Raw genomic sequence first — 57,671 nt, 5'->3', positions numbered from 1 at the left:
CCGCAACTTCCTCTTCTCCTCCTCGGCCGCCGTGTACGGCATGCCGGACGTCGACCTCGTCACCGAGGAGACGCCCTGCCTGCCGATGAGCCCGTACGGCGAGACGAAGCTGGCCGGCGAGTGGATCGTCCGTGCCGCCGGCAAGGCCCACGGCATCTCCACGGCCTGCCTGCGCTACTTCAACGTGGCGGGCGCCGCGACCCCCGAGCTGGCCGACACCGGTGTCTTCAACCTGGTCCCGATGGTCTTCGAGCGGCTCGACGCCGGTGAGGCCCCGCGGATCTTCGGCGACGACTACGCCACCCCGGACGGCACCTGCGTCCGCGACTACATCCATGTCGAGGACCTCGCCGACGCCCACCTCGTCGCCGCGCGCAAGCTCGCCGAGTGGGCCGCCGCCGGTGAGCCGCGCGACCTGACGGTCAACATCGGCCGCGGTGAGGGCGTCTCCGTGACCGAGATGATCGACCTGATCAACGAGGTCACCGGGCATGCCGTCGCCCCGGTCGTCACCCCGCGCCGTGCGGGCGACCCGGCCCGGGTCGTCGCCTCCGCCGACCGGATCGCCGCCGAGCTGGGCTGGAAGGCCCGCCACGACGTCCGCGACATGATCGAGTCGGCCTGGGCGGGCTGGGTCGCCCGCCGCTCCGCGTCGGCCTGACGCCACGTACGCCATGTACGCACGAGCCTGACCTCGCGCAGGTACGAAGAAGGGAGGCCCGCCGGTCACACCGGCGGGCCTCCCTTCGTCATGTTCAGCGGTCGAGCAGCGTGAAGAGGTTCTCCCAGCGCGCCACGATCTCGTCCGTCGAGTAGCGCTGGATGTCGACGCGGGCCTGGTCGCCCATCCGGTCGCGCAGCTCCTGGTCGGAGATCAGCTCGTCGAGCCTGCGCGCGAACTCACCGGTGTTGCCGGGGGGCACGATGAGGCCGTTCTCCCCGTCGGTGATGATCTCGCGGACGCCCGGGGCGACATCGAAGGCGACGCAGGGCACGGCCGTGGCCATGGCCTCCATGAGGGCGAGGGGGAAGCCCTCGCCCCGGGAGGACAGCGCGAACAGCGAACTGTCCTTCAGCGCGCCGGGGACGTCACTGGTCCGTCCCATCCACTCGACCTGCGAGGTCAGCCCGAGCCGCTCGCTCTGCGCCTTCAGCGCCGCCTCCTCCTCGCCGGAGCCGTAGAGGCGCAGGGTCCAGTCGGGGTGCTTCGGCGCGACCTCGGACCAGGCGTCGAGGAGCAGGTCGACACCCTTCTCCTCGTGCAGCCGGCCGATGGAGACGACGACCTTGGCCGTCCGCGGGGAGGGCTCCTCGGGGAAGAACGGCAGCGGGTTCGGCATGGCCCCGACGTGGTCGAAGCGCTGCCGGATCCACAGGTCGGCGTCCTCCCGGGTCAGCGCGAGCATCCGGTCGACGTCCGCGTAGAACTTCTTGACCCGCTGGAAGCGGGAGGAGTTCTTGCAGGTGAGGAAGGACTCGTGGCTCATGCCGACCACGCGGTGCCCGGCCGTGTCCGCGAGCGCGACCCACTCCATGGCCCAGACCTGCGTCACGATGACGACGGCACCCGGGCGCGCGGCGCGGAAGATCGCGGTGAGCTTGGCCGCCTCGCGGCGCATGCCGGCCTCGCGCGCGGACCTACGGCGGCGCTCGACGAGGTCGAGCTTGCCCTTGAGACCCCGGGCCGACTTGAGGGACGGCGGGTGGACGTCGTACAGCGTCGTCGTCCGGTAGGGCAGGTCGTCGCCGAGGTCGGCGCGGCGGCCCTCCGGAGCGGGGACGACACCGACGACGTGGACGGCGTGGCCGCGCTCGCTGAAGAGCCGAGCCATCTGGTGCGACCAGCTGGTGATGCCGCCGAGTTCGTCGACACTGTTGGAGATCAGGATGATGTCCCTGGTCTTCGTGTCGTCGCTCTGCGGGGCGGTCGTCGTCGTACTCATCATCTCGGTCATCAACGGCTCCACCCGGAGAAGAACTTCTCGACGATCGACCGCGCGGCGTTGCCCTGGTCGAACTCGCCGAACTCGGCCACGAAGCGCTTGCGGGCGTCGCAGAACTCACGCCCCTGGGCGTCGAGTTCGCGCACCGCGGCGTGCAGCTCGTCCTCGGTCCTGAAGACCGGTCCCGGCGCGTGCTCCAGCAGGTCGAAGTACGTTCCCCGGTCCTCGTGGACGTAGGTCTCGTAGTCGTACGTGAAGAACAGCATCGGCCGGTCGAGCAGCGCGTAGTCGAACATCACGGAGGAGTAGTCCGTGATCAGCGCGTCGGCGAGCTCCATCAGCGGCATCACGTCGTGCTCGTGCGAGACGTCGATGATCTTGCCCTCGACGTTCGGCGGCAGCACCACGTGGTTGAAGTAGTGCGCGCGCACCAGCAGGACGTAGCGGTCGCCGAACTCCTCGGCGAAGCGGTCCACGTCGAACGGGAGCTGGAACTGGCTGGCCTTGCCCGAGGTGCGGAAGGTCGGCGCGTACAGCAGCACCTTCTTGTCCGCGGGGATGCCGAGCTTCTCCGCGAGCGGTCCGCGCTCGCGGCGGCCCGCCTCCTCCTCGCGCTGCCGGGCCTGCACCAGCACGTCGTTGCGCGGGTAGCCCGAGCGCATCAGCGTGCGGTCCTGCAGCCGGAAGGCCTTGGCCAGCGTCCGCACGTCGTGCTCCGAACGCACCAGGAAGTGGTCGAAGCGGTCGAGGTGCTTCTGCTGCGTCTCCTGCTGCTGCCGGGTCTGCGCCTTGAGCTTGGGCTGGTCGAAGCCCATCTTCTTGAGCGCGGAGCCGTGCCAGGTCTGGATGTACGTCGTCTCGGGACGCTTGGCGAGCCGCAGCGGGTAGCTCTGGTTGTCCACCCAGAACTCGGCGCGGGCCAGAGCCTTGAGGTACGGCAGCGACCAGCGGCGCACCAGCTGGACGCCCTTGGGGAAGTCCTTCGGGCTGCCGGTGTAGGACCAGATCGCCTCGAAGTCCAGGCCCTGGCGGACCATCTCCTCGTAGATCGCGCGCGGGCTGTCGCTGTACTGCTTGCCCAGCTGGCTCTCGAAGACGACGGTGCGCTTCTTCACGGGCAGCCGGCTGTAGACCTCGTGGTACAGGCGCAGCTTGGTCTCACCGGAGGTGAGGGTGGTGCGCAGCGCCTTGGCGCGCCGGAAGCCGGACTTCGCGATCTGGCCGGGCCTGCCGTGCAGGCTGCGCTGGACGAAGTCCTCGATCCGGTCGCTGTCGCCCTTGGAGGAGACGAGCCGGAAGGCGAGGTGGCCCTTGGCGGTGGGGTGGGGCTCTATGCGGTCGCCCACCAGCCGGGTCAGTCGCGGCTTGACGGGGAGCGTGCCGCCGCCGAGGTCGTTCTGCTCGACGGTGAGACGGCTCTGGGTGCGGACGCCGTTCACCTGGAGGATGACGCGGACGTCCCACACGGAGTCGATGATGCCGAGGGGCCGCAGCTTGGAGCTGATGTCGGCCCGCGTCTCCCAGTGGAGCGTGTCGCCGTCGTGGCGGAGCTCGGTGACGGGGAAGAGGAAGGTCTGCAGGCTGCGCCGGCGGGCCCGGAACTCCACCTCGGCCTTGAGGGTGTCCCCGGGCTTGACGATCCCCAGCGGGTTGGTGATCCGGCCGCCGAGCCTGGCGGTGCCGCCGGTCTCCTCGTACGTGGTGAGTTCGTTGCGCAGGAACAGCTTGTTGATCGGCTTCTGGTGGTAGCCGAGGTCGGTGACGTCGAGGACCTCGCGGCCGAACTCGTCGTCGAGGTGTTCGGCGCACCAGTAGACGCGGCCGTCGCGCTCGGTGAGCGGCGCGGAGAGCTTGTCCCGGTGGATCAGCGTGTCCACGGCGGGCAGCAGGTTGTCCCAGTCGCCCTTCTCGAGCAGGTACGCGCAGATCGCCTGGATCTTGGCGCACTTGCTGTACGCCTCGCGGTCGAGACCCTGGAGGTACGGCCGGGAGAGCTCCTCGAACTCGCGGCGGTAGGCCTCGTCGCGGAACGGAAGGTCACGCAGATGGAGGACGAGGTCGTGCTTGAGGAACTTGACGTCCTTGGCAGCCCGCATCTCGGCCTGGCCGTGGCGGTCGAGGAGCGCGTCGATACGACGGTGGATCTCCAGCCGGTGCTGGTAGTTCACCATTTCGTGCCGGCTGTTGGTGACCGACTTGACGGCGGCCTTCTCGTAGACGTGCCAGAAGTAGACCTGGTTGGGGATCAGGGTGATCTTCTTCGCCGCCATGTAGGCGTCGGCGATGAACATCAGGTCCTCGTAGAACATCCCCTTGGGGAAGCGGAGCTCGTTGTCGACGAGGAAGTCGCGCCGGTAGCACTTGTTGGTCGACAGGGTGTCCCAGACGAACAGGTCGGGGAGCTCGGTGACCGAGTCCAGGGTGCGCGTGGTCGCGTAGAGCCACGGGTACCACTCGTTGCGCTTCTCCTGGACGGTGTCCTTGGTGAGCCGGACGCACAGGCCGGAGACCATGTCGGCGCCGGTCTCCTCGGCGGCCGACACCATGTTGCGGCAGGCGTTGACCTCGAGTACGTCGTCGCTGTCGAGGAACATGACGTAGCGGCCCCGCGCGTGGCCGATGCCGACGTTCCGGGGCTCGCCGCCCGCGCCGCTGTTCTCGGGCAGCTGGTAGGCCCGGACCTGGCCGGGGTGTGCGGCTGCCAGTTCCTGGGCGACCTCGAAGGTGCGGTCCTTGCTGCAGTCGTCGACGATCACGACTTCGACGCTCTGCAATGTCTGGTCCAACACCGATCGCACGGCCGTCGGGAGACGCTCTGCGTCGTTGTAGGCGATGACGATCACGGAGACGTCAGGCACTGGCACCTCGATCCATTTGTCTTTCGCAGGCTGCCTCAACGGTACCTCGCGTTCACTTTCCGGCTCTCCGACCGGTTCGGGAGGCGTCCGAGCCCCGAGGGGGCCGCGCCGGGGCGGCTGGGGCACCCCTCGATCGGATTCGTCGATTTTAGGGGGCAACCCTTTCGGCCCCGTACCTGTCTAGAAGGTGTCCGCACATGGGAGCCGTAGCCTCTTTGTGCGCAAATACACGTGGGAAAGTGACGGACGGGGAAGAATGCTGCTCAACTTGGATATCCAGGGCAATGGGGGACGCCCAGGTACTCGAGACCAAGGGCAGGCCCCCGTGCTCGACCCGTCAGCCGAGACAGATGCTCACCAAGGGGTGGGAGGTTCCACTCCACTTGTGAAGAAAGCCGGACCGGTACCACGGAACCGGCGAAGAGCGGGGCTGATCGCCCCCTGGGCCGCGGCCTTCATGTCCATGACCGCCTACTGCGTGGCCATGGCCGTCCAGGGCACCTATCCCTTCGGGGGCCGCTCGCGCGCGGTCAACGACCTCGGCAACCAGTTCGTGCCGTTCCACGCCCAGCTGCGGGACCTGATGCACGGCGAGACCACCGGTGACCTGGTGTTCAACTGGTCGAGCGGCTACGGCGTGCCGTTCTTCGCCGACTTCGTCACGTACCTCATGAACCCGTTCTCGTGGCTGGTCGGGGTCTTCCCCCGGGACGCCGTCGAGTTCCCTGTGTTCCTGGTCACCCTTCTCAGCGCGGGGCTCGCGGCGGGGCTGATGACCGTCTTCCTCGGCCGGCTCCACGACGGGAGCCCCTGGCTCCGCGCCCTGCTCTCCGTCGGCTTCGCCCTCAGCGCCTGGATGGTCTCGGACGGCTTCTCCGACCCCATGTGGATGTGGGGCATGGTCGCGATCCCGCTTCTCGGCATCGCCTACGACTGGTGTCTGCACCGTCGGCGCTGGGTCCTCGGCACCCTCTTCGTCACCGTCGGCTGGGCGGGCAACTTCTACACCGCCGCCATGGCCACCATCGGCATGGGCCTGGTGCTGCTCGTCCGGGTGCTCCTCGACGAGCGCCCGGCCGGCGAGCGCCTGCGGGTCCTGGGACGCGTCCTCTCCATGACCGTCACCGGCGTGCTGCTCGCCGCGCCGGTCCTGACCGTCGGCCTCAAGGCGAGCAAGCTGTCCCAGCCCGCTCCCGAGGCCGTCTACTACGGGGCACCCGACCTCGTCGACTACCTGGCGCACCTGATCCCCGGCGGGCTCGTCGGCCGCGTGCCGCACATCTCCGTCGGGATGCTCAGCCTGCTCCTGATCGCCACCTACCCGTTCATGCGGCGGGTAGCGCTGAAGGAGCGGGCCGCCTGGCTCGGCCTGGTCGTGCTGATCGCCGCCTCCCTGGTCTGGGAGCCCACGATCCTGCTCTGGCACGGCTTCGCCCTGCCCAACGGCAGCCCGTACCGCGCCTCGATCGCCCTCACGGCCGTCCTCGTCTGCGTCGCCTGGCTGGCGCTCGCCCGCCGGCCCCGCCCCGCCGAGCTGCTCGGCGGCGGCGCCCTGGTCCTCGCCCTCGTCCTCGGCGTGAGCACCACCGCGTACATGTCGCGAGGGCCCTGGATCCTCGCCGCCGGCGGTCTGGTCTTCCTCGCCCTGCTGCTCGCCCTGCACCGCTACCGGAACGACCGCCGGGTCCGCCGCGGGCTCACGGTCGGTCTGGCCGGCGCCGTCCTGCTCTCCGCCTCGTACACGGTCCTGTCCACCACCCAGATCCGTGACGCGATGGACTGGTGGGCGCCCAAGCGCACCTACGACGACCAGTCGCGCGCCGCGTACGACCAGCTCAAGGCGGCCGACGCCTGGCCGGCGAGCCGTACCGACCCGGGCCCGCACGCCTTCGCCGCCAACGACCCGATGCTCCTCGCCGGGCAGGGCGGCCGCTACTACAGCAGCTATCTGCCGGCCGTCACCGCCCAGTCCCTGCACGGGCTCGGCGGTGGCTGGTTCATGCAGGGCCGCGGCACGGTCAGCTTCAACGACCCGGTCAGCCGCGCGATCATGGGCATCAGCAGCTACCTGGAGGACGACCTCGGCCCCGACGGCTTCGTCCAGCGCACCGCCTCCGCACCGCCGGTCGTCACCCTGCGGCCGTCCGACACGCGCCTCGACGGGACGGCGGGGCGCGACGCCACCGTCTTCGCCCGCCAGGAGCGGGTCCTGGGCGCCCGGGTCTACGAGGTGCCGAAGCTCGTCCGCTCCGAGCCCGCGCCGCCCGGCTCCGGCAAGCCCGGCCACGGCTGGGGCGTGCCGTCCGTGCAGCGCGGCGGCCCCACGACCTTCACCACCGTGTGCACCCCCGGCACCGAGGCCTACTGGAACGCGCCCTGGCTGTCCGGCCAGGTCACCGCGCTCGGCCGGACCGTCGAGGCGGTCGGCAAGTACCCGATGACCGCGAACTCGCTGGCCCTGCTCGGTACCGTCCCCGCCGACGGCCGGATCACCGTCACCGTCAGCCCGAAACGGGGGACGGTGCTCAACGGGACCCCCGTCGGCTGCCTCGACCGGGCCGCGCTCGACCGGACCGTGCGGCAGCTCCGCGCCACCGGACCGGACCGCGTCGAAGCCTCCGGGCACGGCATCCGCGCCACCTTCGCGCCCGCCACCCAGCGCGTCGCTGTCCTCTCCGTGCCCGCCGCTCCCGGCTGGCGCTGCTCGGTCGACGGCGGCCCGGAGCGCGCGCCGCGCAAGCTCGGCGGCCTGATGGCCGTACCCCTCGCGGACGGCGCCTCGCAGCTGTCCTGCTCGTACCACACCCCCGGGCTGAAGCTCGGCCTGGCGGCGAGCGGCATGGCCGCCGCGGTCCTGCTCGCGGTCGCCGCCCTTCCTCTGTTCCGCACCCGTATCCGCCCGCGTCTCGCTCGCTCTTCGTCCAGGAGAAACCGCTCATGATCAAGTTGTCCGTCGTTGTGCCCTGCTACAACGAGGAAGCGGTCATCGACCGGTTCGACGCCCGCATCCGCGAGGTGCTGGGCGCGCTGCCCATCGAGTACGAGCTCTGCTACGTCGACGACGGCAGCAAGGACGGAACCTTCCTGCGGCTGCGCGCCATCGCCGACGAGCACGAGAAGCAGACCCGCTACGTCTCCTTCAGCCGCAACTTCGGCAAGGAGGCCGCGATGCTGGCCGGCCTGCGCGAGGCCTCCGGCGACGCCGTCGTGATCATGGACGCCGACCTCCAGCACCCGCCGGAGCTCATCGAGCGCATGCTCGAACTGTTCGAGCGGGGCCACGGGCAGGTCATCGCCCGGCGCACCCGCGAGGGCGACAAGAAGCTCCGCTCCGCCCTGAGCAGGCTGTACTACCGCGGCGTGAACAAGTGGGTCGACGTCGAGCTGACCGACGGCGTCGGCGACTTCCGGCTGCTGTCCCGTGCCGCCGTCGACGCGCTGATCTCGCTGCCCGAGTACAACCGCTTCTCCAAGGGACTCTTCTCCTGGATCGGCTTCGACACCGTCACCTTCGACTACCAGAACGCCGCGCGGGAGGCGGGCGAGACCAAGTGGAAGTTCAGCTCGCTGCTCAACTACGGCATGGACGGGCTGATCTCCTTCAACAACCGGCCGCTGCGCCTCGCGATCTGGCTCGGGCTCACGCTCAGCGGCCTGGCCGGGCTGTACGCGATCTGGATCGCGGTCGCCGCGATCACCCAGGGCGTCAGCGCCCCCGGTTACGTCACCCTCGTCGCGATCATCGTGGGCCTCGGCGGCGTCCAGATGATGATGCTGGGTCTGATCGGCGAGTACATCGGGCGCATCTACTATGAGACGAAGCGCCGGCCGCACTTCCTCGTCAAGGAGACGGACCGCTCCAGGACACGCCACCCGTTCGCGGGCGGCGCCTACGCAGCCGGCCGTATGGACGGCCGCGCACGCGTCGTCGCCACCGATCGGGAGATGTAATGCGCGGTCAGCTGGGCCAGATCGTCCGCTTCGGTCTTGTCGGCGGAATCAACACGGGCACGTTCTACGGGTGCTATCTCCTGCTGCACCCGTGGATGCCGTACTTCGCCGCCTACTCCATCGCGTTCGTGCTCAGCATGATCGGCTCGTTCTTCCTCAACACGTACTTCACCTACCGGACCAGGCCCACCTGGAAGAAGTTCGCGCTCTTCCCGCTCACCAACGTCACCAACTACCTGGTGCAGAGCGTCGGTCTGTACGCGCTGGTGACCTGGGCCGGTATGGACGACCGGATCGCGCCGCTGGTCGCGGCCGTCGTCGCCATTCCGTTCACGTACCTGCTGTCGAAGAAGATCCTCGTGCCGGGCGGCAAGCAGCCGAGCCCGGCGGGACCCGTCGGGCCGACCGGCCCGGCGGGCGGGGCCGACGTCGAGTCGGACCCGGTCGCCAGCCGCTGACGGCTCTCCGTTCCGGCGGCGGCCACCCGCGTCCAGCGGGCGAAACGGGCGGGCGCGGGCCGTCCCCGCTCGCGTAGATTGCGGCCTGACATCCGAGTGGGACGGACGCCGGTGACGGCGGTACAGGTAGCGGCGGTACAGGTGACAGTGGCAAGGCAGTTCGTGACGGAAGCCCGCAGGATCGTCGTCAAGGTCGGCTCGTCCTCGCTCACCACCGCCTCCGGTGGGCTCGACGCCGACCGGGTCGACGCCCTCGTCGACGTCCTCGCCAAGGTCCGCAGCGGTGGCGAGAAGGAGATCGTGCTGGTCTCCTCCGGCGCCATCGCCGCCGGACTCGCCCCGCTCGGCCTCACCCGCAGGCCCAAGGACCTCGCCCGGCAGCAGGCCGCCGCCAGCGTCGGCCAGGGCCTCCTCGTCGCCCGCTACACCGCCTCCTTCGCCCGCTACGGCGTACGCGTCGGCCAGGTCCTCCTCACCACCGACGACACCAGCCGCCGCGCCCACTACCGCAACGCCTACCGCACCCTCGACCAGCTCCTCGCCATGGGTGCCCTCCCGGTCGTCAACGAGAACGACACCGTCGCCACGGACGAGATCCGCTTCGGCGACAACGACCGGCTCGCCGCCCTCGTCGCCCATCTCGTCCGCGCCGACCTGCTGGTGCTGCTCTCCGACGTCGACGGGCTCTACGACGGAGACCCGGCGAAGCCCGGCACCTCGCGGATCGCCGAGGTCGCGGGCCCCGAGGACATCGCCCATGTCGAGATCGGCTCCGCGGGCAAGGCCGGGGTCGGCACCGGCGGCATGGTCACCAAGGTCGAGGCCGCTCGGATCGCCGCGGCCGCCGGTATCCCCGTGGTCCTCACCTCCGCCGTCCGCGCGGCCGACGCCCTGGCGGGCCGCGACACCGGCACGTACTTCCACCGCACCGGCCGCCGCTCCGCCGACCGGCTCCTCTGGCTCGCCCACGCCTCCACCCCGCAGGGCAGCCTCACCCTGGACGAGGGCGCGGTACGGGCCGTGGTCGAGGGCAAGAAGTCGCTCCTGGCCGCCGGGATCGCCGCCGTCGAGGGCGAGTTCGTCGCGGGCGACCCGGTCGAACTGCGCGACACCGACGGCCGGTCCGTCGCCCGTGGGCTCGTCAACTTCGACGCCAAGGAGATCCCGCGGATGCTCGGCCGCTCCACGCCCGAGCTGGCCCGCGAGCTCGGCCCCGAGTACGAGCGGGAGGTCGTCCACCGCGACGACCTGGTGGTCGTGCGCGCCTGATCCGTCCCTTTGCGGGGGACGTGTGGAGGCGTGGGGAGGCGTGTGGAGAAAACGGCTGAAAGACCGGCCATCCGGTAGGGACCTTTACCAAAACCGCCCCACGTGCCGCCTCGGACTGGTCAACTTTGTCTCGGGGACAAGACAGGGCGGGGTACAGCACCACACGCATCAACAGGAGGCCGCCGGTGAGACGAGCGCGCCCAGGGGCACCGCCCCGCGGGACAGCCGAACGCGCCCTGACCAGTGTCGAGGCCGGAGCCGACTTCGACGAGGGACAGAGCGGCGAGGGACAGGGCACCCAGACCGACCGGGCACGCGGTGAGGAGCGGCCGGTGGTCGCCTCGAAGCTCTGGCACATCACCCTCAGCGTCTCGGGCGCCGAGGCCCCGCTGAAGGAGGTCAGGCGCGGCCTCGAGCAGCTGGCCCACGACCATCCCTTCCTGCTGACCAGCCGCTACGCCAATGATCACGCGGAGATCCGCTACTGGGAAGAGGCCCGTGACCTGCACGATGCCGCGGCGGTCGCGCTCCGGCTGTGGGGCGAGCACCGGCAGAGCGCGAAGCTGCCGCCGTGGGAGATCGTCGGCCTCGAGGTCATCGACCGCGAGACCTACCACCTGCGCATCGCCGAGGGCTACGGCCCACCGCCGGCCGCCCCGGTGGGGGTCCACCCGTACTGACGAGCACCTTGGGGCGCTCTCGGGCGCCTGGGGCCGCCGGGAGCGTCGGGCGCGGGTCCGGGGCGTCGGGCGGGCGCCGGGATGTCGGGCGCGGGTCCGGGGGGTCGGGCGGGCGCCGGGATGTCGGGCGGGCGTCCGGGGCGTCCAGGGGGCGTCTCGGAGTACGGGATGCGGACGGCATTCGTGAGGGATGTCCGCAGTGGTGCCAGTACCCTGCGGGCATGACCTCGCTCACGCCCCTCGACAACCTGTCCCCGGTCGCCCGGGCCGCCTACCGCGCCCGCGCCGCCGCCGCCGAAATCGCGCCACTTCCGCGCGCGGCCAAGGACGACGCCCTGCTGGCGATCGCGGACGCCCTCGAGGTCCGTACCGCCGAGATCGTCGAGGCCAACGCCGAGGACATCGCCCGCGCCCGCGAGGCCGGGACCAGCGAGACCGTCATCGACCGGCTCACCCTCACCCCCGAGCGCGTCCGCGCCATCGCCGCCGACGTCCGCGACGTGGCCGCTCTGCCGGACCCCGTGGGCGAGGTCGTGCGCGGTTCGACGCTCCCCAACGGGATCGACCTCCGCCAGGTCCGCGTTCCCCTCGGCGTCGTCGGCATCATCTACGAGGCCCGGCCGAACGTGACCGTCGACGCGGCCGCCCTCTGCCTCAAGTCCGGCAACGCCGTCCTGCTGCGCGGCTCGTCCTCCGCGTACTCCTCGAACACCGCCCTGGTGAAGGTCCTGCGCGACGCCGTCGGGGGCGCCGGCCTGCCCGCCGACGCCGTCCAGCTCGTCCCCGGCGAGTCCCGCGACTCGGTACGGGAGCTGATGCGCGCCCGCGGCCTGGTCGACGTCCTCATCCCGCGCGGCGGCGCCTCCCTGATCCGGACGGTCGTCGAGGACTCCACCGTCCCCGTCATCGAGACCGGCACCGGAAACTGCCATGTCTACGTGGACGCCCAGGCCGACCTCGACATGGCCGTCGACATCCTGATCAACTCCAAGGCCCAGCGGCCCAGCGTCTGCAACTCGGCCGAGACCCTCCTTGTCCACCAGGACATCGCGCAGGCCTTCCTGCCGCGCGCCCTGGCGGCCCTGGCCGACGCGGGCGTCACCGTCCACGCCGACGAGCGGGTCCTGGCCCACGCCGAGGGCTCCAAGGCCACCGTCGTCCCGGCGACCCCCGAGGACTGGGAGACCGAGTACCTCTCCTACGACATCGCCGCCGCCGTCGTCGACTCCCTCGACAAGGCCGTCGAGCACATCCGGCTCTGGTCCTCCGGCCACACCGAGGCCATCGTCACCACCTCGCAGGCCGCCGCCCGCCGCTTCACCCAGCTGGTCGACTCCACGACGGTCGCCGTCAACGCGTCCACCCGGTTCACCGACGGAGGCCAGTTCGGCTTCGGCGCCGAGATCGGCATCTCGACCCAGAAACTGCACGCCCGTGGGCCCATGGGCCTGCCCGAGCTGACCTCGACGAAGTACATCGTCACCGGCGACGGCCACACCCGCTGACCCCTCGGTTTCCCCCGTTCGGCCCCGCTCCCGCGGGGCCGCGCGGGACCGGACGGGAAGGGATGTCTCGCACTCTCCCTGCCCAAAACCACCTCTCAGGTCTACTCTGACAAACGTGCCGGACGACGTGGGGGGCAGGCCGTTCCAGGACGGCAGGGACCCTGAGAACTCGGACGACCGCGGGGGCGCGAAGGACGACTTCGCCACCGTGGTGTTCGACGAGGACTTCGTACGGGCCGCCGAGGTCCACGAGCCGACCGCCGTGGAACGCCTCCTGGCGGCCGCCCAGGCGCGCGCCGAGGCCGAGGCCGCCCGCGCCAGAGCGGGCGCGCGGCCCGGCGAGGACGGCTACGACCCCTCGGACCCCTTCGGCGGCCCCTACGGCGACGCGTACGACCCGGACGACCCCGACGGTGACGGCGGCCCCTACGGTCCGCACGGCGGCGCCCTGCGCCCCTACCGGGGCAGCGCCCGCTGGCACCGGCCCGTCGCCTGGGTGCTCGCCCTGTTGATGGGCGTCGGCATGGTCGCCCTCGCCTTCACCGCCGTCTACCGGGGCGCCTCCGCCAACCGCCAGGACCAGGTCCCGGCCCCCGCCACCACCGGCATCGACAAGCCACGTGAGAACCCCCCGGCCGTCACCGCGCCCTCGGCCTCCGCCGAGTACTCCGCGCCCCCGGTACCCGCCGTTCCGCGTACTCCCTGAGCACAGGCGGACACCCGGCCGGACCATTCGTGCCGCACGTCCGAAATCTTCGGAACTTGTCGTGTACCTGGGCGTTTACCGGAGCCGCGTCCGACCTACTCTGAAGGTATGGCAGGGCGTGGCGACCCGCCTGAGGGGCCGGTTCCCGACCCCGGCGGTGGTGAGGACGAGTACCGATCCGTCGTCTTCGACGAGTCGTTCGTCAAAGCTGCCCGGCTCCAGGAGTTCTCGGCGGCGGAGCGTATGGGCGAGCACTCCCAGGCCGTACGCTCCCGCCCCTCCTGGGAGCCCAGAAGCGGCTCCCGCACGGCGATCATGCTGGTGCTCCTGGTCCTCCTCGCCTTCGGTACGGCCATCTACCTCGGCGTCCGCAACCCGTACCAGCCGCCCGTCGACCAGCGCGCCGAACCGCTGCGGACCACCGTCGTCCCGCTCGCCCCGCAGGGGCCGGTCCCGGGCGGGCAGCCGGCCCAGCTCTTCGCCAACAGCCCCGCCGCCGAGTACCGCACGGGCGCCGCCGGCATCAACTTCCCGGTCACCGGTCGCACGACCCACTTCTCGGAGGGCCAGGTGGTGACGGCCCTGTCCATCGCCAAGGACTATCTCGTGGCCTCCTCCCTGGAGCCCGACGTGCTGGCGGGGGTGACGGTCCGCCCTGCCCGCCTGCTGCTCGACCCCGACCAGCTCGCGCAGTTCGACCAGAGCGTCGAGTCCTCGACCGACGACGGCCGGCACGCGGAGGCCGGCTGGCTGGTGCGGTTCGACCCGGCGGAGGTCGCCCTCGCCGACCCGTCCGTCCGCGTCCAGGGCACCCTCCGCTTCGCGGAGACGGCCGCCGACATGCTGGAGGTCACGGCGGACCACACCTTCACCTACGCGCTGCGCCCGGTGACCGCCGGCGCCGGTCCGGTGGCCGCGGCCTCCCTCTTCACCGTCCACCGCGCGGTCCACTTCCGCTTCGACCGCGAGGACCTGCGGATGCACCGCGCCGAGCTGCTGGCCAGCACCGTCCAGGCGGGTCCGCAGGCCTGCGGACCCGACGCCGGCGGAGCCCTCCACCCGCTGCTCGCGGGTGAACGCGCCTCCGACGCGGGCGGCCCGGCCGTCACCGACCCGTACGCCACGGGCCGGCCCGCCGTCTCCGCGCTCTGCGGGACCCTCGCCCCGGGCGCTCAGCCCTCGCTCTGAGGCTCAGCCCTCGCTCGGAGCGCCGCCGCCTCTGCCGCTCTCGCCGCCCGCGTCGCCCTTCTCGCCGCCGGCCGTCCCACCGTCGCCGCGCGCCGCCGTGCCGCCGCCGAACCTGCTGCGCAGCTTCCCGCCCAGGTCGCCCGCCAGGTCGCCCGCGCCGCCCGCGATGTCGCCGACCAGCTTCATCAGCGGGTCCTTGCTGGTGCGCACCGATTCGGCGTAGTGCCCGGCGGATTCCCGGAAGGAGTCGGTCACCGAGGTGTCCTTGTCCTCCTCGCGCCGCGGGTAGTGACCGTCCATGATCCGCTGGTAGTCCCGGGTCTCGGACCACTTCTTCAGCTCGGCCGCCCGCACGGTCGTGAAGGGGTGCGTGCGCGGGAGCACGTTGAGGATCTTCAGGACGGAGTCGCGCAGGTCGCCGCCCTTCTCGTACTCGTCGGCCTGGGCGAGGAACGCGTCCACGTTCATCTCGTGCAGATGGTTGCCACCGGCGATCTTCATCAGACCGCGCATCGACGCCTGCAGATCCTGGCCGACCAGCAGACCCGCCCGGTCCGCCGACAGCTCGGACTTGCGGAACCACTCCCGCAGCGCGGTCACGATCGCCATGATCGCCACGTTGCCGAGCGGGATCCAGGCGACCTTGACCGCCAGGCTGGTGAGGAACAGCAGGATCGTGCGGTACACGGAGTGACCGGAGAGGGCGTGGCCCACCTCGTGGCCGACGACCGCGCGCATCTCCTCCTCGTCGAGCAGCTCCACGAGGCCGGTGGTGACCACGATGATCGGCTCGTCCAGGCCGATACACATCGCGTTCGGCTTCGGGTCCTGCGTGACGTACATCGGCGGGACCTTCTCCAGGTCCAGGATGTAACAGGCGTCCCTCAGCATGTCGTTGAGGTGGGAGAACTGGGCCTCGCTCACCCGCACGGAGTCGGAGAGGAAGAGCAGTCGCAGGCTCCGCTCGGGCAGCAGCCCGCTCAGCGCCTTGAAGACCGTGTCGAAGCCGGTGAGCTTGCGCAGCGCCACGAGCGCCGAGCGGTCCGCCGGGTGCTCGTAGGCGCGTGAGGAGATACCGGGGAAGCGCCTGCGCTGCCTGCTCGGCACGCTCTCCCGGCCGTTGTCGGACTTCTCGGTCATTGGATGCCCCCTGTTCGTACGAGACCTTGCTCGTCCCCCTGACGCGTCCCAGCCTAGGTGCTGGGGTCCCGGAGCGCCCGAGCCTGTGGATAACTCCGGCACGGGGGCGACGGCGGGGTACGACAGCCCGGTCAACGACTGAGTCGGCGTGAGCGTGCCCGGACGGCCCGCATACGATGTGCGCGAAGTCTCCGCTCCCGTCCCCGATCGATAGGTCCTGCCGAAGATGAGCCTCCACAGCACCGCCGCGAACCTGGTCATGCTCGCCGAGGGCGCCGAGCACGGTGGCAACCACGACAGCCTCAACCCCTACCTCACCGGTTTCGGCGCCCTGGGCGCGCTGCTCCTGCTGCTGTGGATCACCACCCGCTTCAACCGCGACCGCTGAGCCGGAGACCGGACCGAAGGCGCCCGCTGCCGTGCCAGTAGGCTCTGCACGCATGGGAGAGCAGGAAGTGCCTACTGGCGGCCACGGCAAGCGCCGACTCGGCGTGATGGGCGGAACGTTCGACCCGATCCACCACGGACACCTGGTGGCCGCCAGTGAGGTGGCCGCCCTGTTCCACCTCGACGAGGTGGTGTTCGTGCCGACCGGGCAGCCGTGGCAGAAGAGCCACAAGGCGGTGTCGCCGGCCGAGGACCGCTATCTGATGACGGTCATCGCGACGGCGTCCAACCCGCAGTTCTCGGTCAGCCGGATCGAGATCGACCGGGGCGGGCCCACGTACACCATCGACACCCTGCGGGACCTGCGCTCCCTCAACAGCGACGCGGACCTCTTCTTCATCACGGGTGCCGACGCGCTGTCGCAGATCCTCACGTGGCGCGACGCGGAGGAGCTGTTCTCGCTCGCCCACTTCATCGGCGTCACCCGGCCGGGCCACGACCTCACGGACGACGGCCTGCCCAAGGGGGGCGTCTCGCTCGTCGAGGTTCCCGCACTCGCCATCTCCTCCACCGACTGCCGGGCGAGGGTCGCCAAGGGCGATCCGGTCTGGTATTTGGTGCCGGACGGTGTGGTTCGCTACATCGACAAGCGCCAGTTGTACCGCGGCGAGTGAGCCTCGGAGAGGGGCACCGGTGAACGACCAGAACCCGTACGACCCGTACTACCCGCAGCCGCAGATCATCGGCTACGACGAGTACGGGCAACCGGTGTACCAGCAGGTGCCGGCGCAGGCGCAGCAGCCGTACGACCCGTACGCCCAGCAGCAGTATGTCCAGCACCAGGGACAGCAGGCGCAGCAGCAGGGCTACGGCTACGACGCCTACGGGCAGCCCGTCCAGCCGCAGCAACCCCAGCAGCAGCCGTACGACCCGTACGGTCAGCAGCAGCCGCAGCAGGGCTACGGCCACTCCTCGTACGACACCGGCCGTCAGTGGGCCGTCCAGGCCGACACGGCCCCCGCCCCCGCCTCCCCGCAGGCTCCCGCGCCCGCCGCCCCGGTGGCCGCGCCGCCCGGCGTGCCAGGTCAGCGCCCCGCTCCGGACAGCGGTGGCGACCGCGACTACCGCACCGAGCAGTTCTCGTTCATCGAGGAGCCCGACGAGGACTCCGAAGACGTCATCGACTGGCTCAAGTTCACCGAGAGCCGCTCCGAGCGGCGCGAGGAGGCCAGGCGGCGCGGCCGCAACAAGGTCGTCGCCCTGATCGTGGTCCTGGCCCTCGCCGCCGTCGGCGGGGTCGGCTACCTCTGGTCCGCGGGCAAGCTCCCCGGCATGTCCGGCGAGGAGCAGAAGCAGAACACCGCGACCGGGCCGCAGAAGCGCGACACGATCGTCGTGCATCTGCACGACATCAAGAGCGGCAACACCTCCACCGCCCTCCTCGTCGACAACACCACGACCCAGCAGGGCACCACCGTCCTGCTCCCCAACAGCCTGTCCGTGTCCAACTCCGAGGGCACCGCGACCACGCTCGCCAAGTCCGTCGAGGACGACGGCTCCAGCGGCACACGGGAGGCGGTCGGCAACCTCCTCGGAACGAAGATCACCGGCACCTGGCGCCTGGACTCCCCGTTCCTGGAGAACCTGGTCGAGCTGGTCAGCAACATCGACCTCACCACCGACGTCACCGTGCCCAGTGACAAGAAGGGCGAGGACCCGCTCGTCACCAAGGGCGAGAACCAGACGCTGAACGGCCGCGCCGCCGTCGCCTACGCGACCTACCGCGCGCCCGGCGAGGCCGAGGCCAAGCAGCTCCAGCGCTTCGGCCAGGTCCTCTACGGCGTGCTGCGGAAGATGTCCGACGACCCCAAGGCCAACGCGGACACCATCGCGACGCTGGTCATGATCCTCGACCCGTCCCTGCCGGAGAAGGACCTCGGCGCCTCGCTCGCTGGTCTCGCCAAGCACGCCAAGGGCGGCGACTACAAGACGGCCGTCCTCCCGGTGGAGCAGGACGGCTCTCTCACCGAGGCCGCGGCCGACAGTGTGGTCAAGGACATCCTCGGCGGCAAGGTCAGTGCCCCCGAGCAGGGCGCGGCGGTCCGGGTCTCGGTCAAGGACGCCACCGGCAAGGACGCCACCGAGGCCGCCAGGGTCGTCCTGGTCAACGGAGGCTTCGCCTTCGTGGGCGGCGCGGACGCGGAAACCGAGGAGGCGTCCCAGGTCCTGTACGGCGACGACGCCCAGAAGGCGACCGCCGGCGAGGTCGCCAAGACGCTCGGGCTCCCGGACAGCGCGGTGAAGAAGGGCAAGCCCGCCGGAAACGCCGATGTCACGGTGGTTCTGGGCCAGGACTACAAGATCCCCGGGAGCAAGAAGTGACCCGTTCGTAATCGTTTGCGGTGCGGTCGGCGGTACGTGAGACCCTTGATGTGTCTCTGACCGCCGACGAAAGCCTGCTTGTGACCGCCACGGATCGCTCCATCGAGCTCGTCAACGCCGCCGCCCAGGCGGCGGCCGACCGGCTCGCGCACGACATCATCGCGTACGACGTCAGCGATGTGCTGTCGATCACCGACGCCTTCCTGCTCGCCTCCGCGCCCAACGACCGCCAGGTCAAGTCGATCGTCGACGAGATCGAGGAGCGGCTCAACAAGGACCTCGGCGCCAAGCCGGTCCGCCGCGAGGGCGACCGCGACGCCCGCTGGATCCTCCTGGACTATGTGGACATCGTCGTCCACGTCCAGCACAGCGAGGAGCGGGTCTTCTACGCCCTGGAGCGGCTCTGGAAGGACTGCCCCGAGCTGCCCCTCCCCGAGGACGCCCTGAAGACCCGCGGCAAGGCCGCCGAGCACGCCGCGCTGACCGGCGTCGGCGAGGAGACGGACGGTGAGCTGAGCTGAGCACCACCAAGGGCGGCAGCGGCCGCCGCATCGTCCTGTGGCGGCACGGTCAGACCTCGTGGAACCTGGAGCGCCGATTCCAGGGCTCCACGGACATCGAGCTGACCGAGACCGGCCTCGCCCAGGCGCGCCGGGCCGCCCGGCTGCTCGCCTCGCTGAAGCCGGACGCGATCATCGCCTCCGACCTCAAGCGGGCCGCGGCCACCGCGGCCGAGCTGTCCGCGATCACCGGCCACCTCGTCACGCACGACTCCGCCCTGCGCGAGACGTACGCGGGGGAGTGGCAGGGGCTGACCCACGACGAGATCGTGGCGCGCTACGGCGAGCAGTACGCCGCCTGGAAGCGCGGCGAGCCCGTGCGCAGGGGCGGCGGCGAGCTGGAGACCGAGGTCGCCGACCGCGCCGCCCCGCTCGTGCTCGAGTACACCGAGAAGCTGCCCGAGGACGGCACCCTCGTCGTCGTGAGCCACGGCGGCACCATCCGCACCACCATCGGCCGGCTCCTCGGCCTGGAGGCGCGGCACTGGGAGAGCCTCGGTGGGCTCTCCAACTGCTGCTGGTCCGTCCTCGGCGAGGGCGCCCGGGGCTGGCGGCTCCTGGAGCACAACGCCGGAACGCTGCCCGAACCGGTGCTCGGCGACGACGACTGAGCGGTCCTCCGACCCGGATTTCACTTTCCGGCAGGTCACAGGCTAAAGTTCTTCTTGTTCGCAGCGCGGAGCGCGAAGAACACGAGGGGCTATAGCTCAGTTGGTAGAGCGCCTGCATGGCATGCAGGAGGTCAGGAGTTCAATTCTCCTTAGCTCCACAGTCACCGAATCCCGTCCCCGCCAGGGGGCGGGATTCGTCGTTTCCCGTCCCTCGCCGCTCATGTCCAGGTGTCCACCCCCTCGGCGCGGAGCGTCTCGATCGCCTGTCTGCTCTCCTCGTCGTTGGGGGTGTAGGCGACGATGCGGCACTCCGGCATCCCGTTGATCGAGAGCGACACCGAGGTCATCCGCAGCTCTCCCACGGCGTCGTGACGGAAGGTCTTGACCTGGCTGCCGGGCGGGACCACGTCGCCGCTCCGCCACAGCCGGGCGAACTCCGGGCTCGCCGCCGTGAGCCTGCGGACGAACCCCTCCCAGGCGGGTTCACCGACATGCCGGCCGTACGCGCCGCGCATCTGGGCCACCATCAGCGGAAGCTCGCGCCCCCTGTCGACGAGCGGACAGCGGTGGTCCTCGATCGTGAAGAGCGTCCACAGGACGTTGCGTACGTCGGCGGGGGTGGTCCCCGGCGCGGCGAACAGCAGTCGGTACGTCGAGTTGGTCGCGAGCACGTCGTACCGGCTGTTGTAGACGACGGCGGGATGCGGGACCAGGGCGTCCAGGATGCCCTGGATCTCCGGGCTGACCACGTCCACGTCCTCGGTGGCGTGGTCCGGCGCGAACGGCACCTCCGCCAGGTGGTACAGATGCTCGCGCTCGGGCCGGTCGAGCCGGAGGACGCGGGCCACCGCGTCGAGCACCTGGGCGGAGGCGTTGATCGGACGGCCCTGTTCCAGCCAGGTGTACCAGGTGACGCCGACGCCGGAGAGCTGGGCGACCTCCTCACGGCGCAGCCCTGGCGTGCGGCGGCGCAGGCCCGGTGGCATCCCCACGTCCTCCGGAGTCACCCGGGCCCGGCGGCCGCGCAGGAACGCGGCCAGTTCGTGTCTGCGGCGCGGCTGTGCCGGTGCTGCCAAGATCGTCACACCCCCCATGGTCGAGTCCGCGTGCCGCCGTTGCCAGGTGGTGTCAGTACCAGCATCGGCGGGCTCTCGTTACCCGTATCGGTCCCTCGTCACGCTGGCTGCCATGACGACGACTCCCACACGTCCCGTACTCAGTAAAGACGGTGGCACCGACAATCGGCGGGCGCTGCTGCTCGCGGTGGTGCTCGCCGCGCAGTTCATGGCGCTGCTCGACGTCTTCATCGTCAATGTCGCCGCCCCCACGATCCGTACCGAAATGGGCGCCTCCGGGGCGGGACTTCAGCTCGTCGTCGCCGGATACACCATCGCCTACGCGGTCCTGCTGGTCACCGGCGCGCGGCTCGGTGACCGCTTCGGCCACCGCCGGGCGTACCTCGGCGGGCTCGCGGTCTTCACCGCCGCCTCGCTCGCCTGCGGACTGGCCGCCGACACGGGCCAGTTGATCGCGTTCCGGATCGTCCAGGGCGCCGGGGCGGCCCTGACGATCCCGCAGGTGCTCAGCCTCATCCAGCGCACGTTCACGGGCGAGGACCGGGTCCGTGCCCTCGGGGCGTACTCGGCCGTGCTCGCCACCGGCGCCGCCGCGGGCCAGGTCGTCGGCGGTGTCCTCGTCAGCGCGGATCTCCTGGGCAGCGGATGGCGGCCGGTGTTCCTCGTCAACGTGCCGATCGGCGTGGCCCTGCTGGCGCTCGGCGCACGCGTCCTGCCGCGCGACGCGCCCACCGGACCCGAACGCTCCCGCCCCCTCGACCTGCCGGGCCTCGTCCTCCTCGCGGCGGCCGTCTCGCTCCTGACCGTCCCGCTGGTCCTCGGACAGGAGCAGGACTGGCCACTGTGGGCCTGGCTCTCGCTCGCGGCCGCCGCGGCCCTGGCCGTGGTCTTCGGCGCGTACGAGTCGCGGCTCGCCCGCCGGGGCGGCGCGCCGCTCATCGCCCCGCGCGTCCTGCGGATCCCCGGCATCGGAAAGGCCGCGTTCCGGATCGCTGTGGCGATGGCCGTCAACGCGGGCTTCCTGTTCACCCTGACCCTGCACCTGCAAGGAGGGCTCGGGTACAGCGCCCTGCGCGCGGGTCTCACCTTCGCGCCGGCCGCCGTCGTCTTCGGTGTGATCGGCTTCACCTGGCGGCGCTGGCCCGCCCGCGCGCAGCGCGTGCTCGTCCCCGCCGGGTTCCTCACCGCCGCGGCCGCCGCCCTGGCCATGGGTGCCCTCCTGCGGGGCGGCGGCACCGGCGGCTGGGCCCTCTACCCGGCCTTCGTCGCCATGGGAGGCGGGCTCGCGCTCGCCTTCAGCCCCGCCCTGACCGGCGCGCTCGCGGCGGTCAGGCCCGAGGACGCCGCCGACGCCGGCGGCCTGCTCGCCACCGTCACCCAGCTCGGGCAGCTGATCGGTGTGGCGGCCTTCGGTACGGTCTTCCTGGGGCGGCTGCACGCGCCAGGGGCGTATGACTCCGCGGAGGCGCTGTGGGCGTGCGCCCTCGCCCTGGCGGCCGCGTCGATCTTGGGCGCCTCGACCGCCCTCGTACGACGAGCCCGCTGACCCCCTTGCGGGGCCATGGCAGAATCGGACGGCCGGAGGGGAACGAGGGGTCCGGGCGGAGGGAGTGCGCGTTGGCCGTGAGCGGTGCCGAGGATGCCGAGGCCCATGCCGTCACCGAGCCCGTCGAGTCCGCGGAACGCTCCGAGGCTCTGCTCGACTGCCCCTCGTGCGGTTCCGCCCAGGTGGCCCAAATGCTCGGTGACAACGGCGGAGTGTCCTATGTGTGCACGTCCTGCGGCCACAGCTGGAGCTGAGTGATGGGTGCACACAGGCGGAAATGCGACTGGTGCGGCAGTGGTACGCCCATCGTCCGGGACATGGACCCGGTGAATGTCGACTACCAGTACTGGTGCGAGGAGTGCGCGCGGGCGCTGATCATAAAAGGCGACCCCATCGAGACCTACCGTGAGCTCGAAGGGGAGCCGATCTACGGCCGGCTCCTCGACGAACACTGCACCCTCAAGCGGTTCTACTCCTTCGCCACGGCCTGATCCCCGTCCGTGGCCCGGCGCGTGAGCGCGTACCCCACGAACAGCGCCGTCGCGGTCAGCGGATAGACCCCGGAGAGCAGCATCTGACCGGCGTTCTGGTCGAGTTCGGGGCGGCCCGGGTCGTGCGGCACCCACCAGAGCGCGAACGAGGCGAAGACCAGCGGCACCGCCCAGACCGTCCAGGCCGGCCGTATCCGCTCACGGCGGTCCACCAGCAGCACCAGCAGCGGCACGCACCACACCCAGTGGTGGGACCACGAGATCGGGCTGATCATGAGCGCCGTGACCGCGCAGACGATCACGGCCAGGGCCTTGTCCCCGCGCAGCGCGGCCCGGACCGCCAGCACCATCGCCGCGCCTCCGAGGGCGGCCGCGACGACGGCCCACAGCAGGCCGGGATCGTCGGTGTGCATCAGCCGGGCCAGCACTCCGCGCAGCGACTGGTTGGCGGTCTCCTCTGCGAAGCCGACCCGGCCGGTCTCGAAGAGCGTGTGGGTCCAGAAGCGCCTGGAGTCGTAGGGCAGGGCCAGCGCGCTCGCGAGGGTCGCCCCGAGGAACACCGCCGTCGCCGTCGCGGCCATCCGAAGCCAGGCGTTCCACCGCCGCTCGCGGCGCCACTGGAGCAGCCCGGCCGCGAGCACGAGGACGACGAAGAGCCCCGGTGTGAGCTTCACCGCAGTCGCCAGGCCGATGCCCACGCCCGCCCAGCGGCTGCCCTCCCGGCGTGTGAAGTCCCACAGCACGGCCACCGCGATGAGCAGGTTGATCTGCCCGTACCGCAGCGTCGTCCACACCGGCTCGCACCAGACGACGACCGCCGCCACCAGGAGCGCGGCGCGCCAGAGCCGCTCGCCGGAGAGGGACGGCCGCACGAGCCGCAGCGAGAGCTGGACCAGCGCCAGCACGAGCAGCAGGTTCCCGGCCGTGGCCAGCGTCCGCATCAGCGGGACGTCGACGAACGTCAGCGGGACGAACAACAACCCCGCGAAGGGCGGGTACGTCATGGCGAGGTTCGCCGAGGTCGCGCGCATCGCGTAGAGGTCGCCGCCGGCCCGGACCGTCTCTCCCTCGGCCCGGTAGACCATCACGTCGAGCATGTTCACGTGGGCCAGCCGCTGCGCCACCCAGAAGGCGGCGAACGACAGGAGACAGACCGCCACAGCGGTGGCCAGGGGCCACTGACGGGCGCGGGTTCGGGAGATCACGGACGCGGTCACAGAGGGCGACCCTACCCGCCGGGTTCGAACGCCCAGGGAAACGATTTGGTGATCCCCCGGGAGGCCGGTTAATGTTCTGTCTGTCGCCGCGGGGGAAACCCGGAACGGGGCGGACAGCAAGGGGCTATAGCTCAGTTGGTAGAGCGCCTGCATGGCATGCAGGAGGTCAGGAGTTCAATTCTCCTTAGCTCCACAAGAAGGAAGGAAGCGGACCATCCGAATCGGATGGTCCGCTTCTTCGTGTGCGGTCGGCCCCGTCGCCGGGGCCGACCGGGGTCAACCCCTGCCGCTGCCCAGCGCCTTGGGTCCGCCGCCGGGCGGCAGCGCCGGCCGCTCGGAGGACGTCGCCTCGACCCGCAGTGCCAGCGCGGGACAGCGGCGTACGGCCCGCTGGGCCCGGCCGCGCAGATGCGTGGGCACGGAGGCGTCGGCGAGCGCCGGATAGCCGTCGGGGCCCAGCCGGATCAGCTCCGGCACGATGTCCGCGCACAGCCCGTGCCCCTGGCAGAGCGTCCAGTCCACGGCCAGCTTCTCGCCGCTCGGAATGGACTCCTCCGAGTCCTGGTGACCGGGCCCGGGCAGCGGCAGCACGCCCAGGGTCGGGCGGTCGCAGCCGCCGCCGAGCACATGCGCGGCCAGATCGTCCGTGAACGCCGACACCGTCGACGCGAGGAACCGGGCCGAACCGTCCGGGTGCTTGCACGCGCCCCTGCCCTTGACCGCCTGGGTGACCGCACGCAGCGCCTCCAGCGCGGCGGGGCCGCCCCCGTTCAGGACGTCGGACAGACCGCCGGCCGCAGCCGGGAGCCCGAGGCGGCACGGCCCGCACTGACCGGCCGTCTCCGCCGCCAGCCAGTTCGCCACCCGCAGCGACTCCCCGATCGGGCAGGTCTCGGGCCCGATCGGCAGGATCGCCCCGGCCCCCAGCGCGCCGCCGACGGCGGCCAGTGACGCCCGGGAGACGACCGCGTCGTCGACCGCGACCGAGTCGATCCAGCTGCCGTGATAGCCGCCCGTGAGGACGCCCTGCGGCAGCGGCGGAGCCCCCGCCAGCTGGAGCACGTACCGCAGCGGGACCCCGGTGGGCACCTCGACGACCATGGGGCGCGCGACCGCGCCGGACAGCGTCAGCATGACCGTGCCTGGTTCCGCGTCCAGACCGGTGTGGCGGTAGCGGCGCGGTCCGATCCGGGCCGCGACGGCCAGCTGGGCGAAGGTCTCGGCGTTCGACAGCAGCGTCGGCGCGCCGCCCACCCCCGACTCGGCCGCTCGCTCCCGGCGGCCGGGCGGCAGCGCGGGCCCGCCGCCCGCCGCGCGGATCACCGCGGAGGCCTCCCCGGAGACCATCCGCTCGGGAGTACGGACGACACGCGCGCGTAGACCCTGCCCGCGCCGGTCGGACAGGCCGCGCTCGGCGAGCGCGGCCCGGACGGATATCTCCGTGGAGTTACGGGTGACGGCCACGATCAGCGTCCGGGCGCCGAGGGCCTCCGCGGCAAGGAGCGCGCCGTCCAGGATCAGGTGCGGTGCGCGGTTGAGCAGAACCGTGTCCTTGCGGCAGGCGGGCTCGCCCTCGCTGCCGTTGACCACGACCACCGGTCGCACCCCGCGGCGGATCGCCGCCTGACCGACCGCCCTGAGCTTGCGGCCGAAGGGAAAACCGGCGCCACCGCGCCCGTGCAGTGACATCTCGTCCGCGAGCCGGGCCAGCTGCTCGCCGCCCATGGGGTCGAGCGGCCCGTGCACCTTCAGGTGCATGTCGAGACCGAGCCGTTCGACCAGGTCGAACCCCTGGGTGAGCTGGGGCAGGCCGACCACCCGTACCTCGGGGACGTCGGGGAGCGGTGCGTTCACGGGCGGTCTCCAGAGGGAGCGGTCCAGGGCTCACCGGCCGGCGGCGGGGTGGCGTAGGGCGGGGCCGGGGGCGGCGCCGCGTACGTCGGCATCGGAGCCGGGGCCGCGTAGGTCGGCATCGGGGGCGAGGGAGCGGGCCAGAAGCCGGGGCGGCGCGGCGGGTCGGGGACGACGGGTATCTCCTCGGTCAGGGGCACGCGCTCGGCGAGCGGGGCGGGTCCGCCGGGATCGGCGGCGGATCCGCCGGGATCGGCCGAGGCGGCGTACGGGACGGGCTCGGAGCGGTACGGGGTGCGCTCCGAGGCGGTGTACGGGACGGGCTCCGGCGGGAACGGGACGGGCTCAGGGGTGTACGGGGCGGGTTCGGGGCGGGTGTCGCCGATGGCGCGGGACACCGCGCGATAGGCGGCCGAGAATCCGGTGGGGACGCCGGGAGCGGGTCGGTCGAGCCACTCGGCGGACAGCGTGGCGGGTTCGTCGGGGACGGGCGCGGCGGACGGGCCTGTCGGGTTCTCGGTGTTCTTGGGGTCCGCGGTGTTCTCCGCGCTCTCGGCCGCGGGGTCCGGCTCGGGACGCCGGGTGCGGCCGGTGCGCCCGATGCGGACGGTGCGGCCTGTGCGGCCCTCCAGGGACGCCAGGAGGCCGGCGAACCGGTCCGCGAGCGCGCGCTGCGCGGGGGCGGGCAGCAGCCGGAGCGAGACGGCCGCGGCGACCGATGTCAGCGCCAGGCAGTACATGACCAGGACCCACGTGGCGGCGGGCCGGCCCGCGTACAGACCGTGGACCAGGGCGAAGCACCAGGCCGGGTACGCCAGCATGTGCAGCGGGCGCCAGCGGGCGGCGAACCGGCTCCGGCCCGCCAGGGTGCTGCGCAGGGCCCCGGTCGCGGCCGTGACGACCATGAGGAGCCCGGCGAGCGAGCCGAAGCCGATGAGCGCCGAGCTCCCGGTGACACCGAGGCCGAAGGGGAGCAGCGCGCCCAGCGGCTCGACCCGGCCGAGGGCGACCTTCACGGTCCCGTGCAGCAGCAGGAAGCCGAGCGCGGCGACCGCGGTGGCGCGGTGGATCCCCTGGGCGAGCAGCCGGTGCCGGGTGGAGAGCAGCAGCCGGTCGGTCGCGATCAGCCCCCACGCGACGGACGCCGTGAGGGACACCAGCGACAGCACACCGCTGGTGAAGTCGAGGGCGGCCCGGAATCCGTCACTGCCGCCGAGGACGAGCAGCGGAATGGTCACCAGCCCCGCGACCGAAATCCCGCCTTGAACCGGCCGACTCAGACCGGTTCGCGGAACAGGGGACGAGCGGATCTTGCGATGAGGGTTCATGGGTGCGACTCCGAATGGTGCGGATAAGCGGTCCCGTTGCGGCATGCTAAGTCGCTCCATACCGAGCGGTAGGTGGTTTGCTCGTTTACACCGCACAGGGCCGAGAACTGACTCTGGGGTTGCCCCGGATAGGGGCGATACGCGGAGTAACCCGGGCGCCTCGGGCGGCCTCGGCCGTGGGTGACCGCCGGGCGGAACGTCGGTGCGGCCCGTGCGGGCCCTGCGGTACCCTGACGCCATGCGTGCCGTACGCCTTCTGCTTAGCGAGCCGCGCTGATCAGTCCCGACGGATGAAAGATCCGGTCGGAATCGGCGCGGCGTCCCCTCCTGTGCGAGGGGATTTTTCATTTCGTGGCAGTGCAGTTCGCGGGCAGTGGGCAGAGACGATCGATGGAGCTTCAAGGATCATGAGCGAGATGAATTCGGCTGCCGAGACGGCGGCCCCGCATCGTTATACGGCGGCCATGGCCGCCGACATCGAGGCACGCTGGCAGGACTTCTGGGACGCCGAGGGCACCTACGAGGCGCCGAACCCGACGGGTGACCTGGCGGGCGACGCCGCCGTCGCGGCCCGCCCGAAGAAGTTCATCATGGACATGTTCCCGTACCCCTCGGGCGCGGGCCTGCACGTCGGTCACCCGCTGGGCTACATCGCCACCGACGTCTTCGCCCGTCACCAGCGCATGACCGGCCACAACGTGCTGCACACCCTGGGCTTCGACGCCTTCGGCCTGCCGGCCGAGCAGTACGCCGTGCAGACGGGCACGCACCCGCGCGTGTCCACCGAGGCCAACATGGAGAACATGAAGGTCCAGCTGCGCCGGCTGGGCCTGGGCCACGACAAGCGCCGGTCGTTCGCGACGATCGACCCGGAGTACTACAAGTGGACCCAGTGGATCTTCCTGCAGATCTTCAACTCCTGGTACGACGACGAGGCCAAGAAGGCCCGCCCGATCGCCGAGCTGGTCGAGCAGTTCGAGAACGGCACCCGTGACGTCCCCGGCTCCACGCGCGCGTGGAGCGAGCTGAACGCGTCCGAGCGGGCCGACGTCCTGGGCGAGTACCGCCTGGCCTACGCCTCCGACGCGCCGGTCAACTGGTGCCCCGGGCTGGGCACCGTCCTGGCCAACGAGGAGGTCACCGCCGACGGCCGCTCCGAGCGCGGCAACTTCCCCGTCTTCAAGGCCAGGCTGCGCCAGTGGAACATGCGCATCACCGCCTACGCGGACCGCCTGCTGGACGACCTGGACGCGCTGGACTGGCCCGAGGCCATCAAGCTGCAGCAGCGCAACTGGATCGGCCGCTCCGAGGGAGCCCGCGTCGACTTCCAGGTCGGCGAGGCCGGTGCCATCACCGTCTTCACCACCCGTCAGGACACCCTGTTCGGCGCCACCTACATGGTCCTGGCCCCCGAGCACGACCTGGTCGAGAAGATCGTCCCGGACGCGTGGCCGGCCGGCACGCACGACGTGTGGACGGGCGGGCACGCCACTCCGGCCGCCGCCGTCGCCGCCTACCGCAAGCAGGCCGCCACCAAGTCCGACGTCGAGCGGCAGGCCGAGGCGAAGGACAAGACCGGCGTCTTCACCGGCGCGTACGCGACCAACCCGGTCAGCGGCGAGCAGGTCCCGGTCTTCATCGCCGACTACGTCCTGATGGGCTACGGCACCGGCGCGATCATGGCCGTCCCCGCCCACGACACCCGCGACTTCGCCTTCGCCCGCGCCTTCGAGCTGCCGATGCGCTGCGTCGTGGAGCCGAGCGACGACCGCGGCACCGACCCGGCCGCCTGGGACGACGCCTTCGCCTCCTACGAGGCGAAGCTGGTCAACTCCGCCAACGACGAGATCTCCCTGGACGGCCTGGGCGTCGTCGAGGCCAAGGCGAAGATCACCGCCTGGCTGGCCGACCGCGGCATCGGCGAGGGCACCGTCAACTTCCGCCTGCGCGACTGGCTGTTCAGCCGCCAGCGCTACTGGGGCGAGCCCTTCCCGATCGTCTACGACGAGGACGGCGTCGCGCACCCGCTGCCCGAGTCGATGCTGCCGCTGGAGCTGCCCGAGGTCGACGACTACTCGCCGCGCACCTTCGACCCGGACGACGCCGACACCCAGCCCGAGACGCCGCTGTCCCGCAACGAGGACTGGGTCAACGTCACCCTGGACCTGGGCGACGGGCCGAAGAAGTACCGCCGCGAGACCAACACCATGCCCAACTGGGCCGGTTCCTGCTGGTACGAGCTGCGCTACCTGGACCCGCGCAACTCCGAGCAGCTGGTCGACCCGGCGATCGAGCAGTACTGGATGGGCCCCCGTGAGGGCATGCCCACCGGCGGTGTCGACCTGTACGTCGGCGGTGCCGAGCACGCCGTGCTGCACCTGCTGTACGCGCGGTTCTGGTCCAAGGTGCTGTTCGACCTGGGCCACGTCTCCTCGGCCGAGCCGTTCCACAAGCTGTACAACCAGGGCATGATCCAGGCCTTCGTCTACCGGGACGCGCGCGGCATCGCCGTGCCGGCGGCCGAGGTCGAGGAGCGCGACGGCGGCTACTGGTACCAGGGCGAGAAGGTCAGCCGCGTCCTGGGCAAGATGGGCAAGTCCCTGAAGAACGCCGTCACGCCCGACGAGATCTGCGCCGAGTTCGGCGCCGACACCCTGCGCCTGTACGAGATGGCGATGGGCCCGCTGGACGTCTCCCGCCCCTGGGACACGCGCGCGGTGGTCGGCCAGTACCGGCTGCTGCAGCGGCTGTGGCGCAATGTCGTCGACGAGTCCACCGGTGAGGCGACCGTCGTCGACACCGAGCCGGACGAGGACACGCTGCGCGCCCTGCACAAGGCGATCGACGGCGTCTCGCAGGACATGGCGGCCATGCGCTTCAACACCGCCATCGCCAAGGTCACCGAGCTGAACAACCACCTGACCAAGGTCGGCGGCCCGGTCTCCCGTTCGGTCGCCGAGCGGCTGGTGCTGCTGGTCGCCCCGCTGGCCCCGCACATCGCCGAGGAGCTGTGGCGCAAGCTGGGCCACACCGCCTCGGTCGTCCACCAGGACTTCCCGATCGCCGACCCGGCGTACGTCGTCGACGAGACCGTGACCTGCGTCGTGCAGATCAAGGGCAAGGTCAAGGCCCGCCTGGAGGTCTCCCCGTCGATCACGGACGCCGAGCTGGAGGCGCTGGCCCTGGGCGACGCGCACGTGGTCGCGGCGCTGGGCGGCGCGCAGATCCGCAAGGTCATCGTGCGGGCGCCGAAGCTGGTCAACATCGTCGCCTAGCCGTCGCCCGGCTTACGGCTCCGACGCATGGGGGGTTTCCCCTACGGGCAGGTTGGGGGTTCCATTGGAACCTCTGGCCTGCCCGTTCCGTTTACCGTGGAAGAACGACAGCCGAGGAAATTCGACCCACGCCGGAGGGGCGGACATGGATGCCGCGATTGTGATCATGGCGCTGCTCTTCATCGCCTTCGTGGCGCTGGGGGTGTACGCGACCGTGAAGGTGGTCAAGGCCGCCAAGCGCGGCGTCGACCGCACGATCCACCAGGCCCGGCGCACCGTCGAGGACACCACGCTGCGCGCCAAGAGCTACGGCCAGGGCGGGGTCGGGGGTGAGCTGGCCCAGCTGCGGCTCTCCCTGCGGACCTCGATGCGGGCGACACAGGACGCGCTGCAGGCGGGCGTGGCCGAGGACGCCTCGCTGCGGGAGTCCCTCGGCCTCTTCGAGCGGCTCAGCGCCCATGGGCGCGAGCTGGACGAGGACCTCAAGCGACTGGAGCGCGAGCCGGACAAGGCGCGGGTCGCCGGACAGCTCAAGGACCTGCGGGAGCGCACCGAGCGGATCACGCACTCGGCCGACTCGCTGCGCTGGGCCGCCAGGGACCGGGCACGGAGGTTCGCGGAGGACGACCTGGGCTCCCTGAGCGCCCAGATCGACCTGGAGGCGGGCGCGCTGCGCCACTGGTCGGGGGCGACCGCCCAGGACCCCGCCTCGGGCGACTTCTCCTGGCCCGCCGCCGGCGCCCCCGCGGCGGACGCCGAGCAGGGGCAGACCTGGCCCGCCGAGGCGGACGCGCGCGCCGACGCGGGCCGTGACGCGCCGACCGGGCCCGGCGCGGACGGGGAGACCCCGGACCGGCAGACGCCGCAGGCGATCACGGCGCGCGACCCGCGCGCGGCCACCTACCCGTGGGAGAAGTCCGCGCGGCCCGAAACCACGACCTGACGTCGTGGAACGCGGGGGCGGACTGCCGTCCGGCCGCGCCTGCGGGTAACCTCCCGCTCATGTCCCGGCATGTCGCGATCGTCACCGATTCCACGGCCTACCTTCCACCCCAGACGATGGAGCGGCACGGCATCACCGCTGTCCCGCTCACCGTCGTCATCGGCGACGAGGCGCTCGAGGAGGGGACCGAGGCCTCGGCTCGTCTGCTGACCCAGGCGCTCCACAAGCGCCGCCCGGTGACCACCTCGCGGCCCGGGCCCGAGGTCTTCGCGGCGACGTACCGCGCGGCGGCCGAGGCCGGCGCCACGGGCATCGTCTCGCTGCATCTGTCCGGAGAGCTGTCCGGTACGTACGACGCCGCCGTGGTGGCGGCCAAGGACGCCCCCGTACCGGTCCGGGTGGTCGACACCCGCATGATGGGGATGGCGCTCGGCTTCTGCGCCCTGGCGGCGGCGGAGGTCGTGGACGCCGGCGGCTCGATCGACGAGGCCGTCGCGGCCGCCGAGAAGCGGGCCGCGGGGACCTCCGCCTTCTTCTACGTCGACACCCTCGAATACCTCCGCAGGGGTGGGCGGATCGGCGCCGCGCAGGCGCTCCTCGGATCGGCGCTCGCCGTCAAGCCGCTGCTCCAGCTCGACGGAGGCCGGATCGAGCTGCGCGAGAAGGTGCGGACGGCGTCGAAGGCCATCGCCCGCCTCGAGGAGATCGCGGTGGAACGGGCAGGCTCAGGACCGGTCGATGTCGCCGTGCACCACCTCTCCGCTCCCGACCGGGCCGCCGTGCTCGCCGACCGGCTCCGCGAACGGATGCCGGGACTTGAGGAGTTGCAGGTCAGCGAGGTGGGCGCAGTGATCGGGGCGCACACGGGCCCCGGACTCCTCGCGGTTGTCGTGTCGCCGCGCTGAGGCGTCCATCCCTCGTGTGAGTGACGGGTTTTTCCACAACTGGGCCTCTGTCCACGGAAATCGAGGGGTCTCAGCGGATTCGGACGGATGTGCCTACCGTCCTCTCCATGGCTCTTCGCACACATCTCGCAACCCGTCCCTCCGTACGCAACTCCACACGCTCCACCGCTCGTCGGACGACCGGGGGCGCGTCCAGCGGTCCCGGTCGCCCTCCCGGATCGGACACGCGCACCCGGGTCCGTGGGCGCGGCTCGCCTCCCGCACGGGCACGGGGCAGGCACGCGGTCGCGGCGAACGGCGCGGCCGTACGGCGGCGGGGCGAGGCGCTCTTCTCCGCCGGCCCGCCCGCTGCCGTGCGCACGGCAGCGACCCCTCGGCGAGCGGCGGAATGGGGAGCGGCGGAGGTGGTCGAGCCCACCGGCCCCCAGGAGGAGCGGGCGGCTCCAGGGCGGTGGGGGCGGCTGCGGTCGGCGGTCGGCGATCGCCTGCCGGTGTGGGTGCAGACCCGGTGCGGCCTCGAACCCCGGACCCTGGCCGCGCTCGCCGTGATCCTTGTCGTGGCCGCCGGATTCGCGGGGCGTCACTTCTGGACCGGCAGGCCCGAGGCGGTCAGGGCGCCGGAGATCGTGCAGGCGGCGCCTCCGCCGCGGACCGGGCCGGCCCACGGCGATCCGGTGATCCCGACCCGTGGGGCGCCGGTGCCCGAGGCGTCACCGCCCGGTGTGGTCGTCGACGTGAGCGGCAAGGTACGGCGGCCCGGGGTGCTGACGCTGCCGGCCGGTTCGCGGGTCGCCGACGCGCTGCGGGCGGCCGGAGGGGCCCGGCCGGGAACGGACCTGACCGGACTCAATCGCGCCCGCGTCCTGTCGGACGGCGAACAGGTCGCGGTCGGGGTGACGCCGCCGGTCGTGATCGGCGGCGCGCCGGGAACGGGCGGGGGAGGAGGCGCGGGAGCGGCGGCCGGTACGCGGGCCGCACCGCTGAGCCTGAACACGGCGACGGTGGAGCAGCTCGACACCCTGCCCGGGGTGGGGCCGGTACTGGCCCAGCACATCGTCGACCACCGCGCGGAACACGGCGGATTCCGGTCGGTGGCCGAGCTGCGCGAGGTCAACGGCATCGGAGAGCGCAGGTTCGCGGACCTCGCGCCGCTGGTGCGGCCATGAACGCGCGCCGGGTGGCGGAGGACGAGTCCGTCCCCACGTCGTGGCGCGGACGGCCGGCCGAGGAGGGGCCCGCCGATCTCCGGCTCGTTCCGCCCGCGTTGGCGGCCTGGGGAGCGGCCGGGCTCGCGGTCGGCGTGGCCGGATGGTGGGTATGTGCGGGGGTGCTCGTCTGCTTGGCGGGGGCGGCGGCCCTGATGGTTTCGGTTCGCGTCCGGTCGCCGCGGGGTGGGCGAGGTCCCGGCCGTCGGGAGCGGTCCGGGTGGTGGCTGCGGGGGACCGCGGGGGCGGCGGTGCTGCTCTGCGCGGCCTCGGGTGCCGCGGCGGGCGGGCTGCACGCCGCGGACCTGCGGCGGGGGCCCGTGCCCCGGCTCGCCGACGAGTACGCCCGGGTGGGAGCGGAGGTCACGGTCATCTCCGATCCGCGGCTCACCCGGCCCCGGATCCGGGGCGACCGGACGGCCCCGGTGTCCGTGGTCCTCGACGGTCAAGCCACTCTCGTCGAGGCGGCGGGCGGGGCCGCGCACCGGACCAGGACTCCGGTCCTGGTGATCGTCCCGGCCGGGGAGGCCCAGCGGGAGTGGCTGCGGCTGCTGCCGTCGACCAGGCTGAGGCTCTCCGCACGGCTCGCGCCTCCGATACGACCGGGGGACAGGTTCGCTGCGGTGCTGCGCGTCGAAGGAGCCGGACCACCCCGGATCACCGGGCCGCCGAGCAGCGCCCAGCGCACGGCCGGGGAGCTGAGGGCAGGACTGCGCCGAGCGACCGAGGACCTCGACGGTGACGCGCGAGCGCTGCTGCCCGGGCTCGTCGTCGGTGACACCTCGCGGATCGACCAGGAACTCAGCGACGCCTTCGAAGCCACGGACCTCACGCATCTGCTGGCAGTGTCCGGCTCCAACCTGACGGTCGTCCTGCTCCTGCTGATCGGGCGGCCGGGAGCGGCGATGCGGGTGGAACGGGGCGGGCTCGCGCCCCGGCTGGGGCTTCCCTTGCGGGCCACAGCCCTCATCGGCGGAGGCCTGACGCTCGCCTTCGTGGTCGTGTGCAGACCGGATCCGAGCGTGCTGCGGGCGGCGGCCTGCGGCTCGGTCGCGCTGCTCGCCATCGCCACGGGTCGGCGCAGGTCGCTGATTCCCGCGCTGGCCGGTGCCGTACTGCTGCTGGTGCTCTACGACCCGTGGCTGGCGCGGAGTTACGGCTTCCTGCTCTCGGTCCTGGCGACCGGGGCGCTGCTCACGATCGCGCCGCGCTGGAGCGATGCGCTGCGGCGGCGCGGGGTGCCGGGCAGGCTCGCCGAGGCGCTGGCGGCGGCCCTTGCCGCCCAGGCCTTGTGCGCGCCCGTGGTGGCGGTGTTCGCTGCGCGGGTGAGCCTGGTCGCGATTCCCAGCAACCTGCTCGCCGAGGTGGCCGTGGCCCCGGCGACGGTGCTCGGGTTCGCCGCGCTCGCGCTGGCCCCGGTCTCGCTCCCCGCGGCGGAGCTGGTGGCGGGGGTCGCCGCCTGGCCCGCCGGGTGGATCGCCGGGGTGGCCAGGGCGGGTGCCGCGCTGCCCGGGGCGGAGGCCGGCTGGCCCGGCGGCTGGTGGGGCGGGCTGCTTCTCGCCGGGCTCTTCGGCCTGGTGGTGCTCGGGGCGTGGAGGCTGCCGTACCGGCGGAGGGTGGCGGTGGGCTGCGTCGTCCTGCTGCTCCTCGCGGTGGTGCGCCCTCCGCCGTTGACCCGGCTGGTCAGCGGCTGGCCGCCAGAGGGCTGGACGTTCGCGATGTGCCAGGTGGGGCAGGGCGACGCGACCGTTCTCGCGGCGGGAGGGGACGCGGCCGTCGTCGTGGACGCGGGGCCCGACCCGGACCTGGTGGACCGCTGCCTGCACGATCTCGGGGTCCGGCGGATCCCGCTGCTCGTCCTGACGCACTTCCACGCGGACCATGTCGCCGGGCTGCCGGGAGTCCTGCGGGGCAGGTCGGTCGGGGCGATCCAGACGACGGGCCTCGAGGAGCCCCCGGCGCAGGCGGCGGCCGTGCGGCGGGCGGCCGGGGCGGCGGGGGTGCCCGTCGTCCGCGCGTGGCCGGGGGAGCGGAGACGGCTGGGTCCGCTGGAGTGGCAGGTGTTGTGGCCGGCGGGGATGCCGGGAGCTGCCACGCCGGAGGAGTCCGGTCCGAACGACGCGAGTGTCACGCTGCTCGCCCGGACCCGGGAGGGGCTCAGTCTGCTGCTCCTGGGAGACCTCGAACCCCCGGCCCAGCAAGGGCTGTTGCGGGCACACCCCGCGCTCGGCCCGGTGGACGTGCTCAAGGTGGCCCATCATGGTTCCGCCTACCAGGACCCCGGGCTGATACGGGCGGTCCGGCCGCGGCTCGCGCTGGTGTCGGCCGGGCGGGACAACCCGTACGGCCATCCCGCGCCGGTGACGGTCGAGGCGCTGCGGGCCGGGGGAGCGGAGGTGCTGCGGACGGACCGGGACGGCGCCATCGCGGTGACGGGGGCGGGGCCTGGCCTGATGGCCGTACCGAGTTCATAGGGCCGTGCGGGTCCTCAGGCGCGCCACACGCCGTCGCGCATCAGCAGACGGCCCGCGAGTTCGTGCTCCTCGTGCCAGGCCCTGACCGTTTCGGGGGTGACGCGGAAGTAGAGCCAGTCGGTCGAGCCACGCGGATCCCAGGACAGCTTGGCCGCGAAGGCGTCCGCCGAGGCCGTCGGCAGGTCGGCGCCCTCGACCGGCTCGGCCGTGCCTTCGATCAGGACGACGTCCCGGGTGTGGCCGAGGCTGAGCCGGACCGCGCCTTTGGGCGTGAGGTTGCGGGCCGTGGGGTTGTTCCGCTTCGTGCAGAAGAGAAGGCTCCCCGAGTCCCAGAGGAACCACAGCGGCACCAGGCACGGCCGGCCATCGGTGGAGGCGGTCGCGACCCAGATGTCCTCCTCCTTCGCGAGCCGGTCGAGGACGTCCCGCTTGCGCTGGGCGCGGGGGCGCGGGCTGGGGCCGGGCGGTTCATGATCGGTCATGACCGGCACGGTAGCCGGGGCGGTGCGGGTGCCGCCTCGGCCGTCGGACCTCGGGCAACGGGCCTAGGTCCAGAGACTCATGGGCACGCGGAGGGACGGAGCGGCAGACTCGGTTTCATGACCACTCACACCCGGCAGACTCCGGACGTCCCCGTCGAGTCCTCCGTCGAGGCGTACCTGCGGCGCATCGGCGCCGAGCGACCGGACCGCCCCGACGCGACCGCCCTGCGCGACCTGCATCTGCGGCACTTGAAGGCGGTTCCCTTCGAGAATCTCTCGATCCACCTCGGCGAGGACATCGTCCTGGAGGAGAAGGCGCTGCTGGACAAGGTCGTCGGGGCGAGGAGGGGCGGCTTCTGCTACGAGATCAACGGCACCTTCGCCGCGCTCCTGCGGGCACTCGGCTTCGGCGTCACGCTCCTGCAGGCACGCGTCTTCGGCGAGGGCGGCAGGCTGGGGATTCCGTACGACCACATGGCGATGGTGGTGGAGACAGGGAGGGGGGCGGAGCCTGAGGGGCGGTGGCTCGCTGATGTCGGGTTCGGTGAGCACAGCCACTTCCCGCTGGCGCTGGACGAGCGGGGCGACCAGGCCGACCCCGCCGGCACGTTCCGCGTCGTCGAGACCGAGGAGGGCGACCTGGACCTGCTGCGGAACGGAAAGCCGCAGTACCGGCTGGAGACACGGCCGCGCGTGCTCGCCGACTTCACGGCGGGTGCCTGGTACCACCGCACCTCCCCGGACTCCCACTTCACGCGTTCCCTCGTCTGCACCCGGCTCACCGACGAGGGCCGGGTCACTCTCAGCGGCCACAAGCTCGTCACGCACGTGCACGGCGAGCGGAGCGAGCGGATGCTCGAAGGCGAGGAGGAGGTGAGGGGCGCGTACCGGGAGCTGTTCGGCATCGAACTCGCCGAGCTGCCGACCGTCTCGCGCGCGTAGGGCGCGCACGCGGCGCTGCCTACAGCCGTGCCGGCCGTGCCTACGGGGCTTCCAGCCAGCCCTCGTACTCGGCCGCCAGCTCGTCCAGGGCCGACGAGTCGAGCCGCCCGTCCGGGTCCTCCACGACGACCAGCCACTGCGCGTCCTCGGCGTCGTCCTCGCCTGCCAGCGCGTCCCGGACCAGCTGGGGCTCCTCGGCGACGCCGAAGCGGGCGGGCAGTTCCTCGGCGACCTCCTCGGCGGCGTCGCGGTCGGGCAGCACCAGTACGTGTCGTTCACTCACCCCGTCATTCTCGGGCATGGGGACGGATGCCGGGGATGGGTGTCAGTGGCGCGTGGGATGCTGGTCGGGATGGCCACCAGGAAGAATTCGAACGACGACCTTCTCGCCCCCGTCACGCTCGCCGTGGGCCAGGAGGACCTGCTCCTCGACCGCGCGGTCCAGGAGGTCGTGGCGGCCGCCCGGGCCGCCGACGCCGACACGGACGTACGGGACCTCACCTCCGACCAGCTCCAGCCGGGGACGCTCGCGGAGCTGACGAGCCCGTCGCTCTTCGCCGAGCGCAAGGTGCTGGTCGTGCGGAACGCGCAGGACCTGTCCGCGGACACGATCAAGGACATCAAGGCGTATCTCGACGCGCCGATCGAGGACATCACGCTCGTGCTGCTCCACGCCGGCGGCGCCAAGGGGAAGGGCCTCCTGGACGCGGCGCGGAAGGCGGGCGCGCGGGAGGTGGCCTGCCCGAAGACGACGAAGCCGGCGGAGCGGCTGACGTTCGTACGGCAGGAGTTCCGGGCGCTGGGGCGGTCGGCGACGCCGGAGGCGTGCCAGGCGCTGGTGGACGCGATCGGCAGCGATCTGCGGGAGCTGGCGTCGGCGGTGTCGCAGCTGACGGCCGACGTGGAGGGGACGATCGACGAGGCGGTCGTCGGGCGGTACTACACGGGGCGGGCGGAGGCGTCGTCGTTCAACGTGGCCGACCGTGCGGTGGAGGGGCGGGCGGCGGAGGCGCTCGAGGCGCTGCGCTGGTCGCTCTCGACCGGCGTCCCGCCCGTTCTGATCACCAGCGCGCTCGCGCAGGGGGTCCGGGCGATCGGCAAACTGTCGTCGGCGCGGGGCGGGCGGCCGGCGGATCTCGCGCGGGAGCTGGGGATGCCGCCGTGGAAGATCGACCGCGTGCGGCAGCAGATGCGGGGCTGGACGCCGGACGGTGTGTCGCTCGCGCTGCGCGCGGTGGCGGAGGCGGACGCGGGCGTGAAGGGCGGGGGGGACGACCCGGAGTACGCGCTGGAGAAGGCGGTCGTGGCGGTGGCTCGGGCGGCGAGGATGAGGCGCTAGGGCGCGGTGCGGGTGCGGGTGCGGGTGCGGGTGCGGGTCCGTTCCGTTCGGGCGATTCCCCCACCCCACCCCTTCCCGAAACCCTTCCGGGGGCTGGTGGGGGCTGAACTATCAGGGGCTGCGCCCCCAGACCCCTGCCGGACGCGGGCGGCTTTGCCCCGCGGTGGGGCGGGGCCCGCGTGGTCCAGGCTTGGCCCGAGTCCTTGCCGGGCGTGGGTGGCTTCGCGTGCGCCGTGGTGTGTGGTCCGGGCTTGGCCCGAGTCCTTGCCGGGCGTGGGTGGCTTCGCGTGCGCCGTGGTGTGTGGTCCGGGCTTGGCCCGAGCCCTTGATGGTGTTGGGTACGGCGAAGGCCCCGGGCTCCTGGGGAAGGAGGCTCGGGGCCTTCGGCGTGTGCTGGTGGGCTCGTGCACGCGTGGCGAACGCGTGTCGCGCGCGAGTCCGGGGTGCCGGTTGGGAGCGGGGTAGAGGGCCCGCTGGGTCCCGTCCGGCGTTACATCAGAGGGGCTCAGCCCTGCAGAGCGGCAACCTTGGTGGCCAGCGCCGACTTCTTGTTGGCGGCGGCGTTCTTGTGGATGACACCCTTCGAGACAGCCTTGTCGAGCGCGCGGGAGGCGGCGCGAGAAGCCACGACGGCCTTCTCGACGTCACCCGCGGCGACGGCCTCGCGGGCCTTGCGGATCGCGGTCTTGAGCGAGGACTTGACGGCCTTGTTGCGCAGGCGCGCCTTCTCGTTCGTCTTGTTCCGCTTGATCTGGGACTTGATGTTCGCCACGAAAAGAGCCTTTTCAGGTTCGGTGTTGTTTCTGAGGTGTGTACACATCGCTGAGAGGGCGCACGTGACACAGCTGTCCACGTTATCAGGGCATATAAGCTCCGCCCAAACCGAGCGGCGGCTCCCACTCGTGGGACGATGGAGCCTACGTATCCAACCGACCATCGCCCCGAGACGAGACCTTGCGTGCCCGCGACTCCTACCAACGTGCCTGAGCCGAGCCGTACCGACCCTGCGTTGATCCGCAATTTCTGCATCATCGCGCACATCGACCACGGCAAGTCCACACTCGCCGACCGGATGCTCCAGCTGACCGGTGTGGTCGACCAGCGGCAGATGCGCGCCCAGTATCTCGACCGGATGGACATCGAGCGCGAGCGCGGCATCACGATCAAGTCCCAGGCGGTCCGTCTTCCCTGGGCGCCCACCGAGGGCGAGGGTCAGGGCAAGACCCACATCCTCAACATGATCGACACCCCCGGGCACGTCGACTTCACCTATGAGGTCTCGCGGTCCCTGGCGGCCTGTGAGGGCACGGTCCTGCTCGTCGACGCGGCCCAGGGCATCGAGGCGCAGACGCTCGCGAACCTCTACCTCGCGATGGAGAACGACCTCACCATCGTTCCCGTACTGAACAAGATCGACCTGCCCGCCGCGCAGCCGGAGAAGTTCTCCGAGGAGCTCGCCAACCTCATCGGCTGCGACCCCGAGGACGTGCTCAAGGTCTCCGCCAAGACCGGTCTCGGCGTCGAGGCGCTGCTCGACCGCGTCGTCGCGACCGTGCCGGCCCCCGTCGGTGTCGCCGACGCGCCCGCCCGCGCGATGATCTTCGACTCGGTCTACGACTCCTACCGGGGCGTCGTGACGTACGTCCGTGTCGTCGACGGGCAGCTCAACAAGCGTGAGCGCATCAAGATGATGTCGACCGGTGCCAGCCACGAGCTCCTCGAGATCGGCGTCTCGTCCCCGGAGATGACCCCGGCCGACGGCCTCGGCGTCGGCGAGGTCGGCTACCTGATCACCGGTGTGAAGGACGTCCGGCAGTCCAAGGTCGGCGACACGATCACCAGCCTGAACAAGGGCGCGACCGAAGCCCTCGGCGGGTACAAGGACCCCAAGCCGATGGTCTTCTCCGGTCTGTACCCGCTCGACGGCTCGGACTACCCCGAGCTGCGCGACGCGCTCGACAAGCTGCTGCTCAACGATGCCGCGCTGGTCTACGAGCCGGAGACCTCCGCCGCGCTCGGCTTCGGCTTCCGCGTCGGCTTCCTCGGCCTGCTGCACCTGGACGTGATCCGGGAGCGTCTGGAGCGCGAGTTCGGTCTCGACCTCATCGCCACCGCGCCGAACGTCGTGTACCGCGTGGTGATGGAGGACGGCAGCGAGCACACCGTCACCAACCCGAGCGAGTTCCCCGAAGGCAAGATCAACGATGTCTTCGAGCCCGTCGTGCGGGCCACGATCCTCGCCCCGAGCGAGTTCATCGGCGCGATCATGGAGCTGTGCCAGACCCGGCGCGGCACCCTCCTCGGCATGGACTACCTCTCCGAGGACCGGGTGGAGATCCGCTACACCCTCCCCCTCGCCGAGATCGTCTTCGACTTCTTCGACCAGCTGAAGTCCAAGACGCGCGGTTACGCCTCCCTCGACTACGAGCCCACCGGCGAGCAGGCCTCCAGCCTGGTCAAGGTCGACATCCTGCTGCACGGCGACAAGGTCGACGCCTTCTCGGCGATCACCCACAAGGACGCCGCGTACGCGTACGGTGTGCGGCTCGTCGCCAAGCTGCGCGAGCTCATCCCGCGGCAGGCCTTCGAGGTGCCGATCCAGGCCGCCATCGGCTCCCGGGTCATCGCCCGCGAGACCATCCGCGCCATCCGCAAGGACGTCCTCGCCAAGTGCTACGGCGGTGACATCTCCCGTAAGCGGAAGCTGCTGGAGAAGCAGAAGGAAGGCAAGAAGCGGATGAAGATGGTCGGCTCCGTGGAGGTCCCGCAGGAGGCCTTCATCGCCGTTCTGTCGAGCGACGAGTCCGGCGGCAAGGCGAAGAAGTAAGTAGGACCGGCCGACGGACCATCCGTCCCCCGCATCCGACCGGATGCGTCGAACGGGTCCCCGCACCGGCAGTGCGGGGGCCCGTTCGTCTTTGGTTCTGTTATCAACCGGGTATGAAGAGGCGGCCCGCAGCCTCTTACGCGCCGGACCCCGGCGCCTTACTCTGATCGCGGCTCGAAGGTTACTCGCGAGTTAGTACGCATGGAACGCACCGCCAGAACGCACCGCCGCCGCCCGGAGGACGTCGTGAGCGACACACAGACCCAGATCGAGAACCGGCCGCCCTCGGTGGCGAACCTTTTCCTTGAGCGCGTGGCGCGGACTCCCGACGCGGAGGCCTACCGCTACCCCGTCCCGGCGGCCGACGGCCAGGGCCCGGACGACTGGAAGTCGCTCAGCTGGGGACAGGCAGCCGAGCGGGTCTTCGCGATCGCCGCGGGTCTGATGGACCTGGGCGTCCAGCCGGAGGAGCGGATCGCCCTCTCCTCCTCGACCCGGGTCGAGTGGATCCTCTCCGACCTCGGCGTGATGTGCGCGGGCGCCGCCGTCACCACCGTCTACCCGCAGACCAACGCGGAGGAGTCGGCGTTCATCCTCGCCGACTCGGACTCCAAGGTGCTGATCGCGGAGGACGCGGCCCAGCTGGCCAAGGCCCGCGAGACCCGCGCCGACCTGCCCGGCCTCCACCATGTCGTCGTCATCGACGCCACGGGTGTCGAGAGCGACGACTGGGTCCTCTCCCTCGCCGAGCTGGAGGCCCGCGGCAAGGCGTACCTGGAGAAGCACGCCGACGCCATCAAGGAGCGCGTCTCGGCCATCACCTCCACGCAGCTCGCCACCCTCATCTACACCTCCGGCACCACCGGCCGGCCCAAGGGCGTCCGCCTCCCGCACGACAACTGGTCGTACATGGCGAAGGCCATCGCCGCGACCGGCCTGGTCACCCAGGACGACGTCCAGTACCTCTGGCTGCCGCTCGCGCACGTCTTCGGCAAGGTGCTCACCTCCGGCCAGATCGAGGTCGGCCACGTCACCGCCGTCGACGGCCGGATCGACAAGATCATCGTGAACCTGCCGGTGGTCCAGCCGACGTACATGGCCGCCGTGCCCCGGATCTTCGAGAAGGTCTACAACGGCGTCGCCGCCAAGGCGCGCGCGGGCGGCCCGGCCAAGTACAAGATCTTCCAGTGGGCGGCCGGGGTGGCCCGCGAGTACGCCAAGGTCACCCAGGACAACTTCCGCCGCACCGGCACCGCCTCCGCGCCCTTCGGTCTGGAGGCCAAGCACAAGATCGCCGACGCGCTGGTCTACAAGAAGCTCCGCGAGGCCTTCGGCGGCCGGCTGCGCGCCGCCGTCTCCGGCTCGGTCGCGCTGGCGCCCGAGATCGGCTACTTCTTCTCCGGCGCTGGCATCCACATCCTGGAGGGCTACGGCCTGACGGAGTCCAGCGCCGCCTCCTTCGTCAACCCGGGCGAGGCGTACCGCACCGGCACCGTCGGCAAGCCGCTGCCCGGCACCGAGGTCCGGATCGCCGACGACGGCGAGATCCTGCTGCGCAGCCCCGGCATCATGGAGGGCTACCACGGCCTGCCCGAGAAGACGGCCGAGGTCCTGGAGGCGGACGGCTGGTTCCACACGGGCGACATCGGCGAGCTGTCCGCCGACGGCTACCTGCGGATCACCGACCGCAAGAAGGACCTGTTCAAGACCTCGGGCGGCAAGTACATCGCACCGACCGAGATCGAGGGCCGGTTCAAGGCGGTCTGCCCGTTCGTCTCCAACATCGTCGTCCTGGGCGCCGACCGGAACTACTGCTCCGCGCTCATCGCCCTCGACGAGCCCGCCATCCTCGGCTGGGCCGCCGAGCACGACCTCGCGGGCAAGTCGTACGCCGAGGTAGTCGCCGCCCCGCAGACCCAGGAAATGGTCCAGGGGTACGTCGACCGGCTCAACGGGGACCTGCAGCGGTGGCAGACGATCAAGAAGTTCCGGCTGCTGCCGCGCGACCTGGACGTCGAGCACGGTGAGCTGACGCCGTCGCTGAAGATGAAGCGGCCGGTGGTCGAGCGGACGTACAAGGACCTCATCGAGGAGATGTACGCGGGGGCGCGGGAGGCGTAGCCCCTCCCTGTCTCCGGTCGGCGGCCCTGTCTCCGGTCGGTGGCGACGCCTCGACGGCGAAACCTTGACGGTTATCCGTCAAGGTTTGTCCACAGGTCAGGCGGGTCACCTCGGGCGGTACGGGACAATGGGCTCATGCCTTCCGTACTTCCCGATGGTGAGCCCATGCCCGAGGACGGGGCGCTGCCCGCGCACGCCCTGGAAGGGGCCGGGGAGCGGCCGCTCGGGTTCTATCTGCACGTGCCGTACTGCGCCACGCGGTGCGGCTACTGCGACTTCAACACGTACACCGCGAGCGAGCTGCGCGGTGCCGGCGGCGTGCTCGCCTCCCGGGACAACTACGCGGGGCAGGTCGTCGAGGAGATACGCCTCGCCCGCAAGGTGCTCGGCGACGACCCGCGCCCGGTGCGGACGGTCTTCGTCGGCGGCGGTACGCCGACGCTGCTCGCCGCCGGTGATCTCGTACGGATGCTGGGTGCGATCCGGGACGAGTTCGGGCTCGCGGACGACGCCGAGGTGACGACGGAGGCGAACCCGGAGTCGGTGGACCAGGCGTATCTCGAGGAGCTGCGGGCCGGGGGCTTCAACCGGGTGTCCTTCGGGATGCAGAGCGCCCGGCAGCACGTCCTGAAGGTCCTCGACCGCACGCACACCCCGGGCCGGCCCGAGGCGTGCGTCGCCGAGGCGCGGGCGGCGGGCTTCGACCATGTGAACCTGGACCTGATCTACGGGACGCCGGGGGAGTCCGACGACGACTGGCGGGCGTCCCTCGAGGCGGCGATCGGGGCCGGCCCCGACCATGTCAGCGCCTACGCGCTGATCGTCGAGGAGGGGACGCAGCTGGCCCGGCGGATCCGCCGCGGCGAGGTGCCGATGACGGACGACGACGTGCACGCGGACCGGTATCTGATCGCCGACTCCGTCTTCGCCGAGGCCGGCTTCGACTGGTACGAGGTGTCGAACTGGGCCACCTCCGACGCCGGGCGGTGCCTGCACAATGAGCTGTACTGGCGCGGCGCCGACTGGTGGGGAGCCGGTCCGGGGGCGCACTCGCACATGGGCGGCGTGCGGTGGTGGAACGTGAAGCATCCGGGGGCGTACGCGCAGGCGCTGTCCGCCGGCAGGTCGCCGGGTGCCGGGCGTGAGGTCCTCTCGGCCGAGGACCGGCGCGTCGAGCGGGTGCTTCTGGAGCTGCGGCTCCGGGAGGGGTGCCCGCTGGACCTTCTGCGCCCGGACGGGCTCGCCGCGTCCCGCAAGGCCCTTGCGGACGGCCTCCTCGACGAGGAGTCGTACGGCGAGGGGCGCGCGGTCCTGACCCTCCGGGGACGGCTGCTGGCGGACGCGGTGGTCAGGGACCTGGTGGACTAGGGCGTGGCGCCCTTGGACCAGGACGTGGCGCCCTTGGACTGAGGCGGGGCGCCCTCGGGCCAGGGCGTGGCGCCCCGATCCGGCCTGATCGGCCGGACCGGCCCCGCTACGGCGCCGTGACGAAGTCGATCAGTTCCTCCACCCTGCCCAGCAGGGACGGCTCCAGGTCCTTGTAGCTGTGGACCCTCGACAGGATGTGCTGCCAGGCCGCGCCCGTGTTCGGCGGCCAGCCCAGGGCCTCGCAGACGCCCGTCTTCCAGTCCTGGCCGCGCGGGACCGTCGGCCAGGCGGGGATGGAGAGCGAGGCCGGCTTCACGGCCTCCCAGACGTCGATGTACGGGTGCCCGACGACCAGGACGTCCGGCGACGAGATCTGCGCCGCGATGCGGGACTCCTTCGAACCGGGGACCAGGTGGTCGACGAGGATGCCCAGGCGCGCGTCCGCCGCCGGGGCGAAGTCGGCCACGATCGCCGGGAGGTCGTCGATGCCCTCCAGGTACTCCACCACCACGCCCTCGATACGGAGGTCGTCGCCCCAGACCCGCTCGACCAGCTCGGCGTCGTGCCGGCCCTCCACGTAGATCCGGCCCGCCCGCGCCACCCGCGCCCGCGCGCCCGGGACCGCGATCGAGCCGGAGGCCGTGCGTGTCGGCCGTGCCTGGCCGGACGCCGGGCGCACCAGCGTCACCGGCCTGCCCTCCAGGAGGAAGCCCCTCGGCTCCATCGGGAACACCCGGTGCTTGCCGAAGCGGTCCTCCAGGGTCACCGTGCCCGCCTCGCAGCGGATCACCGCCCCGCAGAAGCCCGTCGAGACCTCCTCCACCACGAGGTCCACCTCCGCCGGCACCTCCGGCACCGGGGCGGATCGCTTCCACGGGGGCGTCAGGTCGGGGTCGTAGCTGCGCATTCGCGTGACGTTATGCGACGGCGAAGCGCCGTGCCAGTTCCTCGCGTTGGCGTCGCACGAACGCGGCGTCCACCACCGCCCCGTGGCCCGGTACGTACACCGCGTCCGCGCCGCCCAGGGCCAGCAGCCGGTCCAGGGCGTCCGGCCAGCGGGACGGGATCGCGTCCGGGCCCGCCTGCGGCTCCCCCGACTCCTCCACCAGGTCCCCGCAGAAGACGACCTCCCGCGCACCGGGGACGAAGAGCGCCAGGTCGTGCGCCGTGTGGCCCGGGCCCACGTTCGCGAGCAGCACCTGCCGGCCGCCCAGGTCCAGCGTCCACTCGCCTGAGACCACGTGCTGCGGCGCCACCAGCACGTCCACCGCCTCCGCCGCCGCGAACGAATCCACCCCGTGCCGTACCGCGTCCGCCATCAGCTCGCTCGCCTCCCGGCGCAGCAGCGCGTCCACGCCGACCGCGCCGAACACCTCCGCCCCCGCGAAGGCCGCCGTGCCCAGTACATGATCGAAGTGGGGGTGGCTCAGTGCGATGTGTGTCACTCTTCGGCCGCCGGTCAGCGACTCCACCTGGGCCCGCAGCGCCGTTCCCTCGCGGAGGGTCGAGCCCGTGTCGTACAGCAATACCGCGTGTTCCCCCACCACCAGGCCCACCGTGGCGTCCCAGCCGGGCAGTCTGCGCCGCCCCACGCCGTCCGCGAGCCGCTCCCAGCCGAAGTCTTCCCAAGCGACATCCATACCGCGACGCTATCCGCAAGGACGCGGCCTCCGACGCAACCTCCGACGCGGCCTCCTTGCCAGGAGCGATGCCCGCCGCCGTACACTGGCCGGGGGATTCCTGGCACTCGGACAGGGCGAGTGCCAAATGCGGAGCAACCGATACGACCGAACGACAGCTGGAGGTGGGCGCGATGCTCAGCGAACGCAGACTCGAGGTGCTGCGCGCCATCGTCCAGGACTATGTCGGGACGGAGGAGCCGGTCGGCTCCAAGGCGCTCACGGAGCGCCACAAGCTCGGCGTCTCGCCCGCCACCGTGCGCAACGACATGGCGGTCCTGGAGGACGAGGGCTACATCGCCCAGCCCCACACCAGCGCCGGACGCATCCCGACCGACAAGGGCTACCGCCTCTTCGTCGACCGGCTCGCCGGCGTCAAGCCGCTGTCGACGCCCGAGCGGCGCGCGATCCACAACTTCCTCGACGGAGCCGTCGACCTCGACGACGTCGTCGGGCGCACGGTCCGGCTGCTCGCGCAGCTGACCCGTCAGGTCGCCGTCGTGCAGTACCCGTCGCTGACCCGTTCGACGGTCCGGCACGTGGAGCTGCTCTCGCTGGCGCCCGCCCGGCTGATGCTCGTGCTCATCACGGACACCGGCCGCGTCGAGCAGCGCGTCATCGACTGCCCCGCGCCGTTCGGCGAGACCTCGCTCGCCGATCTGCGGGCGCGGCTGAACAGCCGGGTCGTCGGCCGCCGTTTCGCGGACGTGCCGCAGCTGGTGCAGGATCTCCCGGAGTCCTTCGAGGAGATGGAGGACCGCGGGACGGTCTCGACCGTGCTCGCGACCCTGCTCGAAACCCTGGTGGAGGAGCACGAGGAGCGGCTGATGATCGGCGGTACCGCCAATCTCACCCGCTTCGGCCATGACTTCCCCCTCACGATCCGGCCTGTGCTCGAAGCGCTGGAGGAGCAGGTCGTGCTCCTCAAGCTGCTCGGCGAGGCCAAGGACTCGGGCATGACCGTACGGATCGGGCACGAGAACGCCCATGAGGGCCTCACCTCCACGTCCGTCGTCGCGGTCGGCTACGGTTCGGGCGACGAGGCAGTCGCCAAACTCGGCGTGGTCGGACCGACCCGCATGGACTACCCCGGAACGATGGGAGCGGTACGCGCAGTGGCACGTTACGTCGGACAGATCCTGGCGGAGTCGTAAGTGGCCACGGACTACTACGCCGTACTCGGCGTACGCCGCGACGCGTCCCAGGACGAGATCAAGAAGGCATTCCGGCGGCTCGCCCGCGAGCTGCACCCGGATGTGAATCCCGATCCGAAGACGCAGGAGCGGTTCAAGGAGATCAACGCCGCGTACGAGGTGTTGTCGGACCCGCAGAAGAAGCAGGTCTACGACCTCGGCGGCGACCCGCTGTCCGCGTCCGGTGGCGCCGGTGGCGCCGGCGGCTTCGGCCAGGGCGGCTTCGGGAACTTCTCGGACATCATGGACGCGTTCTTCGGTACGGCGTCGCAGCGCGGACCGCGCTCGCGCACCCGGCGCGGCCAGGACGCGATGATCCGTCTGGAGATCGACCTCAACGAGGCCGCCTTCGGCACGACGAAGGACATCCAGGTCGACACGGCCGTCGTCTGTACGACGTGTTCGGGCGAGGGCGCCGCGCCCGGCACCTCCGCGCAGACCTGTGACATGTGCCGCGGCCGCGGTGAGGTCTCGCAGGTCACCCGGTCCTTCCTGGGCCAGGTCATGACCTCCCGCCCGTGCCCCCAGTGCCAGGGCTTCGGCACCGTCGTCCCGACCCCGTGCCCCGAGTGCGCGGGCGACGGCCGGGTCCGGTCCCGCCGTACGCTCACGGTCAAGATCCCGGCCGGTGTCGACAACGGCACCCGCATCCAGCTCGCCGGCGAGGGCGAGGTCGGCCCGGGCGGCGGCCCGGCGGGCGACCTGTACGTGGAGATCCACGAGGTCCCGCACGAGGTCTTCCAGCGCCGCGGCGACGACCTGCACTGCACGGTGACCATCCCGATGACGGCGGGCGCGCTCGGCACGAAGGTGCCGCTGCAGACGCTCGACGGGCTCGAAGAGGTCGACATCCGCCCGGGCACTCAGTCCGGTCAGTCCATCCCGCTGCACGGGCGTGGCATCACGCACCTGCGGGGCGGCGGACGCGGCGACCTGATCGTCCACGTCGAGGTGACGACCCCGTCGAAGCTCGACCCCGAGCAGGAGCGGCTGCTGCGCGAACTCGCGAAGCTGCGCGGCGAGGAGCGGCCGACGGGTCAGTTCCAGCCCGGACAGCAGGGGCTGTTCTCGCGGTTGAAGGACGCGTTCAACGGGCGCTGAGCCCGCGTTGTGCCTGGAAGGGCGGCATCCGCTTCGCGCGGGTGCCGCCCTTGCCGTATGACACGATGCCTGCATGTCCACCGCGCTGAACGATCTCTCCCGGTACCCGATCGTGCAGGCCCCCATGGCGGGCGGCGCGTCCGGTCCGCAGCTCGTCGGGGCGGTGTGCGAGGCCGGGGGGCTCGGGTTCCTCGCCGGGGGGTACAAGACCGCCGGCGGGCTCTACCAGGAGATCAAGCAGGTGCGCGGGCTGACCGGGCAGCCCTTCGGGGTCAACCTCTTCATGCCGCCGGGCGGACAGCACGCCGATTCCGCCGCCGTCGACGTCTACCGGCACCAGCTCACCGGCGAGGCCACCTGGTACGAGACGTCCCTCGGTGATCCGGACAGCGGGCGCGACGACGCGTACGACGCCAAGTTGGCGATCCTGCTCGACGACCCCGTCCCCGTCGTCTCCTTCACCTTCGGCTGCCCCGACCGCCGCACCTTCGACGCCTTCGCCCGCGCCGGTACGTTCACCGTCGTCACCGTCACCTCCGCCGAAGAGGCCCAGGCCGCCCAGTGGGCCGGGGCCGACGCCGTCTGCGTGCAGGGCGTCGAGGCCGGCGGCCACCAGGGCACGCACCGCGACGACCCGGACGCCGCGCTCGCGGGGACGGGGCTCCTCACCCTCGTCACCCAGGTCCGGGAGACCGTCCAGCTGCCGATCGTCGCCGCCGGCGGGATCATGCGCGGCGCGCAGATCGCCGCCGTCCTCGCCGCAGGGGCCGACGCCGCCCAGCTCGGCACCGCGTTCCTCGTCTGCCCCGAGTCGGGCGCCCACGCGCTGCACAAGCAGGCCCTGACCAACCCGCTCTTCGTCCGGACCGAGCTCACCCGGGCCTTCTCCGGCCGTCCGGCGCGCGGGCTCGTCAACCGCTTCATGCGCGAGCACGGGCGGTACGCCCCCGCCGCCTACCCCGAGGTCCACCACCTCACCGCCCCCCTCCGCAAGGCCGCCGCCACCGCCGGTGACGCCCAGGGCATGGCCCTGTGGGCCGGCCAGGGGCACCGGCTCGCCCGCGACCTCCCGGCCGGCCAGCTCGTCGAGGTGCTGGCCGCCGAACTCGACACCGCACTCACCGCGCAGGCCCACAGGAGCACCGCCCCATGACCGCACCCGTCTTCGTCGTCGAGGCCGTCCCCGGCAACGGCCCCTTCCTCCTGGACGGCCCCGAGGGCCGCCACGCCGTCTCCGTGAAGCGGCTGCGCGCCGGGGAGGACGTCGTCCTCACCGACGGGCGCGGTACCTGGGCCGACTGTGTCGTGCTCGCCGCCGAGGGCAAGGACCAGCTGACCGTCCAGGTGTCCGGCACGTACGAGGAGGCCGAGCCCGCGCCGCGGATCACCGTCGTCCAGGCGCTGCCCAAGGGCGACCGGGGTGAACTGGCCGTCGAGATCATGACGGAGACGGGCGTCGACGCGATCGTGCCGTGGGCCGCGTCCCGGTGCATCACCCAGTGGAAGGGCGACCGCGGGCTCAAGGCGCTCGCCAAGTGGCGGGCCACCGCGCGCGAGGCGGGCAAGCAGTCGCGCCGTACGCGCTTCCCCGAGGTCGCCGACGCGATGACCACCAAGCAGGTCGCGGCGCTCCTCGCCGGGGCCGACTTCGCCGCCGTCCTGCACGAGGACCGGGACCACCCCAGCGGCGCGCTCGCCGACGCCGAACTCCCCGCCGAGGGCGAGATCGTGCTCGTCGTCGGACCCGAAGGGGGCGTCTCCCCAGAGGAGTTGGCGGCCTTCGAGGCGGCGGGCGCGAAGCCGTACCGGCTGGGGCACAGCGTGCTGCGCACGTCGACGGCGGGCACGGCGGCGACGGCGCTGCTGCTCGGACGTACGGGCCGGTGGAGCTAGCGGGGCCGCGCACCCGGACCCGTATTTCCGTCGACGCGCCGGTCGTTGATCTGCTTGGCTGCGCGGCATGCCGGAACTGCGTACCGACCGTCTCCTCCTGCGTCCGTGGCGGGAGTCCGACCTCGCCCCGTGGGCGGCGATGAACGCCGATCCCGAGATCCGTGAGCACCTCGGCGAGTTGCTGACGCGCGAGCGGAGTGATGCCACGGTGGCGGCGATGCGGGCCGACTTCGATCGACGGGGCTTCGGCTGGTGGGCGTTGGAGGAGCGCGCGTCCGGCGCGTTCGTCGGCCGGGCCGGGCTCGACGAGATGAGCCCGGACACGCCGTTCACGGGCGTGGACGTCGGCTGGCGGCTGACCCGCTCGGCGTGGGGGAACGGCTACGCGACCGAGGCCGGCCTCGCCTGCCTGGCCTTCGCCTTCGAGACGCTCGGGCTCGCGGAGGTGCTCGCGTCGACGACCGTCCGCAACCTTCGCTCCCAGGCCGTGATGCGCCGCATCGGCATGACCCGAGACCCGGCCGACGACTTCGAGGACCTCAGCGTGCCCGAAGGGCCGCTGCGCCGGTGCGTGCTCCACCGCGTCTCGCGACGGGAGTGGGAGTCGCGGGCGCGGGGTTGCCCCGCAGGGGCTCTCGGGTTGCCGGAACCCGGTGGACGAGGGCCCGGGCCCGCTCCCTAGGCTGGGCCGCATGCCCGACGAGTCACCCCTGATCCGTAGTCTGCGCGCCGCCGTCGCCGCCGCGCCGGAAGACGTGCCCCTGCGGCTCCACTTCGCCGAACTGCTCCTCGCGGAGGGGCGGGGCGACGAGGCCGTCACGGAGGCGGCCGTCGCACTCCAGCACGCGCCCGGGGACGAGGCGGCCCGTGCCCTGATGATCCGCGCGATGGGCCTCCCCGCGACGCCCGCGGCGCCGGCGACGCCTGCCGTGTCCGCGACGCCCGCCACCCCCTCGGCGGAGCCGGAGACCCCGGCCGATGCCTCGGCCGACGCCCCGGCCGATGCCTCGGCCGCGGCTCCGGCCGGAACCCCCGCCTTCGACTGGGCCGCCGCCGAGCAGGAGGTCGGTGACGTCGTCGGGCCCCGCTTCGTGACCGGACCGGCGGACGGGATCGAGGCGCCGCTCACCGCCGACGGCAGCGGCGACCCCGGTGACGCGTCCGCCTGGGACGTCGACCGTCCCGGCGCCGTGCGTCTCGCCGACGTCGGCGGCATGCAGCAGGTCAAGGACCGCCTGGAGGCCGCCTTCCTCGCTCCCATGCGCAACCCCGAACTCCGTAAGCTGTACGGCAAGTCGCTCCGCGGCGGCCTGCTGCTCTACGGCCCGCCCGGCTGCGGCAAGACCTTCATCGCCCGGGCCGTCGCCGGTGAGCTGGGCGCTAACTTCATCTCGGTCTCGCTCTCCGACATCCTCGACATGTACATCGGCACGTCCGAGAAGAACGTCCACGACATCTTCGAGACCGCCCGCGCCCAGGCCCCCTGCGTCGTCTTCCTCGACGAGCTGGACGCCCTCGGCGCCAAGCGCTCGCGGAGCCACCACAGCGGGCTGCGCAACGTCGTCAACCAGCTCCTCACCGAGCTCGACGGCGTCGACGGCGCCGAGAACGAGGGCGTCTTCGTGCTCGCCGCGACCAACGTCCCCTGGGACGTGGACCTCGCGCTGCGCCGCCCCGGCCGGCTCGACCGCACGCTGCTCGTGCTGCCGCCCGACGCCCCGGCGCGCGAGGCGATCCTCCGCTACCACCTGCGCGAGCGGCCCATCGAATCGGTCGACCTGGGCAAGCTCGTCAAGGCCACCGAGGACTTCTCGGGCGCGGACCTCGCCCATGTCTGCGACAGCGCCGCCGAGTTCGCCCTCCTCGACTCCGCCCGCACCGGCACCGTACGCATGATCGGCATGAAGGACCTGCTGGCCGCGGCGAAGCAGATCAGGCCGTCCAGCGAGGCCTGGTTCGCCTCCGCCCGCAACGTGGCGATGTTCGCCAACGACGGCGGGATGTACGACGACCTGGTCGCCCACCTGAAGAAGAAGCGGAAGCTGTGAGCGTGAAGAACCCGCAGTTCGAACAGGCCGAGCTGCTGTACGGCATGGGCCGGTACGGCGAGAGCCGGGAACGGGTCGCGCGATGCGTCGCCGAGGCCCCCGACGACCACCACGCCCTGGTGCTGCTCGCCCGCTGCCTCATCGCCGAGGAGCGGCACGCCGAGGGCCAGGCCGCTGCCGACGCGGCGCTGGTCCACGCCCCCGACTTCGCCTTCGGGCACTACATCCGCGGGGTCGCGCTGCGGCGGCAGGGGCGGTCCCACGACGCCGAGGAGGCGATGCGGGAGACCATCCGTCTCGACCCGGAGTACTGGGCGCCGCGTGCCGTGCGTGCCGAGCTGATGCCCTTCGTGCGCGACCGGTTCCCGGGAGGCGACGCGGCGGCGGTCGCCGAGGGGCTCGCGGAGGCGCAGGAGGCCGTCCGGCTGGGGCCGGAGGAGACCCGCGCGTGGGAGGCCCTGTACAAGCTCGCCCTCTTCAACCGGCGCCCCGACCTCGCCGACGAGGCCGTCCGGCAGCTGCTGCGGATCGACCCCACCAACACTCTGGCCGTGACGATGGCGACCGAGGCCGAGGCCGCCAGGCCCGGCACGTCCGCCGCGCAGGCCGCCGACCTCTATGCCGGCGGCCTCGCCGCCGCCCCCGACGCCAACTGGCTCCGCAAGGACCTCGACAAGGCCGTCTACCGGATGCTGCGCGGCACCCGGTGGCTCGCCCTGCTCTGCCTGGTCATGGCGGGCGTCGTCGTCGACGTCTTCCCGACCGACGGCACGGAGGCGAAGGAACTCCCCGTCCATCTCGGCACCCGGCTCTGGGCGCTCGCGCTGATGGCGGCCGTCTGGGGCTTCGGCGCCCTGCGCCGCTACCGGCGCATGCGCACCGGCGCGCGGATGACCGTACGCGACCTGGTACGGCGGCTGTTCTGGCCTCGGGTCGTCCTCGGGCAGGCCGTCCTCGCCACGCTCTGCGCGCTGCTGATCGTCCTCGTGCCGTGGGCCGACCGGACCGTTCCCCAGGTCCTGTTCTGGCTCGGGCTCGTACCGAACCTGCTCAGCATCACCCACGACCGGAACAAGGTCTGATGAGCGCCGCGCCGGACCGCGTCCTCGACCGGGCGGACGCGCTCTTCGACGTCGGGCGGTACGAGCAGGCCGCCGCCCTCGCCGCCCAGCACCTGGCGACCGACCCGGACGACGCGGCCGCGCTCGTTCTCCTGGCCCGCTGCCAGCACCGACTCGGCCGGGAGCGGGAGGCGCTCGACACCGTCGAGCGGGCCCTGCGCGCCGACCCCGACGCGCTGCCGGGCTGGTTGATGCGCACGCACATCCTGCTCGCGCTGCGGCGGTACGAGGAGGCCGAGCGGGCCGCCCGGCACTCCGTCGAACTCGCCCCGCAGTACTGGGGCGGCCACTACGCGCTCGGCACGGTCCTGGACCGCTCCGTCCGCACGGAACGCCGGCGCGAGGCGTACGAGGCGGCCCGCACGGCCGTCGCGCTCGCGCCCGAGGAGAGCGACGCGCACTTCCTCGTCGGCCTCACCGCGCAGCGCACCGGCAACCACCGCATCGCCCAGCAGGCCTACGAGACCGCGTTGCGGCTCGACCCGGAGAGCAGCGAGGCGCACAACAACCTCTCGCTCCTGTACCTGCGCCGCCGCTGGTTCCGGCGCGGGGCCTGGACGAAGGCCGCCGAGGGGTTCGTCGAGTCCGCCGCGCTCGACCTGAACGACCGGCAGGCCCGCTACAACCTGGAGACCATGGCCTGGGGTGCCGCCGCGGGGGCCCGCTGGGTGGCCCTGGCCGGCTACCTGGCGGCCGCGATCGGTTCGGGATCCCTCCGCGACGGCCCGGCGGACGAGGGCCTCGTCGCGTACGGGGTCGCCCTGACCGTCCTCGTCGGTGGCTGGGCCGGCTGGGTGCTGTGGAACCTCCGCCGGACACCGCCCCGGCTGCGCCGCCCGCTGCTCCTCGTGGCGCGCAACTGCCGGCCTGTCCTCGCCATGGCGGGCGCGGTGGGACTCCTCGGTCTCCACTCGGCGGTGTCGATGGCGCTGTGGACCCTCGACGCCGCCGTTTTCAGGGTGCTCGGCTACCCGCTCTTCTGGGCCGTGGTCATCACCTACTGGGTGAGCCGCTCCGCCCTGCAGCGCCGCAGGCCCTAGCCCCACCCGGGGCGGTGACCCGCGCGGCGGCGGCGACCCGGCCGATACGATGCCCGGGTAGCTGATCACCGAAGGCGAGGAGGCCCGGGCCATGACCGGAGAGCCGCAGAGCGACTGCCTGTTCTGCAAGATCGCGGACGGGGAGGTTCCGGCGACGATCGTGCGTGAGACGGAGACGACCCTCGCCTTCCGGGACATCAACCCGCAGGCGCCCACGCACGTGCTCGTCATCCCCCGCCTCCACTACCCCGACGCCGCCAGCCTGGCCGCCGCCGCGCCGACGGTCGCCGCGGACATGCTGCGCGAGGCCGGCGAGGTGGCCGCCCAGGAGAAGATCGACGGCACCGGCTTCCGGATCGTCCTCAACACCGGCTCCGGCGCCGGCCAGACCGTCTTCCACGCCCACGCGCACGTCCTCGGCGGCCGTGGCCTCAACTGGCCCCCCGGATAAGCCGTGTCCGTACGTGAACTCGTCGTGCTCGGGACCGCAAGCCAGGTCCCGACCCGGCACCGCAACCACAACGGGTACCTGCTGCGCTGGGACGGGCAGGGCATCCTCTTCGACCCGGGCGAGGGCACCCAGCGCCAGATGCTCAGGGCCGGGGTCGCCGCCCACGACATCGACCGGATCTGCGTCACGCACTTCCACGGCGACCACTCGCTCGGTCTTGCCGGGGTCATCCAGCGGATCAACCTGGACCAGGTCCCGCACCCGGTCACCGCGCACTACCCCGCGAGCGGGCAGCGCTTCTTCGAGCGCCTGCGGTACGCGACGGCCTACCGCGAGACGGTGCGGTTGGCGGAGGCCCCGGTGGCCGCCGACGGCCCCCTCGCCGTCACCGACGCGTACACCCTCGACGCGTGCAAGCTCTCGCACCCGGTCGAGTCGTACGGCTACCGGGTCACCGAGCCCGACGGGCGCCGCATCCTGCCCGAGCGGCTCGCCGCGCACGGCATCAAGGGCCCGGACGTCGGCCGGATCCAGCGGGACGGCGTCCTCGACGGAGTGACGCTGGAGTCGGTCAGCGAGGTCCGGCGCGGGCAGCGGTTCGCGTTCGTCATGGACACCCGGCTCTGCGACGGTGTGCACGCGCTCGCCGAGGGCGCCGACATGCTCGTCATCGAGTCGACCTTCCTCGACGAGGACGTCAGGCTCGCCACCGACCACGGCCATCTGACGGCAGGACAGGCCGCGACCGTCGCACGCGAGGCAGGGGTGCGGCACCTCGTCCTGACCCACTTCTCGCAGCGGTACGGCGATCCCGCGGAGTTCGAACGGCAGGCGCGGGCGGCCGGGTTCGACGGCGACCTGAGCATCGCCCAGGACCTCATGCGGGTCCCCCTCCCCAAGCGACACCCGTAAACGGCACACGTGAAGACCGGAAAGACCAGGCCATACCCATGCACCTCCCCAAGGCCGAACTCCACCTCCACATCGAAGGCACCCTCGAACCCGAGCTGGCGTTCGCGCTCGCCGCGCGCAACGGCGTGGAGCTGCCGTACGCGTCCACCGAGGAGCTGCGCGAGGCGTACCGCTTCAGCGACCTCCAGTCCTTCCTCGACCTGTACTACGAGCTGATGGGGGTCCTGCACACGGCGCGGGACTTCACCGAGCTGGCCGACGCGTATCTGACGCGGGCGGCGGCGCAGGGCGTGCGGCACGCCGAGATCTTCTTCGACCCGCAGGCGCACACGGGGCGCGGGGTGCCGATCGGGACGGTGGTGGAGGGGCTCGCCGCCGCGCTCGGCCGGGCCGAGGAGCGGCACGGCGTCTCCACCCGGCTGATCATGTGCTTCCTGCGGGACGAGTCCGCCGAGTCGGCGATGGCGACGCTGGAGGCCGCGAAGCCGTATCTGCACCTGATCACCGGAGTCGGCTTGGACTCGGCGGAGGTCGGCCACCCGCCGTCGAAGTTCCGCGAGGTGTACGCGGCGGCGGACGCGCTCGGCCTGCGCAAGGTCGCCCACGCGGGCGAGGAGGGCCCTCCGGAGTACATCCGCGAGGCCCTGGACGTCCTGGGCGTGGAGCGCGTGGACCACGGGCTGCGCTGCATGGAGGACCCGGAGCTGGTGTCCCGGCTCGTACGGGACCGGGTGCCGCTGACGCTCTGCCCGCTGTCGAACGTACGGCTGCGGGCGATCGACGTCATCGAGGACCACCCGCTGGCCGCGATGCTCGACGCCGGGCTCGTCGCGACGGTGAACTCCGACGATCCCGCGTACTTCGGGGGGTACGTGGGGGACAACTTCGCGGCGGTGCGGGGGGCGTTGGGGCTGGGGCCGGAGCAGCTGCGGACGCTTGCGCGGAACTCGTTCGAGGCGGCGTTCCTGGACGACGAGGAGGAGCGGCGGGCGCGGTATCTCGCGGAGGTGGAGGCGTACGAGTTCCCTGCGGGGGAGTAGGGGGCGGGGGGTTCGGGTGCGGGTGGGTGGGCCGCTGCGCGGGGCTCCTTCCCCCCCCCCCCCCACCCCCCACCCGGGGGCCCCCCCCCCCCCCCCCCCCCAAAAAAACCCAACCCCCGGCGGGGGGGGGGGGCCCCCCCCGGGGGGGAAAACCCAACCCCCCCG

50 protein-coding genes and 2 tRNA genes (1 of these 52 running past the window's edge) are annotated in these 57,671 nt (G+C 72.0%); 40 read left to right on the top strand and 12 right to left on the bottom strand.

The window, feature by feature from the left end; genetic code table 11:
- Positions 1–661 carry the 3' portion of a UDP-glucose 4-epimerase GalE gene (galE, locus tag ACF09C_RS18275; protein WP_392092459.1) on the top strand. 326 nt of this gene lie to the left of the window's left edge, so only the last 661 of its 987 coding nucleotides appear in the window; its start codon lies off the left edge, out of view; the stop codon is at positions 659–661.
- Positions 662–755: 94 nt separating this feature from the next.
- Here galE and ACF09C_RS18270 read toward each other — a convergent pair whose 3' ends face one another.
- The gene (locus ACF09C_RS18270; protein ID WP_392092977.1) at positions 756–1,946 is read right to left on the bottom strand and encodes a glycosyltransferase; all 1,191 of its coding nucleotides are present in this window, start codon (positions 1,944–1,946) and stop codon (positions 756–758) included.
- An 8-nt stretch (positions 1,947–1,954) separates the two neighbouring features.
- Positions 1,955–4,801 (bottom strand): CDP-glycerol glycerophosphotransferase family protein, encoded by a 2,847-nt coding sequence (locus tag ACF09C_RS18265; protein WP_392092458.1) that lies wholly within the window; start codon positions 4,799–4,801, stop codon positions 1,955–1,957.
- A gap of 457 nt (positions 4,802–5,258) precedes the next feature.
- Between ACF09C_RS18265 and ACF09C_RS18260 the strand changes: the two genes are divergently transcribed.
- From ACF09C_RS18260 to ACF09C_RS18225, 8 genes are all read left to right on the top strand, one after another.
- Positions 5,259–7,742 carry a YfhO family protein gene (locus tag ACF09C_RS18260; protein WP_392092457.1) on the top strand — a complete coding sequence of 828 codons (2,484 nt, stop codon included), beginning with the start codon at positions 5,259–5,261 and terminating at the stop codon, positions 7,740–7,742.
- On the top strand, positions 7,739–8,752 hold the full coding sequence (locus ACF09C_RS18255) for a glycosyltransferase family 2 protein (RefSeq protein ID WP_392092456.1): 1,014 nt from the start codon (positions 7,739–7,741) through the stop codon (positions 8,750–8,752). The genes ACF09C_RS18260 and ACF09C_RS18255 overlap by 4 nt, the downstream gene beginning before the upstream one ends.
- Positions 8,752–9,210: a GtrA family protein gene (locus ACF09C_RS18250; RefSeq protein WP_392092455.1), complete on the top strand. Its 459-nt coding sequence runs from the start codon at positions 8,752–8,754 to the stop codon at positions 9,208–9,210. The genes ACF09C_RS18255 and ACF09C_RS18250 overlap by 1 nt, the downstream gene beginning before the upstream one ends.
- 141 nt (positions 9,211–9,351) lie before the next feature.
- Entirely contained in the window at positions 9,352–10,479 is a 1,128-nt protein-coding gene (gene proB, locus ACF09C_RS18245) for a glutamate 5-kinase (protein WP_392092454.1), read from the top strand.
- Between the two features lie 185 nt (positions 10,480–10,664).
- Positions 10,665–11,159, top strand: a complete 495-nt coding sequence (locus ACF09C_RS18240; RefSeq protein ID WP_392092453.1) for a hypothetical protein — start codon at positions 10,665–10,667, stop codon at positions 11,157–11,159.
- A 221-nt stretch (positions 11,160–11,380) separates the two neighbouring features.
- Positions 11,381–12,664, top strand: a complete 1,284-nt coding sequence (locus ACF09C_RS18235) for a glutamate-5-semialdehyde dehydrogenase (RefSeq protein ID WP_392092452.1) — start codon at positions 11,381–11,383, stop codon at positions 12,662–12,664.
- Positions 12,665–12,779: 115 nt separating this feature from the next.
- A complete protein-coding gene (locus ACF09C_RS18230; protein ID WP_392092451.1) occupies positions 12,780–13,370 on the top strand; it encodes a hypothetical protein in 591 nt (196 codons plus the stop codon).
- A gap of 108 nt (positions 13,371–13,478) precedes the next feature.
- On the top strand, positions 13,479–14,558 hold the full coding sequence (locus ACF09C_RS18225; protein ID WP_392092450.1) for a hypothetical protein: 1,080 nt from the start codon (positions 13,479–13,481) through the stop codon (positions 14,556–14,558).
- A gap of 3 nt (positions 14,559–14,561) precedes the next feature.
- Here the strand turns inward: ACF09C_RS18225 and ACF09C_RS18220 are convergent, their stop codons facing one another.
- Positions 14,562–15,698, bottom strand: a complete 1,137-nt coding sequence (locus ACF09C_RS18220) for a M48 family metallopeptidase (protein WP_392092449.1) — start codon at positions 15,696–15,698, stop codon at positions 14,562–14,564.
- 226 nt (positions 15,699–15,924) lie between these two features.
- Between ACF09C_RS18220 and ACF09C_RS18215 the strand changes: the two genes are divergently transcribed.
- The 6 genes from ACF09C_RS18215 (at position 15,925) to ACF09C_RS18190 (ending at position 19,796) form a co-directional block, all read left to right on the top strand.
- Positions 15,925–16,086 (top strand): hypothetical protein, encoded by a 162-nt coding sequence (locus ACF09C_RS18215; RefSeq protein ID WP_260226309.1) that lies wholly within the window; start codon positions 15,925–15,927, stop codon positions 16,084–16,086.
- 52 nt (positions 16,087–16,138) lie between these two features.
- On the top strand, positions 16,139–16,759 hold the full coding sequence (gene nadD, locus ACF09C_RS18210) for a nicotinate-nucleotide adenylyltransferase (RefSeq protein ID WP_392092448.1): 621 nt from the start codon (positions 16,139–16,141) through the stop codon (positions 16,757–16,759).
- Between the two features lie 19 nt (positions 16,760–16,778).
- Complete coding sequence (locus ACF09C_RS18205) at positions 16,779–18,467, top strand: LCP family protein (RefSeq protein ID WP_392092447.1); 1,689 nt, start codon at positions 16,779–16,781, stop codon at positions 18,465–18,467.
- Positions 18,468–18,547: 80 nt separating this feature from the next.
- A complete protein-coding gene (gene rsfS, locus ACF09C_RS18200) occupies positions 18,548–18,988 on the top strand; it encodes a ribosome silencing factor (RefSeq protein ID WP_392092446.1) in 441 nt (146 codons plus the stop codon).
- Positions 18,985–19,638 carry a histidine phosphatase family protein gene (locus tag ACF09C_RS18195; RefSeq protein WP_392092976.1) on the top strand — a complete coding sequence of 218 codons (654 nt, stop codon included), beginning with the start codon at positions 18,985–18,987 and terminating at the stop codon, positions 19,636–19,638. The genes rsfS and ACF09C_RS18195 overlap by 4 nt, the downstream gene beginning before the upstream one ends.
- Before the next feature lie 85 nt (positions 19,639–19,723).
- Positions 19,724–19,796, top strand: a tRNA-Ala gene (locus ACF09C_RS18190).
- 60 nt (positions 19,797–19,856) lie between these two features.
- Here the strand turns inward: ACF09C_RS18190 and ACF09C_RS18185 are convergent.
- The gene (locus ACF09C_RS18185) at positions 19,857–20,732 is read right to left on the bottom strand and encodes a helix-turn-helix transcriptional regulator (RefSeq protein WP_392092445.1); all 876 of its coding nucleotides are present in this window, start codon (positions 20,730–20,732) and stop codon (positions 19,857–19,859) included.
- 94 nt (positions 20,733–20,826) lie between these two features.
- Between ACF09C_RS18185 and ACF09C_RS18180 the strand changes: the two genes are divergently transcribed.
- The 3 genes from ACF09C_RS18180 to ACF09C_RS18170 all read left to right on the top strand — a co-directional run bounded on the left by ACF09C_RS18180 (position 20,827) and on the right by ACF09C_RS18170 (position 22,751).
- On the top strand, positions 20,827–22,260 hold the full coding sequence (locus ACF09C_RS18180; protein ID WP_392092444.1) for an MFS transporter: 1,434 nt from the start codon (positions 20,827–20,829) through the stop codon (positions 22,258–22,260).
- A 77-nt stretch (positions 22,261–22,337) separates the two neighbouring features.
- Complete coding sequence (locus ACF09C_RS18175) at positions 22,338–22,514, top strand: hypothetical protein (protein ID WP_392092443.1); 177 nt, start codon at positions 22,338–22,340, stop codon at positions 22,512–22,514.
- 3 nt (positions 22,515–22,517) lie between these two features.
- Positions 22,518–22,751, top strand: coding sequence for a hypothetical protein (locus ACF09C_RS18170; protein ID WP_362006510.1), 234 nt, complete (start codon positions 22,518–22,520; stop codon positions 22,749–22,751).
- Here the strand turns inward: ACF09C_RS18170 and ACF09C_RS18165 are convergent.
- The gene (locus ACF09C_RS18165) at positions 22,730–23,968 is read right to left on the bottom strand and encodes a glycosyltransferase 87 family protein (protein WP_392092442.1); all 1,239 of its coding nucleotides are present in this window, start codon (positions 23,966–23,968) and stop codon (positions 22,730–22,732) included. The two genes, ACF09C_RS18170 and ACF09C_RS18165, sit on opposite strands and share 22 nt — an antisense overlap.
- Before the next feature lie 120 nt (positions 23,969–24,088).
- Between ACF09C_RS18165 and ACF09C_RS18160 the strand changes: the two genes are divergently transcribed.
- A tRNA-Ala gene (locus tag ACF09C_RS18160) sits at positions 24,089–24,161 on the top strand.
- Between the two features lie 83 nt (positions 24,162–24,244).
- On the opposite strand, the gene ACF09C_RS18155 is transcribed toward ACF09C_RS18160, so the two are convergent.
- Both ACF09C_RS18155 and ACF09C_RS18150 read right to left on the bottom strand, forming a co-directional pair.
- On the bottom strand, positions 24,245–25,822 hold the full coding sequence (locus ACF09C_RS18155; protein WP_392092441.1) for an NADH-ubiquinone oxidoreductase-F iron-sulfur binding region domain-containing protein: 1,578 nt from the start codon (positions 25,820–25,822) through the stop codon (positions 24,245–24,247).
- Positions 25,819–27,057, bottom strand: coding sequence for a hypothetical protein (locus tag ACF09C_RS18150; RefSeq protein ID WP_392092440.1), 1,239 nt, complete (start codon positions 27,055–27,057; stop codon positions 25,819–25,821). Before ACF09C_RS18150 ends, ACF09C_RS18155 begins: the two co-directional genes overlap by 4 nt.
- Positions 27,058–27,554: 497 nt before the next feature.
- Here ACF09C_RS18150 and leuS point away from each other — a divergent pair, with 497 nt between their 5' ends.
- The 5 genes from leuS (at position 27,555) to ACF09C_RS18125 (ending at position 35,949) form a co-directional block, all read left to right on the top strand.
- On the top strand, positions 27,555–30,422 hold the full coding sequence (leuS, locus tag ACF09C_RS18145) for a leucine--tRNA ligase (protein WP_392092439.1): 2,868 nt from the start codon (positions 27,555–27,557) through the stop codon (positions 30,420–30,422).
- Between the two features lie 145 nt (positions 30,423–30,567).
- Complete coding sequence (locus tag ACF09C_RS18140) at positions 30,568–31,365, top strand: hypothetical protein (RefSeq protein ID WP_392092438.1); 798 nt, start codon at positions 30,568–30,570, stop codon at positions 31,363–31,365.
- Between the two features lie 59 nt (positions 31,366–31,424).
- On the top strand, positions 31,425–32,270 hold the full coding sequence (locus tag ACF09C_RS18135) for a DegV family protein (protein ID WP_392092437.1): 846 nt from the start codon (positions 31,425–31,427) through the stop codon (positions 32,268–32,270).
- Between the two features lie 404 nt (positions 32,271–32,674).
- Entirely contained in the window at positions 32,675–33,436 is a 762-nt protein-coding gene (locus ACF09C_RS18130) for a helix-hairpin-helix domain-containing protein (RefSeq protein ID WP_392092436.1), read from the top strand.
- Positions 33,433–35,949, top strand: a complete 2,517-nt coding sequence (locus ACF09C_RS18125; RefSeq protein WP_392092435.1) for a ComEC/Rec2 family competence protein — start codon at positions 33,433–33,435, stop codon at positions 35,947–35,949. Before ACF09C_RS18130 ends, ACF09C_RS18125 begins: the two co-directional genes overlap by 4 nt.
- Positions 35,950–35,963: 14 nt before the next feature.
- Here the strand turns inward: ACF09C_RS18125 and ACF09C_RS18120 are convergent, their stop codons facing one another.
- The gene (locus ACF09C_RS18120) at positions 35,964–36,431 is read right to left on the bottom strand and encodes a pyridoxamine 5'-phosphate oxidase family protein (protein ID WP_392092434.1); all 468 of its coding nucleotides are present in this window, start codon (positions 36,429–36,431) and stop codon (positions 35,964–35,966) included.
- Positions 36,432–36,548: 117 nt separating this feature from the next.
- Here ACF09C_RS18120 and ACF09C_RS18115 point away from each other — a divergent pair, with 117 nt between their 5' ends.
- Positions 36,549–37,373 (top strand): arylamine N-acetyltransferase, encoded by an 825-nt coding sequence (locus ACF09C_RS18115; protein WP_392092433.1) that lies wholly within the window; start codon positions 36,549–36,551, stop codon positions 37,371–37,373.
- Between the two features lie 40 nt (positions 37,374–37,413).
- Here ACF09C_RS18115 and ACF09C_RS18110 read toward each other — a convergent pair whose 3' ends face one another.
- Positions 37,414–37,674: a hypothetical protein gene (locus tag ACF09C_RS18110; RefSeq protein ID WP_392092432.1), complete on the bottom strand. Its 261-nt coding sequence runs from the start codon at positions 37,672–37,674 to the stop codon at positions 37,414–37,416.
- A gap of 51 nt (positions 37,675–37,725) precedes the next feature.
- On the opposite strand from ACF09C_RS18110, the gene holA reads away from it, so the two are divergent.
- Positions 37,726–38,712 carry a DNA polymerase III subunit delta gene (holA, locus tag ACF09C_RS18105; protein ID WP_392092431.1) on the top strand — a complete coding sequence of 329 codons (987 nt, stop codon included), beginning with the start codon at positions 37,726–37,728 and terminating at the stop codon, positions 38,710–38,712.
- Between the two features lie 505 nt (positions 38,713–39,217).
- Here holA and rpsT read toward each other — a convergent pair.
- On the bottom strand, positions 39,218–39,484 hold the full coding sequence (rpsT, locus tag ACF09C_RS18100) for a 30S ribosomal protein S20 (RefSeq protein WP_137989361.1): 267 nt from the start codon (positions 39,482–39,484) through the stop codon (positions 39,218–39,220).
- A gap of 186 nt (positions 39,485–39,670) precedes the next feature.
- Between rpsT and lepA the strand changes: the two genes are divergently transcribed.
- The 3 genes from lepA (at position 39,671) to hemW (ending at position 45,028) form a co-directional block, all read left to right on the top strand.
- Positions 39,671–41,539, top strand: a complete 1,869-nt coding sequence (gene lepA / locus ACF09C_RS18095; protein ID WP_392092430.1) for a translation elongation factor 4 — start codon at positions 39,671–39,673, stop codon at positions 41,537–41,539.
- A 246-nt stretch (positions 41,540–41,785) separates the two neighbouring features.
- On the top strand, positions 41,786–43,660 hold the full coding sequence (locus ACF09C_RS18090; protein WP_392092429.1) for an AMP-dependent synthetase/ligase: 1,875 nt from the start codon (positions 41,786–41,788) through the stop codon (positions 43,658–43,660).
- A 135-nt stretch (positions 43,661–43,795) separates the two neighbouring features.
- Positions 43,796–45,028 (top strand): radical SAM family heme chaperone HemW, encoded by a 1,233-nt coding sequence (gene hemW / locus ACF09C_RS18085; RefSeq protein WP_392092428.1) that lies wholly within the window; start codon positions 43,796–43,798, stop codon positions 45,026–45,028.
- Positions 45,029–45,134: 106 nt separating this feature from the next.
- Here hemW and ACF09C_RS18080 read toward each other — a convergent pair whose 3' ends face one another.
- Both ACF09C_RS18080 and ACF09C_RS18075 read right to left on the bottom strand, forming a co-directional pair.
- Positions 45,135–45,935: a DUF3097 domain-containing protein gene (locus tag ACF09C_RS18080; protein ID WP_392092427.1), complete on the bottom strand. Its 801-nt coding sequence runs from the start codon at positions 45,933–45,935 to the stop codon at positions 45,135–45,137.
- A gap of 10 nt (positions 45,936–45,945) precedes the next feature.
- Positions 45,946–46,668 carry an MBL fold metallo-hydrolase gene (locus ACF09C_RS18075; protein WP_392092426.1) on the bottom strand — a complete coding sequence of 241 codons (723 nt, stop codon included), beginning with the start codon at positions 46,666–46,668 and terminating at the stop codon, positions 45,946–45,948.
- Between the two features lie 173 nt (positions 46,669–46,841).
- On the opposite strand from ACF09C_RS18075, the gene hrcA reads away from it, so the two are divergent.
- The 11 genes from hrcA (at position 46,842) to ACF09C_RS18020 (ending at position 57,506) form a co-directional block, all read left to right on the top strand.
- Entirely contained in the window at positions 46,842–47,861 is a 1,020-nt protein-coding gene (gene hrcA, locus ACF09C_RS18070) for a heat-inducible transcriptional repressor HrcA (protein ID WP_362411018.1), read from the top strand.
- Positions 47,862–49,001: a molecular chaperone DnaJ gene (gene dnaJ / locus ACF09C_RS18065; RefSeq protein ID WP_392092425.1), complete on the top strand. Its 1,140-nt coding sequence runs from the start codon at positions 47,862–47,864 to the stop codon at positions 48,999–49,001.
- A 73-nt stretch (positions 49,002–49,074) separates the two neighbouring features.
- On the top strand, positions 49,075–50,154 hold the full coding sequence (locus ACF09C_RS18060) for a nitronate monooxygenase (RefSeq protein ID WP_392092424.1): 1,080 nt from the start codon (positions 49,075–49,077) through the stop codon (positions 50,152–50,154).
- Entirely contained in the window at positions 50,151–50,894 is a 744-nt protein-coding gene (locus tag ACF09C_RS18055) for a 16S rRNA (uracil(1498)-N(3))-methyltransferase (RefSeq protein ID WP_392092423.1), read from the top strand. Before ACF09C_RS18060 ends, ACF09C_RS18055 begins: the two co-directional genes overlap by 4 nt.
- A 67-nt stretch (positions 50,895–50,961) precedes the next feature.
- Complete coding sequence (locus ACF09C_RS18050; protein ID WP_392092422.1) at positions 50,962–51,576, top strand: GNAT family N-acetyltransferase; 615 nt, start codon at positions 50,962–50,964, stop codon at positions 51,574–51,576.
- Positions 51,577–51,586: 10 nt separating this feature from the next.
- Positions 51,587–52,942: an AAA family ATPase gene (locus tag ACF09C_RS18045; RefSeq protein ID WP_392092421.1), complete on the top strand. Its 1,356-nt coding sequence runs from the start codon at positions 51,587–51,589 to the stop codon at positions 52,940–52,942.
- Positions 52,939–54,024 (top strand): tetratricopeptide repeat protein, encoded by a 1,086-nt coding sequence (locus ACF09C_RS18040; protein ID WP_392092420.1) that lies wholly within the window; start codon positions 52,939–52,941, stop codon positions 54,022–54,024. Before ACF09C_RS18045 ends, ACF09C_RS18040 begins: the two co-directional genes overlap by 4 nt.
- Positions 54,024–55,103 (top strand): tetratricopeptide repeat protein, encoded by a 1,080-nt coding sequence (locus tag ACF09C_RS18035; protein ID WP_392092419.1) that lies wholly within the window; start codon positions 54,024–54,026, stop codon positions 55,101–55,103. Before ACF09C_RS18040 ends, ACF09C_RS18035 begins: the two co-directional genes overlap by 1 nt.
- 91 nt (positions 55,104–55,194) lie before the next feature.
- Positions 55,195–55,554, top strand: coding sequence for a histidine triad nucleotide-binding protein (locus ACF09C_RS18030; RefSeq protein WP_392092418.1), 360 nt, complete (start codon positions 55,195–55,197; stop codon positions 55,552–55,554).
- Between the two features lie 3 nt (positions 55,555–55,557).
- Positions 55,558–56,466 (top strand): ribonuclease Z, encoded by a 909-nt coding sequence (locus ACF09C_RS18025; protein WP_392092417.1) that lies wholly within the window; start codon positions 55,558–55,560, stop codon positions 56,464–56,466.
- 38 nt (positions 56,467–56,504) lie between these two features.
- On the top strand, positions 56,505–57,506 hold the full coding sequence (locus ACF09C_RS18020; protein WP_392092416.1) for an adenosine deaminase: 1,002 nt from the start codon (positions 56,505–56,507) through the stop codon (positions 57,504–57,506).
- Positions 57,507–57,671 lie beyond the last annotated feature (165 nt).

Source organism: Streptomyces sp. NPDC014870 (assembly GCF_043081505.1).
GTDB lineage: Bacteria > Actinomycetota > Actinomycetes > Streptomycetales > Streptomycetaceae > Streptomyces.
This window is presented reverse-complemented; position numbering and strand designations above follow the sequence as displayed.

Bases quoted from the DNA above. Each gene is read 5' to 3' on its own strand.
- ACF09C_RS18055 (WP_392092423.1), top strand. From the start codon at position 50,151: ATGACCGCACCCGTCTTCGTCGTCGAGGCCGTCCCCGGCAACGGCCCC.
- ACF09C_RS18125 (WP_392092435.1), top strand. From the start codon at position 33,433: ATGAACGCGCGCCGGGTGGCGGAGGACGAGTCCGTCCCCACGTCGTGG.
- ACF09C_RS18220 (WP_392092449.1), bottom strand. From the start codon at position 15,698: ATGACCGAGAAGTCCGACAACGGCCGGGAGAGCGTGCCGAGCAGGCAG.
- ACF09C_RS18080 (WP_392092427.1), bottom strand. From the start codon at position 45,935: ATGCGCAGCTACGACCCCGACCTGACGCCCCCGTGGAAGCGATCCGCC.
- ACF09C_RS18170 (WP_362006510.1), top strand. From the start codon at position 22,518: ATGGGTGCACACAGGCGGAAATGCGACTGGTGCGGCAGTGGTACGCCC.
- ACF09C_RS18075 (WP_392092426.1), bottom strand. From the start codon at position 46,668: ATGGATGTCGCTTGGGAAGACTTCGGCTGGGAGCGGCTCGCGGACGGC.
- ACF09C_RS18045 (WP_392092421.1), top strand. From the start codon at position 51,587: ATGCCCGACGAGTCACCCCTGATCCGTAGTCTGCGCGCCGCCGTCGCC.
- ACF09C_RS18060 (WP_392092424.1), top strand. From the start codon at position 49,075: ATGTCCACCGCGCTGAACGATCTCTCCCGGTACCCGATCGTGCAGGCC.
- ACF09C_RS18140 (WP_392092438.1), top strand. From the start codon at position 30,568: ATGGATGCCGCGATTGTGATCATGGCGCTGCTCTTCATCGCCTTCGTG.
- ACF09C_RS18185 (WP_392092445.1), bottom strand. From the start codon at position 20,732: ATGGGGGGTGTGACGATCTTGGCAGCACCGGCACAGCCGCGCCGCAGA.
- ACF09C_RS18035 (WP_392092419.1), top strand. From the start codon at position 54,024: ATGAGCGCCGCGCCGGACCGCGTCCTCGACCGGGCGGACGCGCTCTTC.
- ACF09C_RS18225 (WP_392092450.1), top strand. From the start codon at position 13,479: ATGGCAGGGCGTGGCGACCCGCCTGAGGGGCCGGTTCCCGACCCCGGC.
- ACF09C_RS18215 (WP_260226309.1), top strand. From the start codon at position 15,925: ATGAGCCTCCACAGCACCGCCGCGAACCTGGTCATGCTCGCCGAGGGC.
- holA (WP_392092431.1), top strand. From the start codon at position 37,726: ATGGCCACCAGGAAGAATTCGAACGACGACCTTCTCGCCCCCGTCACG.
- ACF09C_RS18180 (WP_392092444.1), top strand. From the start codon at position 20,827: ATGACGACGACTCCCACACGTCCCGTACTCAGTAAAGACGGTGGCACC.
- ACF09C_RS18135 (WP_392092437.1), top strand. From the start codon at position 31,425: ATGTCCCGGCATGTCGCGATCGTCACCGATTCCACGGCCTACCTTCCA.
- nadD (WP_392092448.1), top strand. From the start codon at position 16,139: ATGGGAGAGCAGGAAGTGCCTACTGGCGGCCACGGCAAGCGCCGACTC.
- hrcA (WP_362411018.1), top strand. From the start codon at position 46,842: ATGCTCAGCGAACGCAGACTCGAGGTGCTGCGCGCCATCGTCCAGGAC.
- ACF09C_RS18235 (WP_392092452.1), top strand. From the start codon at position 11,381: ATGACCTCGCTCACGCCCCTCGACAACCTGTCCCCGGTCGCCCGGGCC.
- ACF09C_RS18110 (WP_392092432.1), bottom strand. From the start codon at position 37,674: ATGCCCGAGAATGACGGGGTGAGTGAACGACACGTACTGGTGCTGCCC.
- ACF09C_RS18270 (WP_392092977.1), bottom strand. From the start codon at position 1,946: ATGATGAGTACGACGACGACCGCCCCGCAGAGCGACGACACGAAGACC.
- ACF09C_RS18255 (WP_392092456.1), top strand. From the start codon at position 7,739: ATGATCAAGTTGTCCGTCGTTGTGCCCTGCTACAACGAGGAAGCGGTC.
- ACF09C_RS18020 (WP_392092416.1), top strand. From the start codon at position 56,505: ATGCACCTCCCCAAGGCCGAACTCCACCTCCACATCGAAGGCACCCTC.
- ACF09C_RS18115 (WP_392092433.1), top strand. From the start codon at position 36,549: ATGACCACTCACACCCGGCAGACTCCGGACGTCCCCGTCGAGTCCTCC.
- ACF09C_RS18120 (WP_392092434.1), bottom strand. From the start codon at position 36,431: ATGACCGATCATGAACCGCCCGGCCCCAGCCCGCGCCCCCGCGCCCAG.
- ACF09C_RS18260 (WP_392092457.1), top strand. From the start codon at position 5,259: ATGTCCATGACCGCCTACTGCGTGGCCATGGCCGTCCAGGGCACCTAT.
- hemW (WP_392092428.1), top strand. From the start codon at position 43,796: ATGCCTTCCGTACTTCCCGATGGTGAGCCCATGCCCGAGGACGGGGCG.
- ACF09C_RS18030 (WP_392092418.1), top strand. From the start codon at position 55,195: ATGACCGGAGAGCCGCAGAGCGACTGCCTGTTCTGCAAGATCGCGGAC.
- ACF09C_RS18250 (WP_392092455.1), top strand. From the start codon at position 8,752: ATGCGCGGTCAGCTGGGCCAGATCGTCCGCTTCGGTCTTGTCGGCGGA.
- leuS (WP_392092439.1), top strand. From the start codon at position 27,555: ATGAGCGAGATGAATTCGGCTGCCGAGACGGCGGCCCCGCATCGTTAT.
- ACF09C_RS18050 (WP_392092422.1), top strand. From the start codon at position 50,962: ATGCCGGAACTGCGTACCGACCGTCTCCTCCTGCGTCCGTGGCGGGAG.